The sequence below is a fragment of the Neisseria sp. HMSC061B04 genome (assembly GCF_001836705.1).
Classification (GTDB): domain Bacteria; phylum Pseudomonadota; class Gammaproteobacteria; order Burkholderiales; family Neisseriaceae; genus Neisseria.
On record NZ_KV830180.1, the window covers coordinates 57,453 to 111,577 of the forward strand.

The window sequence follows — 54,125 nt, forward strand, 5'->3', positions numbered from 1 at the left end:
ATCAAAGCACAAGCAAAAAGCCCGACTGCTTTCACAATCGGGCTTTTAATTGGTGCCGGCACCAAGAGTCGAACTCGGGACCCCCTGATTACAAGTCAGGTGCTCTACCAACTGAGCTATACCGGCTTACTGAAATGCCTTGCGGCACCATCAGTCTTTAACTGGTGCCGGCACCAAGAGTCGAACTCGGGACCCCCTGATTACAAGTCAGGTGCTCTACCAACTGAGCTATACCGGCAAGGAAGTCGGCATTATGCCGACAAGTTCCCATCTTGGCAAGCATTTTAAAACAAAGTTACTCACGAAATTATAAAAACCAATGATTTTAAAGAAAATTAAATACATGCCTTATCTTTCCATCCAACACGCAAAAAGGCCGTCTGAAAACCGCCCCAGCGCAAAACATCATGGTTTCTGTTAAAATAACGCCTTCTACATCTTTCCGTCTTTGCCCATGCCGCCCCGCCATCCTTACCGCCGCCTGCGCCCAGCCAAATCCCATCTGCCCGAAGTCGGCATTTCCGAAGAAGGCAATATCCGTTCCCTGCACTTGGGCAGCGACACCATTCAAAGCTCCATGAATGTCGATCATCCGTCCGAGCTGGTGTTGTCGTACAGCCGCGCCATGATGGGTTGGCTGCTGTTTGCAGAAACCCCGCCCAAACACATCACCCAAATCGGCTTGGGCGGCGGCTCGTTTGCCCGTTGGATAGACAGCTATCTGCCCGATACCAAGCAAACCGCCATTGACATCAATCCGCAAGTCATCGCCGTGGCGCGCAGCTTGTTTGAATTGCCGCACGAAGGCGAACATTTTGAAATTATCGAGGCGGATGGCGCGGAATATATTAAAGTGTTCCGCCACAATACCGATGTGATTTTGGTAGATGGTTTTGACGGCGAACAGATTATCGATGCTTTGGTGGAAGAGCCCTTCTTCCAAGACTGCCGCAATGCCCTTTCCCCCGACGGCGTATTTGTGACCAACTGGTGGAGCGGCGACCAGCGTTATCAACGCTTTGTCGAACGCCTGCTCAACGTCTTTGACGGCCGCGTGCTCGAGCTGCCTGCCGAAAGCCACGGCAACGTAGCAGTCATGGCGTTCCAAAGCAGCCCCAAAGAACAAAATCTTGACAACCTGAAAAAACGCGCCGAAAAATTAAGCGAAAAATACGGCTTGGACTTCAAACGGATGCTTGCTGATTTGAAGGCCAACAATCAAAACAACGGCAAAAATTTTTATCTGTAAACCGCCTCAGGCCGTCTGAAAAAACAAACAAGGACACACTCATGCTCAAACCCGACATCATTCAAATCCCCGGCCCGGCCGGTTTGCTGGAAACCATCTACCTGCCAAGCACACAAGAATCCGCCCGCGGCGTCGCCGTCATCAACCACCCCAATCCCCTGCAAGGCGGCACCAACACCAACAAAGTCATCCAAACCGCCGCCAAAGCCTTATCGCAACTCGGCTTCCATTGCTACCTGCCCAATTTGCGCGGCGTAGGCAATAGCGAAGGCGAACACGACTACGGCCGCGGCGAAACGCAAGACTGCATTGCCGTTATCGACTACGCCCGCGCGCAACATCCAGACGCACCGCAATTCGCCCTGGCCGGCTTCTCATTCGGCGGCTACGTTTCCACCTTTGCCGCCCAAGAACGCACGCCTGATTTGCTGTTGCTGATGGGCGCAGCCGTCCATCACTACAAAGACCGCCCGGAACCATCCGACGTTCCCGATGTCACCAAAACATTGATGATCCATGGTGCGGAAGACGAAGTCGTCGAAATCAACAAAGCCCTGACATGGGCAGAACCCCAAGGCCTGCCTGTTGTGACCATTGCCGGTTCGTCCCACTTCTTCCACGGCAAACTCATCGTTTTACGCGATACGATCACACGGTTCGCACCAGCCTTATTAGGTTAAAATCCGGCTACAAAATAAAACAAGGCCGTCTGAAAGCTTTTTCAGACGGCCTTGTTTGTCTCTTAACATATCAATTCTGAGTCAACCAATACTGCAAACCAATCAAAGTCTTACCATCTTTGATTTCATCGTTTGCCAATGCAGCGCGCACCTCTTCCTTGCTCATCAGGACGGTTTCTGTAATTTCATCCTCATCATTGCTCAACTCGCTGCCCAAACGCACGCCTTGCGCTTGGTAGAGATACATTTTCTCATCACAAAAACCGACTGCCGTGTAAAAGCTGTACAACAATTTAACACTGTCGGCAACGTATGGCGTTTCTTCCGCCAACTCACGCAAAGCGCATTCGGCAGGATCTTCGCCTGCAATATCCAATTTACCCGCCGGCAATTCCAAAGTCGCCTGATCGGCGGCATAACGCCATTGGCGAACCAAAACAACTTTGCCGTCTTCCGTTTCCGCCAACACACACGCAGCACCCGGATGGCGGATCACAACCCGCTGGCTTTCGTTGCCGTTGGGCAGGCGCACCCGATCGCGGCTGATGGTAACAAAAGAACCTTCGTAGATTGGCTCGCTGCTTAATTTAGTTTCTTTCAAATCCATTTTTTTACCTCATTTCCAATTTATTGAATATTAAAGGCCGTCTGAAATCCTTTTTCAGACGGCATAGATAAGCCTTACTCCCGAACACGTTCAATCTCAATACCAACCTGCGCCACATCAGGCAAGATGCCCGGTTTCACAATACGGACGCGCACTTTGGCCGCACCAAAATCATTTAAAATCAATTGGGCGATATGTTCCGCCAACGTTTCCAGCAGTAAAAAATCCTGTTCGGCAAGGTTGCGGCGTACGACTTCACATACTTCGCCATAATGGATGGTGTCGCCGATATCGTCGCTCGTGCCCGTACGCTCGGGAACACTAATCTCCAAATCCAAAATCAAAGTCTGTTTACGCTCGCGTTCCCAATCATATACGCCGATTAAAGTATCGGCCTTCATGCCGTACAAAAAGATTTTATCCATTTGCCTGTCCGTTTTTTTGATAGAATAACCGTTCCCATTTTAAGTAAAGCACCCAAAATGTTCAATGTACTCGCCATTATTGCCGCCTATCTTATCGGCTCCCTGTCTTTTGCCGTCATAGTATCAAAATATTACGGCATGGACGATCCGCGCACTTACGGCTCCGGCAATCCCGGTGCCACCAACGTCTTGCGCAGCGGTAAGAAAAAAGCAGCCGCACTGACTCTGCTCGGCGATGCAGTAAAAGGCTTGGTTGCCGTCATCTTGGCGCGCTGTCTGCAAAATGCTTTAGATTTGTCGGATGTAACAATAGCCCTGGTCGCCATTGCCGCATTGGTCGGCCATATGTGGCCAATATTTTTCAATTTTAAAGGCGGCAAAGGCGTAGCCACCGCATTGGGCGTCTTGCTCGCCCTCTCCCCCGCAACCGCCCTGCTCTGCGCCTTGATTTGGCTGGTCATGGCGTTCGGTTTCAAAGTTTCCTCCCTCGCCGCACTGGTCGCCACCGTCTGCGCACCCATCTTCGCCTTCTTCATGATGCCGCACGCCTCTTGGGCATGGGCAACCGTATTCATTGCCGCATTGGTGTTATACCGCCATAAAAGCAATATTCAAAACCTGATTCAAGGCAAAGAAAGCAAAATCGGGGATAAAGCCGGTAAATCTTAAAAGCGTAGATACATTCAAATAAAAGGCCGTCTGAAGTCTATTTTTCAGACGGCCTTTTATAGTTTCATTCGCATTATTCACACATAATCATTCAATCTTAATATACTCCACCGACAAAATCTCTATAACCTCCTGTCCTTCCGGCGTATTCAAGACAACTTCGTCGCCTTCGCGCGCTTTAATCAGGCTGCGTGCCAAAGGGGAAATCCATGAGATTTTGTTTTTAGCGGTATCGATTTCATCTACGCCGACGATTTTGACGGTTTGTTCCCGACCGTCTCCGCGCAGTAAGCCAACGGTTGCGCCGAAGAAAATCTGGTCCGTGGCTTCGCGCGCTTCTGGATCGACGACGACGGCAGCTTCCAAGCGTTTGGTTAGGAAGCGGATACGGCGGTCGATTTCGCGCATGCGGCGTTTGCCGTAAAGATAGTCGCCGTTTTCGCTGCGGTCGCCATTGCTTGCCGCCCAGTTAACGATTTGGACGATTTCCGGGCGTTCTTTGTTGACCAGATGATAAAGTTCGTCTTTCAATGCCTGCCAGCCGGTAGGCGTGATGTAATTTTTGGTTTCGGTACTCATGATGTGTTTAAAACATAATTAAAGGCCGTCTGAACGTTAATTTTCAGACGGCCTTTATTGTAAGTCAATTTACTTTATTCTTCATCATCGCTATCGCTATCGCTGATACTGATACTGTGTTCCATTTTGCTTGGATGTACTTTCAAGCCGCCGCAACCTGATTTTTCGGCGGAGAGGCGGTTTAGGTATGCTTCGTCGATATCGCCGGTTTGATAAACACCGTTGAAGCATGAAGAATCAAAGGATTCGATTTTCGGATTGAGCGCTTTGACTACTGCTTCCAAGTCTTCTAAATTTTGGAAGACGATACCGTCCGCGCCAATTTCGGCTGCGATTTCTGCCGCGCTGCGGCCGTTTGCAATCAGTTCTTCACGGGTCGGCATATCGATGCCGTACACATTCGGATAGCGTACTTCAGGAGCGGCAGAAGCGATATAGACTTTGCGTGCACCTGCCGCACGTACCATTTCGACGATTTCACGGCTGGTCGTACCGCGTACGATGGAATCATCCACCAATAAAACGCTCTTGCCGTTAAACTCGGTTTCCATAGGGCTGAGTTTTTGGCGTACTGATTTTTTGCGTGTTGCTTGGCCGGGCATAATAAAGGTACGGCCGATGTAGCGGTTTTTAATCAGACCTTCGCGATAAGGTTTTTCGAGATGAACGGCAAGCTCCATCGCGCTGGGTCGGCTGGTATCGGGAATCGGCATCACGACATCGATATCATCGACAGGCAGCTCGCGTTTGATTTTTTCTGCCAAAGATACGCCCATATCCATACGGGACTGATAAACGGAAACGCCATCGATGACGGAATCCGGGCGGGCAAAATAAACATATTCGAAAAGACAAGGGCTTAATTTGGCTTTATCGCTGCATTGACGGGAAATAATCGTGCCGTCAAAACCAATAAATACGGCTTCGCCCGGATGGATATCGCGTTCCAAATCATAGGCAAGCGCATTGAAGGCAACAGATTCGGAGGCAACGGCATAAGATTTTTTGCCGGATTCGTCAATTTGCGAACCCAAAACCAACGGACGGATACCGAAAGGATCCCGGAAAGCCAGCATGCCGTATCCTGCAATCATGGCTACTACGCCGTATGCGCCGCGCACCAAACGGTGCACTTCGGAAACGGCGTTAAAAATATTGTCGATGGTGAGTTGGTAAGGAACTGTATTTTTAGAGACTTCGCGGCGCAATTCATGCGCGAATACATTGAGTAATACTTCGGAATCGGAGCTGGTATTAACATGGCGCAGGTGTTTGTTGCACACATTCTCATACAGCTCTTCAGTATTGGTCAGATTACCATTATGTGCCAAAACAATGCCAAACGGAGAGCTGACATAGAAAGGCTGGGCTTCTGCACTGCTGCCTGCATTGCCGGCAGTCGGGTAGCGGACATGTGCGATGCCGGCATTACCTACCAAGTCACGCATGTTTCGGGTACGGAACACTTCACGCACCATGCCTTTGCCTTTGTGCATATGAAACGTGCTGCCCTCTGCAGTCACAATGCCTGCCGCATCCTGACCACGATGCTGCAGCATCTGCAGACCGTCATACAGCAGCTGATTGACCGGCTCATGACTGACCAAACCTAATACACCACACATATCGAGACTCTCCGAGTTTTAGGGTTAAATGGGTAAGGTGTCATTATAAAATAATTTAGAGGAGTTTGCCCAAATTGTTGACAATATAATGCTACCTTCAGACAAATAAAAAACGGTTTCAAACGACCTTCAGGCCGTCTGAAACCGTTAACATCAATCATCCGCTTCCTCATGCGTATCTTCTTTTCCCGGCAGATACGGCATTGCGGCATCGGCAAGCGATTCAAAATACGGAATCGTATGGGAACTTTGCCACTCTTCTGTCTTCGGTAAATCGGTATGCGAAAAAACCATCACAGCCAGTGTTACCAAAATCACACCTTTTACTGCACCGAATACGCCGCCAAGCAAACGGTTGATGCTTCCCAGACCAACGGCAGACACCAAACTGCTTAACAGCGACCGTACCAGTTTTTGCAACAGCCACGCCAGAAAAAACACAGTGGCAAAACCCATGGCAACCGCCAAAGCATGCGGCTCAACCGATTTAAAGACCACATCGGCAAACGGCACGGCAAGCGTTCTGGCTGCAATAAACGACACGACCCACGCCACCATCGCCCCTGCTTCGGCAATAATCCCCCGCGTCAGCGAGATAATGATGCAGATGACGATGACGGCGGCAGCCAACAAATCGGCGACAGGCAAATTACTCACTGGTTACCTGACCGGCAATGCCATGTACACGCAATTTGTTCAAATCACGCTCGGCATCGCGTGCATTTTTATAACTGGCTGATTTCACGCGATACACCTTACCTTTATCGGTCATGACTTCAGTAATGGTCGAATCGATGCCTGCGGCTTTCATTTTACGTTGCAGGCTTTGTGCGCGTTCTTTTTCAGCATAACCAGCCTGAATAGCGGCTTTTTTCGCAGGCTTGGCTTCTGCTGTTTCTTTCTCAGCTTTAGGTTTGGCTTTTTCAGACGGCTTCTCGGCAGTTTTTACCTTATCTGCTTTTTCAGCTTTGGCAGTTTCCGGTTTAGCCTTTTCATTTTTTGTTTTTTCAACTTTGGCTTCTGCTTTCTTGGCAGGTTCGGCCTTGTCTTTTACGCTGTCTTTGCTGTTTTTGGCAGATTTACGCTCGGCAATGGCTTTCTCTGCCTTTTCCAATTGAGCCAATTTATTGCGCTCGGCAGCGGCTTCACGCTCTGCTTTTTCAGCACGCACTTGAAGTGCGCGTTTTTTAGCAGCCAATGCGTTTTCTTTTTCATCCGCTTCCTGTTGGGCTTGTGCCTTGCGTGCCGCAGCACGTTGTTCTGCCTGACGTTGGCGGCGTTCTTCGGCTCGGCGTTCGGCAGCTTCGCGTTTGGCGGCTTCTGCTCGTTGAATACGCTCAGACTCTTCCAAACCTTTAATATTGCCGTCATCCAAAGTATCGTTGATCAAAACCAACGGCTCGCCGACATCTTCGGGAGCTGATTCACGGCTCGGCTTCAGCACTTCGACCGGCGCATTATCTTCTTCATCGCCGGCATTTTGAGGTTTGCTTTGCGCTTCTGCATCCGCATGGCGGGCTGCTTCTTCAGCCATCGCGACATCCTCTTTATTCGGCTCTAAAACAACAGCCTTGCTGGGCTCATCCGCCGTTTTGACTTGAGTCTGACCGACAGGGGCTTCTTTAAACGGTGAATTTTTATCGTCGCCCGATGTCAGCGCCAGGCCGAACAGCATACCTGAAGCCACCACCAAGCCGGAGGCCAAAACCAAGCGGCGGCGGTTGCGGCGTTTGAGTTGTTCGTAACCGTCTAAATCGTATCCGTTTGGAGTTTCTTTTTGTTTATTGTCGGACATGATAATTTCCTCGTTAGTGTTCTTTCAAAACAGCCATTACATCGGCAACAGTATGGAATGAGCCGAAAACAACGATTCTATCATTTTCGGTTGCTTTCGCCAAAGCAGCGCGGTAGGCTGCGGTGACGGTTTCAAAAACATTTACATTGTCGATACCGTGTTCAGCCAATTTGACCTGCAAAGCCGCTACCGTCATGCCGCGCGGCACATCTAAAGGCGCGATATTCCACTCGTCAAACTGGTCTTTAACGATTTCCAGCACGCCGTCAATATCTTTGTCGGACAGCATACTGAATACAGCGGTCCGTTTTTGTGCAAAGGCAAGGTTAATCAGGCTGCGGCGCAAAGCACGGGCTGCGTGCGGATTGTGGCCGACATCCAAAACCACCAGCGGACGGCCGGGCAAAACTTGGAAACGTCCAGGATTCTCAACCAACAGCAAACCGCGTTTAATCGCGCCGATATCAACCGGCAATTGTTCGTTCAAACATTCCAACACAGTCAGTGCGCACGCGGCATTGGACAACTGATAGGCACCGCGCAAAGCAGGAAATGGCAAAGAATTGCGGTTACGGCTTTGGCCGTCTGAAGATTGCGGATGGAAGCGGTAGTTCCACTGCACGCTTTCCATTGACGCAAAATCAAAATCTCGCTGAACCATCAACAGTTTTGCGCCAATTTCTTTTGCGTGTTTGACCAATGATTCAGGCGCGGGATTCTGGCCGCACACGGCCGGTTTGCCGCTACGGAACACTCCGGCTTTTTCAAAACCGACCTGCTCGACGGTATCGCCCAAAAATGCCTGATGGTCCAAATCCACGCTGGTAACGACCGAACAGTCGCCGTCGAATACATTCACGGCATCCAATCGTCCGCCCAAACCGACTTCCAAAATCATTACGTCCACATTTTCACACATGAAAATATCGACGGCGGCCAAAGCATTAAACTCAAAATACGTCAGCGAAATTTCACCACGTGCCGCTTCGATACGCTCAAATGAGGAAACAATCAGGTCGTCTGAAACCGGCTGAGTGTTGATGGCGATTCGTTCGTTGTAACGCAGAAGGTGCGGACTGGTCAGCGTACCGACTTTGAAACCGGCTTCTTTATAAATATGCGACAAATAAGCGCATACGGAGCCTTTGCCATTGGTACCCGCCACCACGATGACAGGACACTGCGGCACCAAATTCATGCGTTTTTTCACTTCTCCCACGCGTTCCAAACCCATATCGATCAGGCCGGAACTATGGGCAGTCTCCAAATGAGAAAGCCAGTCTTGTAATGTTTTCATTGTATTGATCGCTTCAAAAGGCCGTCTGACACAGCCGTTTAATCCATATCTGCCGCAAGTTCTGCTTTGTCTTCTTTTTCCCGACACCAGCACGCCCATACTTTCAGACGGCGGTAGGCATCGCGGTCGGCCATATCGGGCAAGATGCAGTGTTTGACCATTTTCCCGTCAACATTCCATTGCAAAAACAAAGCGTAAACCGTCAACATACTGCTGTCTTGCAAAACCGCGCTTCTTCCCTCTTCCTCGTCATTCAAGTAAACCGTCGCACGGTATTGGCGGTCGATGATGATTTTTCTGACCGCATTTTGAGTGTGAAAATTAACGCTGCGCCAAGCATAGGCAAAACTGCCGGCCAACGCCGCCAAACCCAGCCACATCATCCAGCCGTAAAACTCGGCAAGGCATAAGGCCAACGCCGAAAGGTGTAAGAAGACAATCAGAATTTTCAAAGAACGCGAGGGCTTTAAGGCTGTCTGGAAACTTCGCACGGCTTTACATCATATTGTCGAAAACAGGCGTAATGTTCAATTCCGCCTCTTCCATATCCAAAACCATATCGTGGATTTCGGTATCGAAAAATTCCCAAAAAGCCTTCAGGCTCATGTCTTGCGGCCATTTGCTTTTATCGATGTCCCAGCCGGCCAATTCGGCTTCAAAAATCTGCTGGTAGCGTTCGTCAAAATAGGAAATAACGGATTCGGGTTCGTCAAATTGCGGCACCAGGAATACGGAGCAGTTGGTACGCAGTTGCTCGATGGTCAAATCGGGCATATTCTCATCGGAGGATTTCAACCATTCCAAAAAACGGGCGGTCGGCTTCAGCACGACAGCAGTACGGTCAACAAAATACATAATGTTCAACTTTCAAAATCATTCAAACCGATCATGCCGTCTGAAATTTCAGACAGCCTAAGTTTAATGTGTCATCACCTGTTGCAGGAACTGTTTGGCACGCTCGTGTTTCGGATTGGTAAAAAACTCTTCCGGCGTTTCATCTTCCAGAATCTGGCCTTTATCGACAAAAATTACACGGTCGGCGACTTCGCGCGCAAAACCCATCTCATGGGTCACGCACATCATGGTCATGCCGCTTTCCGCCAAGTCTTTCATCACTTTTAATACTTCGCCGACCATTTCAGGGTCAAGCGCGGAAGTCGGCTCGTCAAACAACATCACGCGTGGCTCCATCGCCAAACCGCGTGCAATCGCCACACGCTGCTGCTGACCACCGGAAAGCTGGCCGGGCAGCGCGTCTTTTTTATGTGCCAAGCCGACACGCTCCAAAAGCTCCATTGCTTTCTTTTCCGCCTCTTCACGGCTTTGGTTTTTCACTTTCATCGGAGAAAGAATAATATTTTCCAAGACAGTCAAATGCGGATACAGATTGAACCCTTGGAACACAAAGCCCACTTCTTCGCGCACTTTGTTCAAATCGGTTTTCGGATCGGCAACATTGATGCCGTCCACCCAAATCTCACCGCTTTCAATGCGCTCGAGTTGGTTTACCGTACGAATCAGCGTCGATTTGCCACTGCCCGAAGGGCCGCATACAACGACCACTTCGCCTTGTTTGACTTCCAGATTCACGCCGTTGATAACGTGCAAATCTTTAAAATGTTTGTGTACATTTTTGAATTTAATCATTATTTCTTTCCAAACTGCCAAAATTTCCGGGGCTTGAGTTGCGCTTGCCGCTGCCAAAGCAAAGGAATAGCCGTTTCCAGCCAAAAGCGGCAACTGACTATGCCGCCGGAGATTCCGCCTTGATTGTACCGATTGACTTTAAATTGCTCTTCCCTATCGAGACGATGCCCGGTCAATACCCAAACTGCGCCGATAATTGCTGCTTCAAAACGATGTCGCTCAGTCGGCATATCCTTACCGGAAAAATACTGCGCCAACTCGCGCCACAAATATGAATCACCTAGAAACCCCCATTGAATAGGAGGTTGCTTAAAAATTGCCATCACTGTTTCAGACGGCCTTTTGAACCAGATAATTGCTCAATTCCACATATTTCTCAGCGGCAATGTGTTCTGCCCTGTCCTGCGGATTGATGCCGACTGCCTGCAAATCATCATCGCCGGCAAGTTCCTTCAAATTATTGCGTATGGTTTTGCGTCGTTGATGGAAAGCCAGTTTTACCAGTTTGGCGAAGTGTTCAAAATCTTCTGCTTTACCGATACGGTGTTTCACCGGAATCATACGTACCACGGCCGAATCCACTTTCGGCGCAGGATCAAAGGACTCGGGTGGTACTTCAATCAACATTTCCATATCAAAGAAATATTGCAGCATGACACCCAGACGACCATAGTCGTTGGTTTTCGGCTGCGCCACCATGCGTTCGACCACTTCTTTTTGCAGCATAAAGTGCATATCGATCACATCGTCGGCCACTCCGCTCAATCGGAACAAAAGCGGCGTGGAAATATTGTACGGCAGGTTGCCGACAATTTTTTTCTTGCCTTCAATGCTGTTGAAATCAAACTGCAATACATCTCCTTCGTGTATTACCAATTTATCTGCAAACGGCAAGGTTTTCAGACGGCGTACGATATCACGGTCAATTTCGCAAACATGCAGGCAGTTGAGTTTTCTCGCCAAAGGCTCGGTAATGGCGGCCAAGCCCGGGCCGATTTCAATCACGATATCATCGGGCTGCGGTCTGACCGCGTTGACAATATCGTTAATAATCCGCGTATCCTGCAAAAAATTCTGCCCGAAGCGTTTCCGGGCCTTATGTTCTTTCATATCTTTCTTCAAGCAAGCTGTTTAAGGCAGTATTGTAACTGAAACAGGCGTTTTTGTCGGCACGCTTTCATACGGCATTTGCCTAATTTTAAGCAAACGGTGGCGCTTCCAAACCCAAAGATTTCAGTAGTTGCGCGGTCTCATAAACCGGCAAACCCATCACGCCCGTAAAACTGCCCTGCAAATGCTCGACAAATACGCCACCCAAGCCCTGAATCCCATACGCACCGGCTTTATCCATCGGCTCGCCGCTGGCAACATAGGCTGCAACTTCCTCAGCCGTCAACGTCTTAAAGCGCACTTCGCTCGTCTGCACCACATCATGGCGCACGCCTTGCCAGTAAACGCATACAGCCGTCAGCACTTGATGCGTCCGTCCGGACAAGCGTTCCAGCATATCGACCGCATCCGCCTCGGACTCCGGTTTACCCAAAATAGCCGCACCATCCGCCACCGTCGTATCCGCCGTCAATACAGCAAACTCAGGCTCTTGATCATGAGCAGCAAACCATTGCGCCACCGCCGCCTGATTTTTCTCGCAGGCCATACGGCGCACATACTCTACCGCAGCTTCGCCTTCTTTTGGGGTTTCATCAATATCCGCTGGGAGGCGGTGTACCGTGAAACCCAAATTCTCCAAAATCTCACGGCGGCGCGGACTGCCCGAAGCCAGATAAATTGCGTTCATTGGATTGGTTTTCCTTATTTTGAAATTTTATGCTGACCGGACAGGCGGACATAATGCGCAGACGAATACGTCAAAAATGCCTTTTCCTCATCCGTCAGCGGACGCACTTGTCTCACAGGCGAGCCGACGTATAAAAAACCGCTTTCCAAACGCTTGCGCGGCGGCACCAAACTGCCCGCGCCTATCATCACATCATCTTCGACAACCGTATCGTCCAAAATAATCGATCCCATGCCCACCAACACACGATTCCCAATTCGGCAGCCATGCAGCATGACCTTATGCCCAATCGTCACATCATCGCCGATAATCAAAGGCGAACCGTCAGGCTTTGCCGCATTCTTATGCGACACATGCAAAACGCTGCCGTCCTGCACATTGCTGCGCTTGCCGATAGAAATGCTGTTCACATCGCCGCGTAATACGGCATAAGGCCAAACGGATACATCTTCCGCCAGCGACACTTCGCCAATCACAACCGAAGTCTCATCTATAAAACAAGACTCATCAACCGACGGCACATAATCCAAAAACGCACGAATAGGGTTTGCCATTTCCAATATCCTTTTCTCAAAACCAAAACTGATCAGGCCGTCTGAAAACACGGCGTAAAACGATTTTATACTACAACAATACTAAATCAAGCCAGAAAATCATCAAAAGGCCGTCTGAAATAGTTTTCAGACGGCCTTTCATCATAAACCCTTTATCTTGGCTTACCACTATTTATCATTAGCGCCTCATCTATCTTTTATGGAATAATCGTCTTCATTTGATTGATGGAGAAGCTGATGGAGACACGTTCGGGAAATTATGCAGCGCCCCTATTGGTCGTCGGCTGCGTCGTCTTCGGCTTGGGCAGCTTGATCGTCAAATTTGTCGATGTCGGCTCTTATGCCATCGCATTCTGGCGTTTGCTGATTGCCGCTCCCATATTCTTCCTGCTCGGGCGTTTTTTCAGGCAAAAAATGCCCACGAAAAGAAAAACGGTTGGCTACGCACTCTTATCCGGCGTTTTCCTCGCATTCGACCTCGCCCTTTGGCACGAAAGCATTCACGCCGTAGGCCCCGGCATTTCCACCTTGCTCAACAGCCTGCAGATTTTCTTTTTAGCCGCCATCGGCTTCTTCTTTTATTCGGAACGCCTAAGTACCTTACAAATTTTAAGTTTGATATTAGCCACCATAGGCGTAGCCTTAATCGGCAGCCCGGAGTTCGGTCATAACGACAACGCCGCATGGGGATTTGTCAGCGGCGTAGTGTCCGGCGCCATGCTGGCGCTGTCTATGGTTTTCGTACGCAAAACCCATGAGCAGGAAAAAGTCGGTTTGTTTCCGCTGATGATGATTTTAAGCTTCGGCGGTGCAATAGCTTTGGTCATCCCATCGCTGCTATTCGATAATGCCCATCTATACCCCAAAACTTTAAACGATGTGATTCTAGTCTCCATCTACGGCATCGTTATGCAATGCTTCGCTTGGGCATTGATTGCTTATGCTATCCCGCTTTTATCCTTGTCACTGACCGGCCTCTTGCTTCTCTCCGAACCAGTCGCCGCCATGTTGATCGATTATTTTTGGTTGGATAAACCGATTAATGTCATCCAATGGAGCGGCGCCACTTTGACTTTATTGGCGATTTATTTGGGTTCGTTAAAAGACAAAAAATAGATACAAAAAAGGCCGTCTGAAAAATTTCAGACGGCCTTTTAATCTGTTTATTGCTTATTGGATGCTGGTACCGATACGGCTGAGTTCGCCAAAGTTCATCCAAACAAAGAAGGCTTTACCGACGATCAACTTGTCATCGACAAATCCCCAATAACGGGAGTCGGCGCTGTTGTCGCGGTTGTCGCCCATCGCGAAATAACGGCCTTCTGGGACTTTACAGATAAAGCCATTGCCGTCTTCTGCGTATTCGCAATTTTCCAAACCGCTTGTTTCAAGTGAGTAATTGCTTTCAGGCATCACTTCGGAGGTGTATTTGTTCAATACGGCAATAGATACGGAAGGTTGACCGGCTTCTTTGACCACATCAAAGTTTTTGCCGTTCAAGGCCGTCTGAAAACGCTCAAGCGTATGAATCATAGACGGATCGGTATCATCTGCGTATTGATAATTACCATTTGGTTTTTCGGGAATAATTTCACCGTTAACAGTCAAAACCTTATCACGGTATTCCACAACATCGCCCGGAATACCGACGATACGTTTGATGTAATTCATCTCTGGCTGAAGCGGGTAATTGAACACCACGACATCGCCTCGGGCAATATTGCCGACAGGGATAATGACCTTATTCAAAATCGGCAGGCGGATACCGTAAGAGAATTTGTTTACCAAGATAAAATCGCCTTTGACCAAGCCCGGACGCATGGAGCTGGACGGAATTTGAAACGGCTCGGCAATAAAGCTGCGCAATACAAAGATAACCAAGATGATGGGAAAAAAGCCGCCCATATAGTCGGTAAAATGCGCACTGTCTTCGCCGGTCTCGCTTTTTTTCAGACGGCCTTTATGGATTGCCCAAACAATGCCGGTAAACACGACAAACACCAGCAATACGGCGGTAAAGCTCATAAATTCGGACAAAATGCCGAATACACCAACCATGCACAGGAGGTAACTCCATTGCAGGCCGGAGCTCCATTCGCCGTTTTCCTGACGCTCTTTGCTGCTTTTGAAGTTAAGAACCAAACCGGCCAGCAGCACAACGATTGCGCCTAAAGTCAGATTTATACTCATTATTTATCACTCACTTGCAGAATCGCCAAGAATGCGCTTTGCGGGATTTCCACGTTGCCCACTTGTTTCATGCGGCGTTTGCCTGCTTTTTGTTTTTCGAGAAGTTTTTTCTTACGGGTAATATCGCCGCCGTAACATTTCGCCAAGACGTTTTTACGCAGTGCTTTGACGTTTTCGCGGGCGATAATCTGGCTGCCGATGGCGGCTTGGACGGCGATGTCGAACATTTGGCGCGGAATCAGCTCGCGCATTTTCGCTGCCAGCTCGCGGCCTCGGTGAACCGCGCTTTGACGGTGCACAATCAGGCTCAAGGCATCGACTTTTTCGCCGTTGACCATGATGTCGAGCTTAATCAAATCAGACGGTTGGAATTCTTTGAAATGGTAGTCCAACGAGGCATAGCCGCGAGAAGTGGATTTGAGTTTGTCGAAAAAGTCCATCACAACTTCATTCATAGGCAAGTCGTAAGTCAGCATGACTTGACGGCCCATGTACTGCATATTGACCTGCACGCCGCGCTTTTGGTTACACAAAGTCATGACGTTGCCGACGTATTCCTGCGGCACGAGGATGGTTGCGGTGATAATCGGCTCGAGAATGGTTTCGATGCTGCCGATGTCGGGCAGTTTGGACGGGTTTTCGACTTCGATTTTTTCTCCGCTCTTCAACACGACTTCGTAAACCACCGTCGGCGCGGTGGTAATCAAATCCATGTCGAACTCGCGTTCCAAGCGTTCCTGCACGATTTCCAAGTGCAGCAGACCCAAGAAGCCGCAGCGGAAGCCGAAGCCCAATGCCTGAGAAACTTCAGGTTCGAATTTCAACGAAGCATCGTTAAGCTGCAATTTTTCCAAAGCGTCGCGCAAAGCTTCGTAGTCGTGGCTTTCCACGGGGTAGAGTCCCGCGAATACTTGGCTTTGTACTTCTTGGAAGCCGGGCAGCGGCTCAGAAGCGGGGTTGGCAACCAAAGTAACCGTATCGCCGACTTTTGCCTGTCCCAATTCTTTCACGCCGGTAATCAAAAAGCCCACTTCGCCGGCTTTGAGTTCTTGTTTTTGAACCGATTTAGGTGTGAATACGCCCAGCTGCTCAACCTGCGTTTCCGCCTTGGTGCTCATAAAGCGCACTTTGTCTTTCAGCTTGATGGTGCCGTTTTTCACACGAATCAGCATAACTACGCCGACGTAGTTGTCAAACCACGAATCGACGATAACTGCTTGCAACGGCGCGTTTTCATCGCCGGTCGGCGCAGGAATTTTGGCAACGATTTCTTCCAAAACGTCTTCCACGCCGATGCCGCTTTTGGCAGAACATTGCACCGCGCCGACCGCATCAATGCCGATAATGTCTTCGATTTCCTGTTCCACGCGTTCGGGGTCGGCGGCGGGCAGGTCGATTTTGTTCAAAACGGGCACGACTTCCACGCCCAAATCAATCGCGGTATAGCAGTTCGCCACAGTTTGCGCTTCCACGCCTTGAGACGCGTCCACGACCAAAAGCGCACCTTCACAAGCCGACAGCGAACGGGAGACTTCGTAAGAAAAGTCGACGTGTCCCGGAGTATCAATCAGGTTAAGCTGATACACCTGCCCGTCGCGTGCTTTATAGTTGAGCGCGGCGGTTTGCGCTTTAATGGTGATGCCGCGCTCTTTTTCGATGTCCATGGAGTCGAGCACCTGCGTACTCATTTCGCGCAAATCCAAGCCGCCGCAGTATTGGATAAAACGGTCGGCAAGCGTCGATTTGCCGTGGTCGATGTGGGCAATGATGGAGAAATTCCGTATGTTTTTCATATTGTTATTAAGATAAATGCAATTAAAGGCTGAAAGGCCGTCTGAAAAAACAGGGATTCGGTTTTCAGACGGCCTTAGAATAAGGTTGAATCGTTCCGTATTCTAACGGAAATTCAACGCTTCTGCATGATTTTATAGCGATTTGACAATCTCGGTCACCATCTTCGCCGAGCTGACGGCAGCCGTTTTCAAAAACTCTTCAAAGCTGATGTCCGCTTTCTCATCTGCCGAATCAGATACCGCGCGAATAATCACAAAAGGCACTTCCAATTGATGACAGGTTTGCGCAATCGCCGCAGCTTCCATTTCCACTGCTTTGACTTCTGGGAAATGACTGCGGATTTCCGCGACACCTTCGCTGCTGTGTACAAAACGGTCGCCACTGACAATTAAACCTTGCGTTACGGCCGCACCTTCAAACACTTGCGCCGCCTTTTCTGCTTGGCGAATCAAGTTTGCATCCGATGCGAACACGGCAGGAAGTTGCGGCACTTGCCCCCAAACATAACCAAAAGCCGTTACATCAACATCATGATGCGCCACAGTTTCGCCGATGACCACATCGCCAACCTTCAGCCCTTTGCCCAAACCGCCTGCGCTGCCGGTATTGATGACGCAATCCGGTGCAAACTGATGAATAACCCAAGAAGTCGAAACCGCCGCATTGACCTTACCGATACCGCTCAAAACCAAAACCGTGCGTTTTCCGGCCAATTCGCCTTCATATGCCGAGAATTTACCGAAGGACACATGCTTGACATCGGCCATGCTTTCACGCAAAAGCTCGATTTCCTGTTCCATTGCGCCGACCACGGCAATTGTTTGTACTGACATCTTGCTACCTTTCCGTTCACTAATCGGGCAACATTATAACAGCAGAATTTAAAATCACAGGGATGCTGAAAAATCTGCTATATTCCCAGCACGACACTCAATTTAAAACAGATAGCCGCTCTAGCGGCAAAACAGCAAATAATGATTGCTTCTGTTATAATTATTTTCAATAAAATAACTTAACATTAACTATCTAAATTCTTATGTTTGACGAAAATACTCCGGGCGCAAAAGAAGAATTGTTCACTTGGCTACGCCACATGAACAAATACAAAGGCTCCGACCTTTTCATTACCACCAATTTCCCGCCGGCCATGAAAGTGGACGGCAAAATCATGCGACTGACCAATGAGCCGTTAAGCGCTGAAAAATGTATGGAAATCGCTTTTTCGATTATGTCTTCCAAACAAATCGAAGAATTTTCTACCACCAACGAATGCAATTTCGCCATCAGCCTGCCCGATACCAGCCGCTTCCGTGTCAATGCCATGGTTCAACGCGGCGCAACTGCTTTGGTGTTCCGCTCTATTACCAGCAATATCCCTAAATTTGAAACACTCAATCTGCCGCCGATTCTGAAAGACATCGCCCTCAGAAAACGCGGTCTGGTTATTTTTGTCGGTGGTACAGGTTCGGGCAAGTCCACTTCCCTCGCCTCCCTTATCGACTATCGAAACGAAAACAGCTTCGACCACATTATCACCATCGAAGATCCGATTGAATTTATCCACCAACATAAAAACTGCATCATCACCCAACGCGAAATCGGCGTGGATACCGAAAATTGGCCGATTGCATTGAAAAATACCCTGCGCCAAGCGCCGGATGTTATCCTGATTGGCGAAATCCGCGACCGCGAGACCATGGACTACGCCATTTCCTTCGCGGAAACCGGCCATTTGTGTATGGCAACACTGCACGCCAACAGTACCAACCAAGCGCTCGACCGCATCATCAACTTCTTCCCCGAAGAGCGCCGTAACCAATTGCTAACCGATTTATCGCTCAACCTGCAAGCCTTTATTTCACAACGCCTGATTCCCCGTGAAAGCGGACGGGGACGCGTAGCGGCTGTCGAGGTTTTGCTCAATTCGCCCATTATTGCCGACTTGATTCGCAAAGGCGAAGTCCACAACATCAAAGAAATGATGAAAAAATCAACCGGTATGGGCATGATTACTTTTGACCAAGCCTTGTATGATTTGTATGAAAACGGCGATATCAGCTATCAAGACGCTATTAAAAATGCCGACTCCGCACACGATTTGCGCCTAGACATTCAATTACGAAGCCGTCGCGCACAAAATGCCGGCCCGGATTTAGAATTGATTTAAAAGTAAAAGCTTCAAAGTATAAAAAAGGCCGCCTGAAACCTCATTGCGGGTTTCAGACGGCCTTTATTCCATCAAATAATCAAGCCTGTTTCAGTTTTGCATCGGCATCACGCAATGCAGTGCGCAAACCTTCCTCGATAACCGGATGGTAGAACGGCATATCCAACATTTGCGGAATCGTCATTTTCATTTGATGCGCCCAAGCCATCAAGTGTGCCAAATGTTCGGCAGCAGGGCCGACAACTTCCGCACCAATGAAACGGCCGGTCGCTTTTTCGGCATACAAACGCATATGGCCTTTGTTTACCAACATAACGCGGCTGCGGCCTTGGTTTCGGAAGGAAACTTCGCCGATAACAAACTCGTCAGGTTGATATTTCGCCGCAACTTGTGCATATTTCAAGCCGACAGAGGCAATTTGCGGATTGGTGAACACCACGCCGATTACACTGCGGCGCAAACCACCGCCGATATTCGGATAGCGGCCCGCATTGTCGCCGGCAATTTTGCCTTGGTCGGCAGCTTCATGCAGCAGAGGCAATTGATTGGACGCATCGCCTGCGATGAAGATATGCGGAATGCTGGTTTGCATGGTCAGCGGATCGGCAACAGGTACGCCGCGCGCATCTTTCTCGATAGTCAGGTTTTCCAAACCGATATTGTCCACGTTCGGACGACGGCCTACGGCTGCCAGTATATATTCGGCAACGAACACACCTTTTTCGCCGTCTTGTTCCCAATGAACTTCAACATTGCCGTCTGCGTCAAGTTTAACCTCGGTTTTAGCATCCAGATGTAAAGCCAACTCTTCGCCAAACACAGCTTTGGCTTCTTCAGCGACAACAGGGTCGGAAATGCCGCCGATGGCTCCGCCTACGCCGAAAATCTCAACTTTCACGCCCAAACGGTGCAAAGCCTGACCCAACTCTAAGCCGATAACGCCGGGGCCGAATACAGCCACGCTTTTAGGCAAAGTATCCCAAGAGAAAACATCATCGTTTACAACCAAGCGATCGCCCAAAGCTTCCCACTGAGGGAAAATCACAGGACGCGAACCGGTGGCAATCACAAAACTTTTTGCAGTAATTTGCGTATGGTCATCAATTTGGACGGTGTGTTCGTCAACAAATTTTGCCGTACCCATAATGCGCTTGTCGGCAGGCCACTCTTCTACATCGCTGACCACAAAACCGACAAAACGGTCGCGTTCGGATTTGACGCGTTGCATGACTTCTTCGCCGTTGACGACGATGCTGTCTTTGTCCAAATGCACGCCAAACGGATCGGTATGCAAAGCATGATGGCGCGCTTCTGCGGCGGCAATCAAGAGTTTGGAAGGCATGCAGCCGACACGCGCACAGGTCGTGCCGAACACGTTATTTTCAATCAGGTAAACATTGTCTGTATGAAGGCGGGCATTGCGAAATGCGCCCATACCGGCTGTACCGCCACCCAGTACCACCACATCTGCTTGAATCTTTTTCATATTTTATCCTTACTGTCTCTATCCAAACCGATATTGCCATCAGCTTATTCAGTTTCAGACGGAAAAAATTATTAACTATCGAAAAATAAAAATTAATAGCCAATTACTAAATATCGATTTAAAACAATAATCTCAAATTCTACTTGCGAATATAGAGTTATTCAGAACGCCGAATTATAAACGCCGTCTGAATAACTCTATATTTTATCTTTCAGACGGCCTTTTCAAACCGTCTCAAGCATACAGGCAATTAGTTTTTAGCCAAGTAAGCTTCCAAGTCTTCGCTGCCGCCGATGTATTTGCCGCCGATGAATACTTGAGGAGCAGTCATCTTGCCGGTAATAGCGCGTACGGAAGTAACAGTTGCATCTTTACCCAATACGATTTCTTCGTAAGACAAGCCTTTGTCTTGCAAAGCTTTTTTAGCTTTAGCACAGAATTGGCAGCCAGGTTTGGTGAAGATGGCAACAGACTCTTGAGCTTTCCAGTCAGGAGCAATGTATTTCAACATAGTGTCAGCGTCAGACACTTTGAAAGGATCGCCTGGTTCTTCAGGTTCGATAAACATTTTTTCAATCACGCCGTCATTAACCAGCATGGAGTAACGCCAAGAGCGTTTGCCGAAGCCCAAGTCTTCTTTGCCAACCAACATGCCCATGCCTTCAGTGAATTCACCGTTGCCATCAGGGATCATGTAGATGTTGTCAGCTTCTTCTTCAGCGGCCCAAGCGTTCATTACGAAAGTGTCGTTTACAGATACGCAGTAGATAGCGTCAACACCGTTTTCTTTGAACGCGCCGAACAATTCGTTGTAACGTGGCAGGTGTGAAGAAGAGCAAGTCGGAGTAAATGCGCCAGGCAGAGAGAACACGACTACTTTTTTGCCTTTGAACAAATCATCAGTAGAAACATCTTTCCAAGTGTCGCCGACACGAGTGCGGAATACTACGGAAGGTACTTTTTGACCGGTACGATCTTGCAAAGCCATTTTTAAGCTCCTTTTAAAAATTCGGGTTAGAGAAATGAATCAATGCTTGTATTGTAATGCAGGCCTATCGATTTGTATAATTTATAGTTCAAATAATATTAATTATATTAAACTATCAAATTAATCCAACCGAAAACAGCTAACTCATTAAATAAAGGCTATCTGAAAGAAAACAAGTACCTGACCGAAATTATTTTTTAGGTAAAGGTTGAACGGGAGAATCCGAAGCCACAATTTCACCGATGGCTTTTTCCGCAATATCTTTCAAAGCATAGCGGTCTTTATCCGGCATATCTGTCGGTTTGTATTGAGGCGAGAAATCCAAACGGATACGGATTTTCTTCATCGAAACAATACGCCATAAAGATTGAAACAGGTTTACCTCCGCATAGGATGGCAAATCCGTCCGTTGTCCTTCGCCATCATAATAGCGCAAGGTTACTGCCTGAATCGGCGCTTTCGCATCAATTGCCGATTGAAACAGGGCTGCTTTAAACGGCAAAATACCCAAGCCGGAAGAAGTGCGCGCCTCAGGGAAAAAGCTGACATTCTGTCCTGCTTTCAATGCCGCGCAAATCGCCTGATTAATCGGCTCAATATCTCGGCGGGAATTGCGGTTGATAAACACCGTGCCGGCATTTTTACCCATTTTTCCCAAAACCGGCCAACCGCTGATTTCCTGTTTGGCAATAAAACTGCTCGGATAAACGGCGCTCATGGCAAAAATATCCAACCAAGACACATGGTTGGCCACTACCAATGTACCGCTCACATTTCCTTGAGGCGGTACGCCGATTTCCAATTCGATATCCAAAGCATCCAACGCACCTTTTCCCAAAACAACCACAGCATGATTGCGTTCCTCTGCATTATTGCCATCGATGGCACGCAAATTCCGGCCGGTTCGGAACAACCAAGCCGCCAAACGGCAAAGCCTGCCCAGTCGTTTTAAAAAAGGAGCTTTTTGTTTAGACATAAAATTTCTTCTGTATTGTGTTCATTATTTTCAGACGGCCTCTGACATTTAAGGCCGTCTGAAACTATTTCTGGCAATTTGGACAATAAAATGTTCCACGCTGCCCCAAAGTTTCTTTAAAAATCAACCCGCCACATTGGACACAAGGCTCATTGTGGCGGCCATAGACCGTATATTCCTGCTGAAAGTAGCCGCTTTTTCCATCGCTATTGACAAAGTCCCGCAGCGTACTGCCGCCGGTTTCAATCGCCCTTTGCAGAACCGCTTTAACGGTTTCCACCAATAATGCGCATTCTTTCTTGGTCAGCTTATTCGCCGGACGCAATGGCGAAATACCCGCCTTAAACAGACTTTCATTCGCATAAATATTGCCAACGCCAACCACCACCGCATTATCCATCAGCGCCAATTTGACCGCACGCTTCTGCGTTTTCAATTTCTGATACAGGTAATTTGCATCAAACGCCTCCGAGAGCGGCTCCGGCCCCAGTTTTTCCAACAGAGGATGATGTTCGGCAATACCTTCATACCACAATACCGCACCAAATTTACGCGGGTCGTGATAACGCAATACGGTACCGTCATCAAATACAAAATCCAAATGATCGTGTTTATCCGGCGTAGCGATACGATCATCATCGGCGGTAAAAATCCGCAAACTGCCGGACATGCCCAAATGAATAAGTAAAATACCCGTTTCAAAAGTAATAATCAAATACTTCGCACGCCGGTTGCATGCCAAAACTTTGCGGCCGGCCAAAATTTGCGCCAAGTTTGGATGAATAGGCCATCTCAATTTAAACTGGCGGATAGTGACTTTTGCTATCTTTTTGCCATCAATATGCGGCTCTATCCCGCGTAAAGTCGTTTCCACCTCAGGTAATTCAGGCATCATTATTCTCCAAATTTATCATTAATATACAGGCCGTCTGAGAACTATTCGGCCAAACGTGCCGTACTTAAAGCAACCGTATTGCCATCAAATGCAGATTCCAATTCAGGCAAAGGATGGACACCAATCAAATGTTTCGTTAATACCATCCCATAAACCGCCGCACACTGCGGCCACCACCTATCCCCCGCCTTTTCCATAAACCGCCAAAACTTCAAAGCAGAAGGCGAATTCACAGCAGGCAGATAATCCATAAACTGCCCATATTCCATTTCAAAACCAATATCCGCAATTTTTCGTTTCAACTCGGCCAGAGCCAAGCATTGAGATTTCAAAGGCAGCTTTTCCCCATCAAACCAAGAGCTCAATCCCCACAAAGATTTAGGGTTGAACCCCGTCAAAATCAACCTTCCTTCAGAATTTAATACCCTAAACGCTTCTTGCAACACCAAATCCGCAGATGAAACTTCCAAAAGATGAGGCATCAATAATACATCCACGGAATGTGTTTCAAATGCCAACATTTCAGCATCCATCCGCACATCGCGGGGCACTACAATCATGTTTTCAGACGGCCTCTGCCACACACCGCCCAATTGAACCGCCACCTGCCTATTCAAATACTGCAAATGCCGTCTGAAAAAATCCGCCTCTTTTTGAGCAAGATATTGCCCCATTGGCGTTTGCATAAAAAAAACTTCCATTCAAGGCTCCCCTATGCATCCCGACTTGTGTGACAGAATTTTAACACCACGGCCACATCACACAAGCAAATTCCCTGCTCGACTTGACGTTTAAATGCTGAAACGATACTATCAAAAAGACGAAATTTTATTATATATTTGATAACTTTATTTACTATGGCAAAACTAAAAACCATCGCTCTGACCGTTTCAAGCCTGTCGGCGGTTTCCGCCACAGCCTACGCACAAAACGCTACACCCAACCAAGTCGGCATGGCCATGATGCGCCTCAACTCCGCCCTGCTCGACCAAGCCAAAGCACAAACCTTCGGCTCCGGCAGCTTATGGGCATCGTTGCGTAAAGACTTCCGCATCAACGAAGTCAACACAGAACTGGTTCGCCGCCATGAAAACAAATTTGCTGCAAACAGCGCATATTTCGACCGCACCATCTCACGCAGCAAACCTTATATGTACCATATTGCCAATGAAGTTAAAAAACGCAATATGCCCGCCGAAATCGCTTTGCTGCCTTTCATTGAAAGCGCATTCGTAACCAAAGCCAAATCACACGTCGGCGCATCCGGCCTGTGGCAATTTATGCCGGCTACCGGCCGCCATTTCGGCTTGGAAAAGACACCTTTGTATGATGGCCGCCACGATATTTACGCCGCTACCGATGCCGCATTGAACTACCTGCAATACCTGCACGGCATGTTCGGCGACTGGTCTTTGGCGCTTGCCGCTTACAACTGGGGCGAAGGCAATGTCGGACGTGCCGTCAACCGCGCCCGCGCGCAAGGTTTGGAGCCGACATACGAAAACCTGCGTATGCCGAACGAAACACGCAATTACGTTCCCAAACTTTTGGCCGTCCGCAATATCGTTGCCAATCCGCAAACCTTCGGCATGAATATCAGCGAAATCAGCAACCAGCCGTATTTCAAATCTATCAGCATCGACAAACCTATTGATAACAGCACAATCGCCCGCTTTGCAAACATCAGCGAAAGCGAATTGTTGGCACTCAACCCGGGTTTCAATGCGCCTGTATTCATCCCTAAAAACAACCGTCGTCTGTTGTTGCCGGTTGCTGCGGTTTCCACATTTGAAAAGAACTACCGCAATGCCAACCCGGATACCCTGATGTCTTGGGATATTTATACTTCTTTGGGTAACAAAAAACTGAATGCCATTGCCAACGATACCGGTATGAGCGTTGCCGAACTCAAACGCCTCAACGGCCTGAGCGGTAGCGCTGTTTCTGAAGGCCGCAGCATTTTGGTGGCTAAAAATTCAGCAAGCCAAAGCCAGGACATCATTAACTTCATCGATAAAGACAATACGCCGGATACTTACCAATCCAATATGCCGGCCATGTCTCCGATTATTGCTTCCAACGCAGTAGAACCGGTTAAAGTCGCTCAAAATACCGTGACCAATATTGTTGCACCTGTTGTTCCACAATCCAGCAAACCGGTTGACTTTATTGCACGCAGCAAAGCTGAAAACGTTAATTCCGTAGCGGTAACAGAAACTAAAGCCCAACCTCAAGTTGCAAATGTGGAAGTGGCCGCCCCAGTTACAGCCATGACCCATGCGACTACCGAGACCGTTGCTAAAAATGTTGCAGAAGCGCCCAAATCAGCCATCCCTGCAGACTTGACCGCACCGACTGTTGCCGCAAACGATGCAGCCACTACTCCAGCAGTTGAATCTGTTGCTACTGCACCGGTTCTAGAAGAGCATGACGACCTGATGGCATTGGTACAAAGCCGACCGGCAGAGGAATCTTCAGCGACTGTTGCCGAGGCCACACCGGAGAACAAACAAGTTCAAACTGTTGTTACCGCCGAAAGCGCTCGTGCCGCACGTATCGCAGCCAATACCGTTAAACAACAAAGCCGCATCAATGCGCGTCTTGCCCGTGTAAGCGGTCAGCAAAACACACAAACAGCAGCACTTGAAGCAGGTACACACCGTGTGGCAGATGGCGATACGTTGTTTAACATCTCCAAACGCTATAACCTGAGCGTAGCCGATTTGATTATTGCCAACAACATCAAAGGCAACAATATCAAAAAAGGCCAAATCCTCCGTGTTACAGCCGCTCCGGCAAAAGTCCGCAGCAACCCGGTTCAAAACGTTTCCTACACTGTACGTAAAGGCGATACCCTGAACACCATCGCCAGCCGTTTCAATGTTGATATTAACGATATCCGTCGTTGGAACCGCAATACCCGTACTGTATCTCCCGGTCAACGTTTGAAACTGATTGGTAGCTAATATTAGCTTTAAAACAAAGGCCGTCTGAAAGATTCAGACGGCCTTTTTCTTTATGATAGATAATCAAGTTAATGTTTGATGACAAACAGAATAGCCTTCTCTTTAAGATAAAAATATTTTTTGAAAATTACTATATAGAAAAGAGAGTGTGTAAAAACACCCTCTTTCTCAAACGGATTACCGTCAGACTCTACTCTTAACATCCATATTCAAACATATGAATTCCGTAAAATATATTCCTATGCCGGTGAAAAAGCATCACAGAAGAAGGCAGCTTCCGGTAAAGCGCATTTTTGAGTCAGCAAACTTTGCGCACTCTCCGTCATGGCTGGTGACCCGCAAGCATAAACTTCATATTGGCTCAAATCAGGATAATTTTGTGCGGCAACGTTTTGCACGTATCCATTCTCCCCTTTCCAATCGGAATCAGGCTTAGAAAGAACCGGCGAAAATTTTGCATTTTTCAGACGGCCTATTAATGCTTCGACTTCTTCTAATGCGTACAGATCCGCCTGTTGACGTGCTCCCCAGTAAAAATGAACCTGACGCTCGCTATTCTGACGAATCAAATCAAGCAAAATACTGCGAATAGGGGCATAACCTGTACCCGTTGCCAACAAAATCATCGGTTTATTGCTGTCTTGTTGCAAAGTGAATGTACCTAATGGCCCTTTGACACGGACAATGCCTTTCTCTTTGATTTTAGGCTCTGCCCCAAAAATCATTTCTGAGCACACGCCGTTTTCACGGTTGCGGATATGCAGTTCCAAAATGCCTTCTTGATCAGGCGAATTGGCGATTGAATAGCTGCGGCTGATATTGCCGGGAAGCAGCAAATCAATATATTGCCCGGCATAAAATGCAAATGGCGGCGCTTTAGGCAAAGCCAGTTTGAGCAAAGCAACATCGTGTTTAATTTCAATGTTTTCAATACGTGCCGGCAATGTGCGTACCGGCAAAGCATTTTGATTAAAACCTGGCACATTGATTTTGAGGTCGCTCTTCGCAGTGGTACAGCACAATAACACTTTGCCCTGCGCTTTTTCTTCTTCACTGATGGCTTTATCAATATGCTTGCCCATTTCAAATTCGCCACTAATCAACTCAGCCTTACACTGTCCGCAGGCACCGCTTTTGCAAGAATGAGGCAAATTTAAATTCTGACGGGTTGCAGCAGCAAGAACCGTTTCGTCCTCATTCGCCGTAAATGTAGTTTGATCTGGTAAGGTAATGGTATGTGTCATGGTATTTAGAATAAATTTATTATCAAAAACAAAGGCCGTCTGAAAATAAAACCTGTTTTCAGACGGCCTGTCCTATCTATCAAGCCAATTTGGCTTTAATCAACTCTTGAACCTGAGCCGGATTGGCCTTGCCTTTACTTGCTTTCATCACCTGGCCGACAATCGCATTTAAGGCTTTTTCATTACCGGAACGGAATTGCTCAATGGCTTTCGCATTGTTTGCCAACACTTCATCCACCATCGCTTCAATTGCGCCAGTGTCGGTAATCTGTTGCAAACCATGTTTTTCGATGATTTCGGCAATACCTGCTTCAGGCTCAGCCCACATCGCTTCAAAAGCTTTTTTCGCCAGTTTGCTGCTCAATGTTCCGTCCGCAACTTTGGCAACCAACTCGGCAAGGCGTGAAGCCGTAATCGGGCTTTCAGCCAATTCCAAACCTTCTTTGTTCAAGGTGGCGGCAAGCTCGCCGTTCATCCAGTTTGCCGTTAATTTACCTTGGCCGCAGGCTTTGGCAGCTTCTTCAAAATAGGCAGCTTGAGCACGGCTCGCAGTCAACAGGCGCGCATCATAGTCGGACACGCCGTAATCGGCAACAAAACGCGCTGCCATTTCATGCGGCAACTCAGGCATTTGCTCTTTGGCCTTTTGCAATTGGCCGTCTGAAATAATGACAGGCAGCAAATCCGGATCTGGGAAATAACGGTAATCGTGCGCATCTTCTTTCAAACGCATCACACGGGTTTCGCCTTTTTCAGGGTCAAACAGCATGGTTGCCTGCTGTACTTTACCGCCGTCTTCCAAAATTTCGATTTGCGCTTCCACTTCATAATTGATGGCTTGCTCCAAGAAGCGGAAAGAATTGAGGTTTTTAATTTCTCGACGCGTACCGAACTCGGCCTGGCCTTTTGGACGTACAGAAACGTTGGCATCGACGCGGAACGAGCCTTCCGCCATATTGCCGTCGCAAATATCCAGCCACGTTACCAAACCGTGCAACGCTTTAGCATACGCCACAGCTTCGGCTGCGGAACGCATTTCAGGCTCGGAGACAACTTCCAATAAAGGCGTACCGGCACGGTTCAAGTCGATACCGGTGGCACCGTTCAAACCTTCATGTACGGATTTACCCGCATCTTCTTCCATGTGCGCACGAGTAACATTGATGGTTTTAACCTCGTCGCCCACTACGATTTCCAGTTTGCCGTGTTCAACAATCGGCAAATCCAACTGGCTGATTTGATAGCCTTTCGGCAAATCAGGATAGAAATAGTTTTTACGGTCGAACACGTTTTTCTGATTGATTTTCGCATCCAAAGCCAAACCGAGTTTGATGGCTTTTTCGACGACTTCGCGGTTCATTACCGGCAATACGCCCGGCAACGCACACTCAACCACGCTGGCATGGGCATTAGGCTCGGCACCGAATGCAGTGGATGCGCCGCTGAAGATTTTGGATTGGGTGTTGAGTTGGACGTGGATTTCCAGTCCGATTACGGTTTCCCAAGTCATAAGGGTCTTTCTGTCGAAAAAAAGTTAATCGGTTAAATGAATGATTCGTTTTCAGACGGCCTAAATAAAAAACATAACAGGCCGTCTGTAAGATAAGTTTATTTCCTGCGGCGTTGGAAACCGGGCAGTTGCCAATGGAAACGGTATGCAGTCAGGCGAAACAACAAGCCGCCGGCAAAGAGCAGGTTTAACGTAAAAATATTAATCCAGCCCAAACGCCCGAACAGATAAATCAGTCCGCCAATCAAAATGGCCACGCTGCCGTAAAGGTCGGTACGCAAAATCATCGGCACGTCATTGACCAAAATATCGCGTGCAATACCGCCGCCAACGGCAGTCACAAAAGCCAAAGAAATAACGCCGAACAGATTAAGCTGCAAAGCCATGCCGATTTGTGCGCCGGTAATACTAAACGCAGCCAAACCGATGGCATCGGCAATAATAAAAGCAGCGGCCAAGTAGGTGCTGCGATAGCGTTGCACCCTTACCAACCATGCAATGGCCAGTGTGGCAAACACAACAATCAGCGCATCGGTTTGCAAAAACACTTGCGGAATCCGGCCGACCAAGCCGTCGCGTATCATGCCGCCGCCGACAGCCGTCAGTAACGCGGTAATGACGACACCGAGTACATCCAATCGCTTGTTGTAGCCGACCAAATAGCCGGAAATGGCAAACGCGGCTGTCCCAATGATTTGGATGAAGTCGGTGGTTGTCATGATTTTTAAATATCTATAATTTGCAGCGCCTAAATGATTCAGGCGCTTTTTATGGTTTATTTTCAGACGGCCTTGAATCCATCAAGGCCCTAAAACATTATTCCGGTGCTTTAGTATGCCAATCGCTGTTCAGTTGAACCTGATGTGCGGCACCCAAAATTTTGGCTTCGGAGAAATAGTTGCCGATAAATTGCACACCAATCGGCAGACCGTTTGCGCTGAAACCGGCAGGCAGGGTCAGTGCAGGCAAACCGGCAAGGTTCACGGCGATGGTGTAAATATCGGATAAGTACATTTGCACAGGATCGTGGATGTCGCTGCCGAGTTTCGGCGCTGCAGTCGGTGCAGTCGGCGCCAAAATGAAATCACATTGACCAAAGGCCGTCTGAAAATCATTGGCAACCAGACGGCGCAGTTTTTGCGCTTTCAGGTAATAAGCATCATAGTAACCATGACTCAATACATAAGTACCGATCATGATACGGCGTTTGACCTCGCTACCGAAACCTTCGGCACGGGTGTTGCTGTACATTTCTTCCAAATCGCCGAATTGTGCTGCACGATGGCCATAACGTACGCCGTCAAAACGGGACAAGTTGGTACTTGCTTCAGCGGAGGCGAGAACGTAATAAGCGGGAATCGACAATGATGTTTGCGGCAAGGAAACTTCAACAGTCTCCGCGCCTTGTGCTTTGAGCAAATCAATAACGCTTTGCAAGGCCGTCTGAACATCGGCATCCGCGCCTTCGCCGAAATATTCTTTAGGCAAACCGATTTTCAACCCTTTGAGCGGCTTGTCCAAATCACGGGTGTAATCTTCTTTGTCGCGTTCCAAACTGGTGGAATCACGCTCGTCAAAGCTGGCCATGGCGTTCAACAAAATCGCGCAGTCTTCGGCCGTTTGCGCCATAGGGCCGGCTTGGTCGAAGCTGGAAGCATAGGCAACCATACCGAAGCGTGAAACCGTACCGTAAGTCGGCTTAATACCGGTAATACCGCAATGCGATGCAGGCTGACGGATGGAACCGCCGGTATCCGAACCCAAAGCAGCCGGTGCCAAACGCGCTGCAATCACGGCAGCCGAACCGCCTGACGAACCGCCGGGAACATGTTCAAAATTCCATGGGTTTTTGGTTGCACCGTAGAACGAAGTCTCATTGGTCGAACCCATGGCAAATTCATCCATATTGGTACGGCCGAGAGTAACCATGCCGGCATCCAACAGGTTTTGCACCACAGTGGCAGTATAAGGAGAAACAAAGTTATCCAACATTTTGGAGCTGCATGCACTGCGCCAACCTGTTTGGCAGAAAATATCTTTGTAAGCAACCGGCACACCGGTCAAAGCCGTTGCATTACCGGCTGCGATACGCGCATCGGCTGCTTTGGCCTCAGCAAGGGTCTTATCTTGATCGATGGTAACGTAGCCGTTGATGGCAGGGTTTTTCGCAGCAATGGCGGCCAAATATTCGGTCGCCAATTCGACTGCGGAAATTTGTTTGGATTGCAGCAGGCTGCTGGCTTGTTTGAGCGTGTAAGCGGTCATTGTGCCGTACTTTCTATAAAACAGTTTTTGCTTTCAAAACAGATATTGAAAACATCCGTTTAAATCAATAAATCGGGCCGTCTGAACAGAATATCCTTTCAGATGGCCTTGCAATAGGGGTTTGCCGATAAGCAAAGGCCGTCTGAAACCTTATTCCTCAATCACTTGAGGAACGATATACAGACGATTGCGCACTTCGGGGGCAACCGCCTGATATTCGGCGGCATGGTCGGTTTCAGTCACTTTATCTTCGCGCAGGCGCAAAGCGGCTTCGTGCGGATGCGCCATGGGTTCGATGCCGTCGGTATTGACGCTTTGCATATTTTCAACCATGGCGAAAATGTCGTTCAACTCGGCAAGCGTTTTGTTTTTTTCTTCGTCCGTTAAAGTGAGGCGCGAGAGTTTTGCGATTTTTTCCACATCATTTAAGCTTAAAGCCATAAAAAATCCTTGTCTGATAGCAATGCACCTTGGGTTTGGGGTATCATTGCATTTCGTCTTCTATGAAGCGAAGAATTATAACCGAAAACCAAACAGGTTGGCATGGTGTTTTGATTCAGACGGCCTTTTCAGGGTGCATTTATCCGTCTTAAACCGTGTACCTGTTTTTCTTATTTTAAATAACGCTAAACACATCCGGGCTGGGCCGGAATTTCAGGTATCCTATGTTTCGTCTTTTATCTCGTTTCCTCTCTAATGATATTGCCATCGACTTGGGCACGGCCAACACGCTGATTTTTGTACGCGGCAAAGGAATTGTTTTGGATGAGCCGTCCATGGTTGCGATTCAATCCGGCGCGGGCAATAAAAGTAAAATCATGGCGGTTGGTACGGAAGCCAAAAAAATGCAGGGCCGTGCGCCGCGCAATATTGAAATCGTCCGTCCGATGAGGGACGGCGTGATTGCCGATTTTGTGATTACCGAACGTATGCTGGGTATGTTGATTAAAAAAGCCACCGAAGGACGGTCTTTGGTTCCGCCCCGTGTGGTTATCTGTGTTCCGGGCGGCTCTACCCAAGTGGAACGTAAAGCAATTTTAGATTCAGCGTTTGCCGCCGGCGCGGCAAGCGTGCATTTGATTGAAGAACCGATGGCCGCCGCTTTAGGCGCGGGCTTGCCGATTGAAGATGCGGCAGGTTCGATGATTGTCGATATTGGCGGTGGTACAACTGAAATCGGTATCCTTTCACTGGGCGGTATGGCCTATTCCGCTTCGGTCCGCGCAGCCGGCGATGAGTTCGACAAAAGCATCATCCATTACCTGCGCCGTCATCGCGGTGTCTTGATCGGTGAAGCGACGGCAGAAGAATTGAAGAAACAAATCGGCTCGGCCTCTGGTTTTGAAACCGAAACAGCCATGCGCATTAAGGGCCGCGACCTGGCTGAAGGTACACCCAAATCCTTGGCGGTTACCTCAAATGAAATCCGTGAAGCATTGAGTGAAACGGTAAATCAAATCATCCGTGCCGTCCGTCTGGCTTTGGAACAAGCTCCGCCCGAACTGGCCGGCGACATCGCCGACCGCGGCATTATGCTGACCGGCGGTGGTGCGCTTCTGCACGGTATCGATACCGTCTTGGCCGATGCAACCGGCCTGCCCGTCGGCATCGCCGACCAGCCTCTAAACTGCGTCGCCTATGGTGCCGGTAAGGCTTTGGACTATATCGGCAAATGGGATACCGTGTTTACGGAAAACCCATAAGGTAGATGGCTATGGAACGCTCTTCTTTGCGCTTTGACGAGGTAAAAGGCCCTAAGCTGTTGCCTCGTTTTGTCGTTTATGTCGCCCTGGCTGCCGGCCTGATGGTGGCAGATTATCGCTTTTCATTGATGCAGCCTGTGCGTGCGGCGGTAATGCCCATGCTCTATCCTGCTCAATGGCTGGCCAATCAACCCGTTCAACTTTATCAATATTTTGCCGACCTCTCCCAGTCCAAATCCGAGCTTTTGGAACAAAACCGCCTGCTTTTGGAAGAAAATGGCCGTCTGAAAATCGATTTGCAGCGGGATAAAGTCAATACCAATGAATTGCGCGAATTGAAAAAACTGTACGGTTTGCAACAAAAAGGCATCCACAATGTTATCGGCGCAGAAGTCATTTCCAATGGCAAAGATCCGCTTTCCGAAAGACTGATTATCGGCAAAGGCAGTCAAGACGGCTTGAAAGTTGGCGATGCGGTCATCGATCAAAGCGGTTTGATCGGCCTGTTGACACAAGTTCACACACAAAGCGCGGAAATTGAGCTGATCTCAAGCGGACAAAGTATTGTCCCCATAGCCGTCAGCCGCACCGGCGAACGTAATTTGGCATACGGCAATGGCAGCGGTTTGGATTTACGCTATTTTCCAACCGGCTCGGACTTGAAACCCGACGATGTTCTGCTGACTTCCGGCTTGGACGGTACTTATCCGGCGGGGATTCCCGTTGCAACCGTCAGCAAGGTTGTCCGTGCATCGGGAACGCCTTATTACGATACGCAACTGACGCCTTTGGCCGCTTTACGCAGCAGCCGTTTTGTCTTGGTACTTTCTTCCGCCCCTTCTTCCCCACGCTGATTTCATGAACGATTTTGACGATTCTTACCGTGCAGTACCGCTGCATATCATGGCGGCCAGTCTCATTGTGATGATGATACTGGACTTTATGCCGTTTTCCTTTGACGGATTCTTCTGGCTGCCTGAAATGACGGCACTAATGTTGCTGTATTGGACATTGCACCAGCCGCAACGCGCAGGCATGGGACTGGCTTTTGCCATCGGTCTGATTGTCGATGCCGCAACCGCCGCGACTTTGGGCCTGCACGCCCTGTCTTACGTTGTGATGACTTATTTCATCTTAAACCGACGCCGCCAAATCATGCTGTACGGCCACATTATACAATTGGCCGCTGCCTTGGCTGCGTTGTTGCTCAATCAGGCCGTTTTAACTGCTGCCCGTCTGTTCCTCAATCATCAGGTCATCACTTTGCAAGGCTTTGTTGCCCCATTTGTCGGCGCACTGCTTTGGCCGATACTCAGCCAGCTGATGCTGATCGTGACCCGTATTTACCGCGCGCACTGAAAAGATGAAACCGATTCTTCCACGCCGTCTTTCCGGTGGTCAACATACCCAAAAACCTTCCGCTCAGGCAGCACAAGCCGATGCTTTATTACGCCTGCTCGTTGCGTTTATCCTGATTGTTATCTTCTTTTCCATTTTGCTGGCGCGGTTCTTCTACCTGCAAGTGACTCAACACAATGAGTTTTCCGGCCAAGCATCGAGCAACCGCATCACCCTGATTCCAACACCGCCCGTACGCGGCGAAATCGTCGACATCAATGGCGTTCCTTTGGCCAAAAACTATCCCGTCTTTTCGCTTGAAGTTATTCCCAGCCGCATCGAAGGCAAGATGGAAAATGTCATTGAAGCATTGAAAAAATACGTCGATATCACGCCGACAGATTTAAAACGCTTCAAAAAATACCGCGAAAGCTATCGAAAATTTGAAAATATCCCGCTCAAGCTCAGGCTGACCGATGAAGAGGCTGCACGCTTGTCTGTGCATCTGCGCGAATTCAAAGGCGTAGAGGTCAATTCACGCACATTCCGCGAATATCCTTACGGCAAGCTGACCTCCCATTTCTTGGGCTACATCGGCCGTATTAGCGATAAAGACAAAGAAATGCTGGAAGAAGAAGGCCTGACCGCCCTCTACCGCGGCAGTACGCATATCGGCAAATCCGGCTTGGAAAAATATTACGAACACCAGCTTCATGGCGTTCCAGGCTATCAAGAAGTCGAAAAAGACGCTTACGGCAATATCGTCCGCGTATTGAAAAATGTCCCGTCCAAAATGGGGCAAACTTTGCGCCTAGGGATGGATATCCGTATGCAGCAGGAAGCCGACCGAATCTTGGGCGACCGCCGTGGCGCATTGGTAGCCATTAATCCGCAAGATGGTACCGTCTTGGCTTTTGTTTCCAAACCTTCTTTCGATCCCAACCTCTTTATTGACGGCATCGACAGCGATACTTGGAAAATGCTGAATGACGATTGGAAAAAGCCTTTGATCAACCGCGTTACCCAAGGCCTCTATCCGCCGGGCTCTACATTCAAACCCTTTATGGGCATGGCTTTGTTGGAAAGCGGCAAAATCACTCAAAACACCATCGTCCCCGCCCCTGGCGCATGGAGTATACCCGGCAGCCGCCATATTTTCCGCGACTCCGTCCGCAGCGGTCACGGCTCGGCCAACTTGAGCAAAGCCATTCAAGTATCCTCAGATACCTTCTTCTACCGCTTGGGTTACGAAATGGGTATCGACAAAGCCTCTCCGTATCTGGCGCAATTCGGTTTCGGCCAAAAAACCGGTATTGATCTGCCCAGCGAATACACAGGCGTTTTGCCCAGCCGCGAATGGAAAGCCAAACGCTTTGCCAAATCTTCCGACCCGACTGCCAAAGAATGGCGTGCCGGCGAGATGGTTTCCGTCAGTATCGGCCAAGGCTACAATGCCTACACGCCTTTGCAAATGGCACATGCGACAGCCTCTCTGGCCAACAACGGTGTTGTCCATCAGCCGCATTTGGTCAAAGAAATATTGGATTTCGGTGCGCGCAAAATTACCCGCATCAATCCTAATCCCGAACGTCAAATTCCGTTTAAAGCCGACAACTTCGAATACGTCAAACGCGCAATGGAGAAGGTATTGAAACCGGGCGGTACGGCACACCGTATCGGTGGAGGACTCGCTTATACGATGGGCGGTAAAACCGGTACGGCCCAAGTCGTACAAATTAAACAAGGCGGCCGCTACAATGCCGCAGCCCTGCGCGAACAACACCGCGACCACGCATGGTTTATCTCGTTTGCACCATTGGAAAAACCTGAAATCGCCATTGCCGTTATTTTGGAAAACGGCGGCTGGGGTGCGTATGCCGCGCCATTGGCCCGTGAAATGACTGATTTTTATATGCTTAATGTTAAGCCGCAACAGTTTTCAGGCGGCCTAGAAACAGATTCGGCCCAAACTGAAAAAACTGATAAACATCAGCCTATCACCAGCATTTTCCAATCCGCCTACGGACTGACGCCGACAAGCCCTGCCCAACAGCCGGAGGTTCACCATGAATAACACATCAGCGTGGAAAACGTTCAAATCCACCATTGCAGCCCCGATTGACCCTTGGCTGTTTTTTGCCATGCTCGCCATCTACATCATGAGCCTGTTTTTGCTCTATTCTGCAGACGGGCAAGAGTTCGGCCAATTGGAAAACAAAACCATCCATACCGTTTTGGGCTTTGCCCTGTTATGGATTATCGCCGTATTCAAGCCGCAAACGGCTGCCAAAGTTGCCCTGCCTATTTACATTGTCGGCGTATTACTGCTGATTGGCGTCGAAGTTGCCGGCGTTACCGTCAACGGTTCGACCCGTTGGCTGAGCCTCGGCTTTACCCGTATCCAACCTTCCGAAATTATGAAAATCGGCATTCCCATGACTGTCGCGTGGTATTTCCAACGCTATGAAGGCCGTCTGAAATGGATACATTATATTGTCGCCCTCGTGCTGATTCTTGTTCCTGTCGCCCTGATTTTGAAGCAGCCCGACCTCGGTACGGCCGCGCTGATTATGGCTTCAGGCATTTTTGTCATCTTTTTTGCCGGATTGCCCTGGAAAGCCATTTTTGCCGCCATTATTGCCTTTGTGGCCGCCCTGCCGCTCTTATGGAACTACGGCATGCATGACTACCAGAAAACCCGCGTCCTTACCTTGCTCGACCCAACCAAAGACCCGTTAGGCGCGGGCTACCACATCATCCAATCCATGATTGCCATTGGCTCGGGCGGCGTATGGGGTAAAGGCTGGCTCAACGGCACGCAAACCCATTTGGACTATATTCCCGAATCAACGACTGACTTTATTTTTGCGGTATTCGGCGAAGAATTCGGCCTGATCGGCAATATCCTTTTGCTGCTGGTTTACCTTATCATTTTGGCACGCGGATTGTGGATTGCCGCACAAGCGCAATCCCTTTACAGCCGTACTTTGGCAGGCGCATTGACCATGACCTTTTTCTGCTACGCCTTTGTAAACATGGGCATGGTCAGCGGTATTTTGCCCGTCGTCGGCGTCCCCCTCCCCTTGGTCAGCTACGGCGGTACGGCTACGCTTTCCATCATGGTGGTGCTCGCCCTGTTGATGGGTATTGCCAACGAACATAAAAACCTCCGCCGTCGTAATATGGACAACGACGACCTGACTGAAAGCAAGGAATAATATGGAATTAGGTGTAGAAATCGGCAAACTTCTCGTTGCACTTCTTGTACTGATCAACCCCTTCAGCGCACTCTCGATTTATCTTGACCTGACGCAAGACCACAGCACCAAAGAAAAACGCAGAATTGCGCGTACTGCCGCACTGGCCGTTTTCATCGTGATTGTCGTCTTTGCACTGAGCGGCGGTATCTTGTTGAAAGTACTCGGCATCAGCGTGGGCTCTTTCCAAGTCGGCGGCGGCATTTTGGTTTTACTGATTGCCATCTCCTTGATGAATGGCAACGACAATCCGGCCAAGCCCAAAATCGACCCCAATTCAGAAGAGCATCACCATGCGCAACAAGTCCGCCGCAATGAAAAAGCCATTGCCGTCGTCCCCATTGCCATTCCGATTACCATCGGTCCCGGCGGTATTTCTACCGTCATCATTTACTCCTCTGCCGCCAAAAATTACAGCGATATTGCCCTGATTATCATCTCCGGCTTTCTGGTCAGCCTGATTTGCTATCTCATCCTGATCGTTGCCGGACGCATCAGCAAACGCTTGGGCACGACCGGCCTGACCATCCTCAACCGCATTATGGGCATGATGCTTGCCGCCATTTCCGTAGAGATTATTGTTGCCGGCTTAAAATCTATTTTTCCTCAACTGGTCGCTTGAAGTACAATTATTACAATAAAAGGCCGTCTGAAACATTTTCAGACGGCCTCATAAAAACATAAAAACAAAGGAGCCAACCATGTTTCACAGCACCTATGTCTTCACCGGAGAAACCATTTACCGCCGACCGGCGCAAAGCTATACCGAGTTCACCGACGAATTAAACCGCCTCCAAACCCTTCAGCAAACCTTCGCGCAATCAAGCATTACCGAGCGCACCGCCCTCTTACAGCAATTTGCTGACAGCCTCGCCCAAAACCAAGAACGCCTCGCCGAAATGGTTTGCGAAGAAGTCGGACGCTGCCTGCACGAATGCCGTGCAGAAATCAGCAAATCCATCGAGCTTATCCGCTACTACGTCCGCCTTGCCCCCGAGCTGCTTGCCCATAAAACCATCGCCACCCAAGCCAGCCTCAGCCAAGTCCGCTTCGAGCCTTTAGGCGTTGTTTTGGCGGTCATGCCGTGGAACTATCCTGTTTGGCAGATTTTACGATTTGCCATCCCAGCCCTGTGCGCCGGCAATGCCTGCGCGGTCAAACCTGCACCCAGTGTTGCCCGCGTCAGCGAAACCCTCTTCAGCCTCGTCCCCAAAGATTTGCCGCTTATCGGCGCATGGTTAAACCATGAAGACACGCTTAAAGCCATCGAAGATACCGATGCCATGGCATTCACCGGTTCGACCCATACCGGCCGACTGCTGGCTGCCCATGCAGGCAAACATCTGAAAAAAACCGTCCTTGAACTGGGCGGCAGCAATCCGTTTATCATCCTGCCCGACGCCGACCTCCAACGCGCAGCCATCGACGCCTGCTATTCGCGCTTCCGTGATGCCGGACAATCCTGCAACGCCGCCAAACGCATCATTGTTACCCAAGATATTGCCGAACAATTTATCCCGCTTTTCCTTACCGAGTGTGCCAAACTACAAACCGGCAATCCTAAAGACCCAAACACCACCCTTGCCCCGCTTCACCGCCAAGACCTGCGCCAAAACGTGCACGAGCAGGTTCAAGATGCGGTTGCACACGGCGCGCAATGCTTGAGCGGTGGCTATATTCCTGATGGACAAAGCTGGTTTTACCCGGCTACCGTCTTGGATCAAGTCAATCCAAACTGCCGCGTTTGGCATGAAGAAGTCTTCGGCCCGGTTGCCATGATCTTACGCGCCGACAATCCGGAGCACGCCGTCGCACTTGCCAATGACACACCCTTCGGCCTCGGCGCCTGTATCTACACAGCCGACACGGCAAATGCATGGAAATATGCTGAAAAAATCCAAGCAGGCTCTGTCTTTATCAACCGCCACACCAGCAGCGACTTGCGCCTTCCCTTTGGCGGCGTCAAAGCTTCAGGCTACGGACGGGAGCTATCCGAATTCGGACTGTACGAATTCGTCAACGTCAAAACCTATTGGCAAAAATAAACCGTTTCATTCACTCAGGCCGTCTGAAAACCTAATTTCAGACGGCCTGATGTTTTTTAAAGACTGGCAAAAATGTTGTATTTAAACCTATACCGATTCCGCAAAATCAAAGCGGCTCAAAAATAAGCAACCTATCTTAGAAAGCAATTGAAACCCAATGAGATAAATATATAGAGTCTCTGAGATAATTGGGATTATTTTGGATGGAGCGGGATTTGGTGGGATTGGTTTTGTGAAAAGCAGTTTCATAGAGTGCAACAAAAAGACGGGCGTAATTTGCTCGTCTTTTTTTGTTTTACAAGCCTGAGCTGAGTGACTCAATTGCAATATCAAGGATGCGTTTATCTGCTCCGTTTTGAAGTTGACCACTGCCGTTGATTGGTAGATAGGGTCGGGCTGGAAGTTGGACGCTATGGTTTCTGCCTGCGGAGCCACCCAAGTGGTGGATTGCCGCATATGGTTTGTTGCTTCCGATACGTGCAAAGTCGTTGCCTACTTGTGTGGAGATGCTGGCTGCAAGTTGGCCGGTCAGTTGCAGAGTCTGCCCGCCTTGAGCTGCGCGTTGGCTTTGTTTCCATCTGTTTCCACCGAAACTTTCGCTTTCGAAGTTTTCTTCGGTTAATGAAGTCATTTCGGTCGCGATGGCTTTCATTATTTTGCGCGGATGGCTTACGTTTTGTAGAAGCTGGCTCAAGCCACGATCTAGTGATGAAGTATCAAGATTAATTTCAAGCATATCTAACCTTTGATTAATTTTAGTACCCATGCCAAATCGACAGCAGATAATGAGGATTTGAATTTGCTGTTGGTCATCATGGTTTTTAAGGCTACGCGTGCAATATCGGGATGAACGGATTGTGCTTTTTGGACGGCTACGGAAGCCATTCGCGAGAGCATGGCTTTTCCTTGGTTGGCATTGAAGCCTGCGCTTGGGGCAACAAACTTTCCGTCAATCCGCAAGCCGGTGCGTTGGGCGTAGCGGGCTTCTCCGGTGTATTCGTTGCTACCGATGTCGACGGTTTGAGTCTCAAGTGTCGGACTGGGTAAGGCACGGCTTTCTCCTGCGGCGCGTGATAATGGACGCACGCGGCAGCGGCAGCGGAAATCCAACGGCGGATACATGGTGTCCCAAACCGGGTCGGCTGCTGCATAGACACGACCGTGCATTCTACGGTGGCTGTCACGGGTGCGGCTGTCGTTTATAGCGACGTATTGCCAATACGGGTGGGTGTCGACAGAATCCATCATTTCAGCGTAGCGTCCAGCCATGTAGGCTGACTGCATATTGGTCAGATAGATGGTTTTCAGGCGGTGCGGGCTACCGAGTTGAACAGTTTGGGCTTCGCCAGTGTCCGGATTGGTTGTTGGGGTGCGTCCCCACCAACCTTTGCTTTGCAATACCGGTGTAAGTGTTTTCTGAAACTGCTCCAGTGTTTGGCCGGTCTCTGCAGCTTTGACGACTGCGCGATAAATGTCGTTGGCCACGTCCATGCCTGCGGTTTTGGCCACGGTAAAGGCGGTGGCGTGTGCGTCGTCCAGCATGTCCTGCCAGTCCCACGAAACAGCCACGCCTTTTTGCTTCAGGTATTCGACTGCCGCTTCGGGCTTCATGCCGAAAATGGCTTTGATGTCTTCGGGATTCATGCCAACTCTCCACGCGCTTCAATACGACCGACCAAATCCGACAAAAAAATCACTCGTGCCAGCTCTTCTTGCAAGATGCTGTCGTCCATATTGGGGAAGGCTTCGGCCAATCGGTCAAGAATATTGTCTTGCGTTTCTCCTTTTTTGATTTCGGCCACCAGTGCGACCGTCAGTGCTTTGCCTTGCTCATTCAGACGGCCTGCATCGGGGGTAAGTGTGTCGATAATTAAACCGGCATCACTTTCGTCTCGGCTTTCTGCGAAATCGACCGGCCGATTTTTGCTGCTCAGAAACTCACTGCGTTCGTTTTCAGACGGCATGGTCAGGATTTCAGCCGTTTCGATGATGTCGCCATCCTCTAAGCCATAAGTGCGTTTCCAATATTGCGGAGTGAATTTCACACCCGCGCCGGACAGCAAACTGTCGCGCTCAGCACGCTCTTTTGTGCCTGCCTCCTCGTTTTCAAACAGCTCGAATTTCGGACAAGCCACATCGCCAAAATTCAGTTCCACCACCCATTCAATCAATTCGTTAAACGCCGCTTCAACAATACGGCGGTCGCCGTCACGGATATCGTCGGCAATTTCCAAGCCCGCGCTGGCACTGGCATGGTTGGTTTCTTTGTCGGTGGTTTGGTCTTGGCCAAGCAAGGCAATGTTGATGCCGGACTTACACTCTTTCAGCAGCTTGTCGAATGCATCTACTGATGATGACTTGCCGCTGGCTTCGTGAATTTCGACGCTGGAATCATTCGGAATCGTGCCGACCGAATTGCTTATTAAGGCTTCCAATGCGTCGAGCAACTTTTCGGTGTCGCTATGGGTATTGGAGCGTGGCTCTTTGCCAATGAGCCAAGGTGCGCCGTATTTTTCGGTGAAACTTACCCAAAATTTCATGCCGCCGCGTTTGAAAGTTACCAGCCAAAACACCAAACCCAAATCACCTAGGCCGTAAGGGTTAAGATAGTCGTCCTCATGGCGCGGACACAGAAATTTATAAGGCGGTAGCGGCTCTTGGCTCAAGCCGTTTTCGGTAAAAACCAACTCACGCTCATCATTGAATCCGAACCATTCCTGCGGCTTGGCCACAATTTCAGACGGCAGCCATTGACTGCCTTTTTGCCAGATAATTTCGATAGGCTGATAGCCGAAAAATGAGGCATTCATGATGTCTTTGCAGATCTTATAAACATCGACATCAGCGGCCAGCCAATTTTCGACAAAATCCAATACACGATCTTCGACCTCATCGCCGCTGAGTTTCCAATCCAGCCGTGCCACAGCGGCTTTGCGGCGGCGCACGAAGCTACCGACCAGCTCGTCGCGCAACAATTCGCGGTAAACATGGATTTGCTTGCCCATCTTGCGCAGAATCGGGTCAGGATTAGGCAACCAACCGCCGAAACCGCCTAAAAATTGGCGTGAGACGGCGATATGGCCGGTCAGGTCATCGGGTTTGAAGGTGATGTTGCCATGATTGGTTTTGAGTTTGAAATGCGGTTTTTTCATGGGATTCTCTTTTCAGACGGCCTAAAAGCCATGCGTTGTTCTGCTAATTCGACGCACGCGGCGGCTGGCCACGCGTACCGGTCCGGTATTGAGTTCGCGGCTGGCGTAATGGGCAAGGACAAAGGCAATCGCTGCGTCGCCGTGGCGTTTTTTGCCGTCTTGACCTTTAGTTCGGGTGTCCGGAATACGAGGCACGCCTTTGACTAATTCGAACGCACGTAAATCGGTGAGGATGTCTTCATCTCGCGGCAGGCAGTCGAGTGTGCCGTCTTCGAGGGCGGCTTTGAACGGAGCGGTATGGGTGCGGTACCAGTTTTCCGACAGCATCACGGCTTCCACCACTTCTGCGCCGAACGCATCGCGCATGGCTTCGGCCAGAGATTGACCGTTGCCTCGCGCATCCAAGGCCGCGCCGCGCAGATTGGGTAGCTTGGCCAACAGGTGCTGCATAATTTGCTCCTGCTGGGCAAACGGCATATTGCCCAGTTCCAAAACAAACGGCGGTTTTAAAATCAGGTCTTTGCTTTGTAAGAGCGGCACAATCACGGTGCGGTCGCCCGAGCGGGCAAAGTCTTCGCCTACAAAAGAAACGCGGGTTTTGTCCAAGCCGTCGAGCAGCGGCTGCAGGGTATCGGCTATCCAGTCCGCCACTTCGGCAGCGCGGCGCGGTTCGGGCAGCAGGCCGAAATCGTCGGTCTGGTCGTAGCGGATAACCGGCGTGTATGGGGTCATACGGCTTTCGATTAAGGCACGGTTGAGCCATTTGCCGCCGCCGTTTTTCGGGATACAGTCCAACTCTTCGCTGGCATCTTCGCCGTAGAAATCGCGGATTTCCTTACACCACGCGGCTTCGCCTTGGGGTGTCCAATCCTTGCCCAAACGCAGACAGATACGGCGGTACAAGCCTTGTTCAACCGCTTCGTCAAAGGTAATGCGGTGGACGGAATAAGGTTTTTTCCCTGCACGCACATCGTTAATCAACTCGTTGAACGGGTTGTCTACGCCGTCATGCGTAGAGATGATATGCACCTGGCCGCCCCACATCAGCAAGGCCATTGCCGCTTTAAGCAATTCGCCGAGCTGTTCGTGGAACGCTGCTTCATCAATAATCACGCGGCCTTGTTTACCGCGCAGGTTGGAAGGCCGGCTGGATAAGGCGGTAATGCGGTAGCCCGAAGCAAAGCGAATCACGAAAGCCAGTACCGACTGGCGATCGTCGCCTTCGACAAACACTTCCTCGGTTTCTTCGATTTCGCCTGCCGCCAGCTGGTAATGCTTCGCCCAGCCTGCACAGTCGCGGATAAACTCCAAGGCCATGTCTTTGTTATAGCCGATGTACCATGCGTCCATGCCTTTAGCGGATGCGGCCAGCAAGGCGGTATCGGCAGCCTCTCCCCAGCTCAAACCGATACGGCGCGATTTCTCGCACAGCTTCACAGGCGACTGGTCGGCACACCAAGCCTGCTGATACGGCAATAAGACCGTAGGGGTACGGTCTTCTGATGGGCGGGTATTTCGGATTTCAGACGGCGTCATGATGCAATCCCTAAAATATGCTTGCGGATGGCCTCGACCGATTCTTCAGACAAGCCGCCTTTCTTGGCCTGCTTGGCTACATCTTCGGCGGCCGCCTGTACTTTGGCTTTGACCTTGGCCTGATACTCTTTCAGGCGTGTGCTGGCGGAAATCAGACCGCTAATTTTCTTCGCACCCTCGGCCATCACGCCGAAACGGTCGAGCGCGTTTAATTCTTCGCTGTCCATCTCGCCTATGGCTACCAATGCGTCGAACAGTTCGGTTTGCAGCATGGCCATCAGGGCTTCGCTACGGGTATCGCCTTCATCGGCTGCGCCTTCGGCAATCAGTCGCGCGGCTTCGGTGCTGGATTTGATGGCGGCAAAACGGCGTTGCACTTTTTGGCCGTAGCGGTGGGCGGCGGAGCGGCTGATTTCATAGCCTTGGTCTTGCAGCCATTCGGCAATGGCTTGGTAGTCTGAAAAACCGTTTTCTACCAGTTTCCGTTCAAATTCGTGCCGGACGGCTTCGGGGAGTTTTTCAATGCTGCTGCGTTGCGCCATGCCTAGCTCCATACTTTCTCAGGCCGTGCAATACCGGCACGGCACTCCACCGTATATTCGGCAATATCGACACCCAAACTGGTCAAGTCGGCAAACCACAGGCCGTGCGGGGCTTTATTGAGGTCTACCATTTTGCGGTCAGCCAGATAATCAAGTTGTTGGCGCAGCTCCAGTGCGGTGGTTTGCGGGTAAATCGCGTTCATGATGTCCAACAAGAAGGTTTCGCTTGTTGTGTGCGGTCGGGCTTTATTAAGGGTGTTGATAATGTTCCAACGCATACCCTCGCGCCGTTGTTTGGCGATCAGTTCCTGGCTAATCATTTTTTTACGCTTTCCATTTTGTAGATTTCAGTGAGTTTCTCAGCGACGTTGTCGAGTTTGGCTTCCAAAACGACCTGATTGCGGATGTAGTCTTCACGCAGGACGTATGTCAGAGGCAGGCCGGCATTGAATTCCGCCAGTTTGTTTTCCATGATTTCGACTTTACCCTGTAGGCGTTCCTGCTGTTTTTGGCGTTCGTCCTGCTGCTCGCGGAATTGAGCCAGCAGCATTTTGCCGAAGGTGAAACAGATGCCGAGGAATGAGAGTAAAAAGCCGACAAGTTGCCAAAACTCGATGTGAATAAAGGTTTTTTCCATTTTTATGGCCATCCGTGTTCAAAATATTCTTGGCAGACAACGCAGCGCGTACAGCCTTTGACTGCCTGTTGTCTTGCTTTTGGTATCGGCGCACCGCAATCTTCACAATGACTGAGGCTGGCGGTGGTTTCAGACGGCGGTTGATGCTTTGCCAGGGATGCTGCGAGAAAGATGGCTTCGCGTTCGGATGCGCGGTCGGCAAAATCAGTCATTTTTCAGACGGCCTTTCTTGTACCATGTCTGCCAGCCAGAAATTTGTTTTTCCAGTTTTTGGCAGTATTCGCCATAGCGGACGGCGTGGTTTAAAAGTTGTTCGGGCGAGCCGCCACTCAGACGCTCGGGGCGTTCGTGAACGAGCAGCAGCTCGGAAGAGACGGGGGGAATTTCCGCTACGGTAACGGTTTTAATCGTGGCCGAGGGCACGGTTGTAGAGTTGCACGCTGTTAGTGCCAAGGCCATTAAAACGGTTGCCGTCTTTTTGTACAGTTTCATCAATCTGCTTCTCCAATTGAGCCGCTTGGCGGCCGATTTGCTGATAGGCGGTTGCCAAATCGCGGCTTTGTGCTTGTGCGAAATCAAACCAACGCTGTTTTTCTTCATTAGCCGCTTTGAGCTTTTCGGTATAGAGCTGCTCGGCGGCCAAGGCTGAAGCCTGATAAGTAGCAATGACTTCGGCTTTTTCAGCTTCCGCCTTCTTTGCTGAGGACTTATAGCCGCAGAAATAAATCGTTGGTACTGCACCTGCTATCAGCAAAATCAGAATCAGGGTCTGCCAAATAGGATTAAGCGTTTTCCACATCGTCTTTTCCTTTATGGATTTCAGCGACCTGCGGAATCGCCGCGATGCCGCGTTTGATTAATGCATACCCGCCGACCAATGCGCCATAAGCCCACCAGAGCCATTCCGGCGCATCCGCTGTTTGCGAGAACTTATAGGTCATAGAGGCGGCTGCCACGTTTGCCCATAGTTTGGTATGGCTGATTTTCCCTGTGGCCGGATTAGATACCAGGCCGCCCAACCATTTGAAAAAGGCAGTTACTGACGACGCTTTTTTTTGGCTGCGCGTTTCGCGGCGGCTACCCCGCTCTTGCGGTGGGCTTGCGTCCAACACCCCTGAGTCGGCATGGCGTAGCGAATGCCCAGGTCGCTGTGGCTGAAATCGGGCAGCATGGCTGCGGTCATTAGGGCGATGAGTGACTTTTTTGACATGGTTTTCTCCCTTTAATCGGTGTTATCTGCAGACGCATGAATCAGGTTTTGTGCCACGCGGCGAATCCAGCCTTTGCCAAATGATGTGAACGTACCCAGCTTGGTATAAAAGACCAGACGCTCGGCGTTGAAACGGAGCAGGAGGTCATTTTCAGGAAGTGAATTGATGGCTTTGAGGCTGAATGCTCCGATAACGCCGTCGTCCGGCACGCCTGCGGCGCGTTGCAGCATACGGGCAGCATTGCCATGACCGTGGTTGATGCAGGCATCGAAGAATTGGAACGCAACCGCTTCCGGCATTTGATCGGCGTGATAGCGTTCCCAAAATGCTTGACGGTAAATGCCGATCGCCTGCTCACGGGTCATGGCACGCATGGAGCCGTTGTAGCCGTTTGCCTGAGCAGTGCGTTTGGTAATGCCCCAGTTGGTCTCGCCGCCGGGGTCTTTGGGATGGTTGACATAGCCGCCCTCGTGGGAGAGGACGCGCTCAATGAATTGATTGAATTTGGTGGACATAAAAAATCCCTGTATTGAGGTTGAAATCAATACAGGGATTTTAGAAAAGGCCGTCTGAATGGGCTTTTAAAGGGGGTTAAAAGAGTTCATGGGATGGTTGCTTATCCAAATCAGTACAAATGAATTTCAGGTTTTTGTTGTATGCAGGCAAAGGCCATTTTTTCCATACTTCATCTGCACCAACTTTCTCAATCAGCCAATAAACCAACAAAGCTGCTGGCTGACTGAAAAAATACATTTCTTCAGCATTTTCTTTTATCCGATTAGCAAGATATTTCTTCTCATTCAAAAGTGACCGGATATTAGCAAGAATATTTGAAGGGTCAATGCTGGATTGAAATGTTTCTAGAAAAATCATATTGGTTTTTTTATCAACTTCAGGAACAAGCCCTATTTCCTCTTGATAAAGCTGTGATAATTGGGGAAGAAGTTCTTCTTGTGGTTGATTTGCTTCTTTCAAAATTGCCAGAGTACGACTAAATAAGTCATCTGTAGTTTCCATCAAAGCCATGCTCTTCGCGACTTCGCGCTCTGCTTTCTTTGGAACATTGCCGTCAGGCTTGTATATATTGTCATGAACCAGCTCTGCATAAGCATGTTGGAGTAAAGAACGCACCTGAACTTCACAGCACAAATCAGCAGGGATGCTGACATTTTCGGGTGTAATGAATGCTTGTTTAGGACGAATCTCGTAATGTTTGGATTGATAGTCAAATGCTTTGGGATTTTGCTGAATTTCATCTGCAAAATCTTTCGAAACTTTAGCATTCCACTGTGATGAGGATTCAATGATTTCACAAACTATTTGAATATGTTCCGCAAGCAATACCACAAAACGTACGCCGACCAAGTCAGTCATTTGAGTTTGAGGTGAAGTGTAATTTTTTCGGCCAATCTTGGCCAGAGCTGAAGAAATCTCTTTGACTCTAGGCTTTGCTTCAATTTTTAGAAAATTGGCAACCGGAACAGGAGAAATGACATTGGATAATTGATTTTGAATTTCTTCAGCCACAAATCTACCCCAAGCGGCAAATGCCGCTTGGTGGCTTTCTAAATAGCTTTTGAAATCATCAATATCGCTCATTTTTGTTGTTGTAACTGTCCTTTAATTGTGACAACAGTATATTCCCCATCTTCCGTTGGCGCAATTTCCATATAGTCTTGAGTATGCTCGGGAGGAGTCAAGATAACTACACCGTTACTAAATCCGTAAGACCTCCGTTTGCGTAAACGAGTTTTAATATATTCAATATCCTTACTTACAGCATTTTGAGGAAAATCCTTAGCTATCATAAATTCTGTATAAGCTTTTTGCTTGTCTTCAGGTAAATAATTTTGAGCAAAATCGTTAACGCTGATGGTTGCTGCTGCACTTTTCAATGTGACACGCAATGCTTCATGTGTATCTAACTTTTCATCATCACTCAAATCAGAGTTATCGATAAAATTACGTGTCCATTCAAAAAAATTCTGTGTCAGCTTACGGGAAGAAGCAGCTATACTCATGCCTAAGAACACTTGGTAGAAATAGGAAGCTGCTGGCCTAGTTTCCGTTTGTGTCATCAGATGGTCATACAAAAAAGCCCGATAATTCCCAGATTGTATTTGCTCCTGCGGCCTTACTGTTTCGGCTACCAAAAAACCTATTTTGAATAGTCTTGCTGAATCGGTCAGCAATAATTCCTCTAAGAATTCAATCGTGATAAAGTCATCCTCTTCTTTGGTCCTGAACCCATCTTGAGGCTCAGCCTTAATCACACATAAAAACGGTTTGCCGGTATCTCCAACCCTACCTTTTAATACCAACAAAATACCACCCGGTGCATTCGTATTCAGTTGTGCATCGGTCAACATGTGAGCAAATTGTGCGGAATCTTCAATAAACTCTGCTTCCTCTTTGAGTTGTATGGCTGCTGCTATCTGAAAAAAACTATTTTCAGCCGTATTGGCAATAGACATTTCAATGCCATGAGATTTATTACCCAAAGCTTTGGTCAGCCTGTTTTCCAATGTTCTTCTTGCCATAATAGGCAAATCAATCAACTGCGTACTGATTTTAGGTTCTACACGCTCTCTATTTTCATTTTTCGGATAAATACGATGGGTAATAATTTTTTCAATTACCAGCCCTTCAAAAGAGTAATTCGTTTCTGTCATCATTTTTCCTATTGTAAGTTAATTAAAGTCTTTTGAAACCTGAACCACCTGCCCGATGACCTGTATGTCGGGGTGGTCTGCCAGCATCAGCGGCATAGGTGGATAGGTCGAGTTGTCGGAGATTAAGAGCAGGCTGCCGTCGATTTGGCGTTGGACACGCTTTACCCATAACACGTCGCCGCTGCGGATGACGTAGATATGGCCGTCGCGCGGGTTGTTTTTACTGGTGTCGACCAATAGCGTGTCTTTGCTGTTGATGGTCGGCTCCATGCTGTCGCCGCGTGCCACCACGCAGTTGAGGTCTTTTGCAAACAGGCCGCGTGATTTGAGCCAGTCTTTGCGGAACGCCAAGTGCATGGCCGGTTCGGTTGCGCCATAGGCGGCTGCACCGTTGCCTGCAGACACCTCAACATCAAACATCGGGACGTAGTCGTATTCATGTTCTTCGGAATAATTCTTTTGCTCATCTGGATTTTTAGAAGAACTATTCTTTCCTGTAATCAACCAATTTGCGTCAATATCAAAAGTTGTCAGGATTTTTTCTACCATATCAAATGGCGGACGTTGTTTTCCGCTTAAAACATCATTCACACGCGACAGTTTTTCATTAATCGCTTCAGCAAATTCTGCAATTGTCAGGTCTTTTTCGCTTATCAACTTGCGAATATTTCCAGTAAAAATCAAACTCATAGAATTAATCTCGAAAAATATCCTAGAAATAATCTTGCATTATGGAAATAATCCAGTTAATATTTATCCAACATTTAAGCAAGATTGTTTAAATCTTTAAATATTCAACATTCTATCACGAGATGGAAATAGGAGATATTCCGTGAATGCAGAAAAAGTGAAGGAAGGTTTCCGCAAACGAGGCGAAACCATCAAATCTTGGTGCGACGAGCGGGGGTACGACCCGACATATGTGTCGCGGATTTTAAACGGCACGATTAAAGCCAATCGCGGCAAAGCGCATGAAATCGCAGTGGAGCTGGGAATAAAGGCCAAATCGGAAGCAGAGAAACGGAGCGCGTGATGAGTACCAAAGGCATCCGACTGCTGCGGGTTTTTAAAGCCTTGGAAGCCCACCCGATTATCGGTATCAGTAACAAAGAAATTTCAGACGGCCTCGGCCTCTCACCCACGCAGGTAAGCCGTGATTTGGATGACCTGATTGCCGAGGGCTTGGTGGTAAAGCTGGATAACGGCAATTTTGCTTACAGCGTGAAGACCTTGCAGATTGCGGAAGGATTCCGCCAGCAACACGAACGCCTGAAAGCACGCTTGCAGGAACTTGAACAACGAATTTATTAAATGCGACGCTGGCGTCGCATTTGACGGAGAGAAAAATGGCAACAGAAGTATTGGGACACACAGTCGGCGCAACGCCAAACGAGCTGGCCATCCACAGTATGGCGGTAATGGAGAAGTATTCCGGCGGCGAAGCCTACAACGAAGCGGTTTGGATTGAACGCGGACGTTTTGCGGTACGCCAAACCATGGAAGGTATGTTTGAGCTGGGCCGCGCACTCATCATCATTAAAGAGCATACACCGCATGGCCGGTTTGCGGAGATTACTGAAAAAGAGTTTGGTCTGCATAAACGCGAAGCCCAACGCTTGATGAATGCGACGCTGCGTTTTATCGATCCGAAAATGAAAGCAGCCCAACCCAAATTGATGGATTTAGGCAAATCCAAGCTGCTCGAACTTTTAGTTGAAGATGACGATTCACTCATCGAACTGGCAGAAGGCGGCGACATCAACGGCCACACATTGGACGACATCGACCGTATGACACGCAACGAATTGCGCGCCGCCTTGCGCGAAAGCCGTGAAACCGCCGAAGCGAAAGACAAAGTCATCGCCGACAAAAACAAAAAGGTCGATGAGCTGGCGGAAAAGCTGGCTAAGAAGCAAGCCGGTGTAAGAGAGCCGAAGGCGGAAGATGTGGGCAGTGAATTGACGATGCAGTTATCAAGCCTTGAGGTCGGTATCCGCAGTCAAGTGAGCCGTCTGAAAGATTTGTTCGACCAACTTAATGCGCACAGTGAGGCGCACGGGATTAGTCATCAGGCAAAAATGGTCGGGGCGTTGAATCAGATTATTTTGGATTGCAACATCATCCGCGAGAGCTACGATCTACCGATGGAAGCCCCTCAAGATGAGACGCCGGAGTGGTTGGGAGAATAAATCATGAACGCCGGATTGGTAGAAAGACTGACTGAAATCGAGGCTCAAGCCGCTTTGCTTGGACGGGGAGAACGGTCGGAGTATCTGAAACGGTCGGCACAGGATTTAGGGGTATCGCTCGCTACGCTCTATCGGAAATTGGAGTCTGTGAGTGTTAAGCCGAGCCGAAAACGGCGAAGCGATGCCGGTAAAACGGAACTGAAGCTGGAAGAAGCCAAACTGATTTCGGCTGTACTGGTGGAGGCCATGAGGCGCAACGGAAAGCGGTTGATGTCGGTCAAGCAAGCAGTGGAGATGCTGCGAGCCAACGGCAAAATCGAGGCGGCGCGGATTGATGAGGAAACGGGGGAAGTAAGTCCTCTTTCTGAAAACACCATTACCCGGGCTTTACGAGAGTACAAGCTACATCCCGACCAATTACTTCAGCCTGATCCTGTCAGCCGTATGAAATCTGAACATCCGAATCATTGCTGGCAAATCGACCCTAGTTTGTGTGTTTTGTATTACCTGCCGCGACACGGCAAGGATACGGGGCTTAGGGTGATGAAAGAGGAGGAATTCTACAAAAACAAACCTAAAAATGTTGTGAAGATTGAGCAAGACCGCGTGTGGCGTTACACCGGCACCGACCATGCCAGTGGAACGATTGTCGCCCGGTACTACTTCGGTGGCGAGACGAGTGCGAACTTGTGCGATTTCTTCATCTTCATGATGCAAGCCAAGGAGGATGTGCGTAAGGATCCTATACGCGGTGTGCCGCGCATGGTCATGCTTGACCCGGGAAGTGCGAATACGTCGTCTGCTTTTAAAACGCTGTGCAAGTCGCTTGATGTGCATGTGCAGATCAATAAACCCGGCAACCCCCGAGCCAAAGGCCAGGTAGAGAAAGCCAATGACATTGTGGAAACATCTTTTGAAAGCGGTTTGCGCTTTACCGAGGTGCACGATATCGACCAACTGAACGCCTTAGCCGAACGTTGGATGCGTTACTACAACGGTACGCAGATTCACAGCCGTCACGGTATGACCCGCTATCAGGCGTGGAACAAAATCAAACCGGAGCAGCTGATCCTGCCACCTCCTGCGGAATATTGCCGAGAGTTGGCAATCAGTGCGCCAAAAGAAGCCAAGGTATCGGCTGATTTGGAAATACGCTTCGGCGGTCGTTTCTACAGTGTGAAAGCCATTCAAGGCATATTGGTTGGACAGAAGGTTTTGGTAGCCAAAAACCCTTGGGAAGAGAACGGAGCACGAGTGGCAACGTTTGATGCAGACGGCCGTGAAACATGGGTGGCTGTGCCGGAAGTGGTGTTCGACGACATGGGCTTCAGAGCCGATTCGGCAGTCATCGGCGAGGAGTACAAGGCACCGGGCAATACTGCTGCCCAGCAACATGCGAAGGAGCTCGACAAGATGGCTATGGGAGCGGAAACGCTGGAGCAGGCGGCAGCCAATCGAAAAGGCAAGGCTGTACCGTTCGGCGGGTCTATAGATCCATTCAAGCACCAGGAAGATACGCTCGCTACACGCAATACGCTCTATTTGGAGCGTGGCGGCCAGCAGATGGAATACAACCGGATGGAGGTCGCCGAGCAGGTGTTGAGCAAGGTGGAAATAGCGAAGCTGTTGAAGCCGCGTATCGAAGCCGAAGGTGGAGACTGGAAACAGGCTGTTGCGCTCATTACCAAACATTATCCGGACGGTGTGGCCGCCAGTCAGTTGGAAGCGGTTTTTGACAAGCTGAAAACGGCAGGCCGTCTGAAATTACATAAAACCGGTTAGGCAAATGCGACGACGTCGTCGCATTTGTAGAGAGGAAAACGATGAAACAAAGTTTTCAAAAAATCGGCAAATCCTATGCCGCCGCCGCAGCCGAAATTGGATGCAGCAAGCCGATGCTGGTGGCGGTAGTCAATCACGGGCAATGGCCGAAAAAAAACGCAGCCGAGCTGCGAAGGAAATTGAAACAATTTTTTGAAAAGAATGGTGCGGAAATCCCAGCGAGCCTGAGAAACGAGCCGGAAACCGCACCTGCCCAAGCAACTTACGAAGACAAGGACAATGAGATGTTACTACGAAAAGCAACCCTGAACCAAGCCGCAAAACAGCATTTTGGATTATTCCGCGACCCGTTCAACGATGAAATCCAGTCGGCAGACGATGTGTATATGACCCCTGACGTGCGTTATGTACGTGAGGCAATGTTTCAGACGGCCTGTCATGGCGGTTTTGTGGCGGTGGTCGGTGAAAGCGGCGCGGGTAAATCCACACTGCGCGAAGACCTGCAAGACCGTATCAACCGCGAAGGCCGTCAAATTGTGTTGATTGAGCCTTATGTGCTGGCAATGGAAGACAACGACCAAAAGGGTAAGACACTCAAAGCGGTGCATATCGCTGAGGCAATTTTGGAGGCGGTGGCGCCTGGAACAAGCCCGAA

The 54,125-nt window shown here is 49.2% G+C and carries 61 protein-coding genes and 2 tRNA genes (1 of these 63 only partly in view); 18 read left to right on the top strand and 45 right to left on the bottom strand.

All coding sequences use genetic code 11. The annotated features are described in order from the left end of the window. Positions 1–50: 50 nt before the first annotated feature. Positions 51–126 (bottom strand) — tRNA-Thr (locus tag HMPREF2661_RS03065). 36 nt (positions 127–162) lie between these two features. Beyond that, positions 163–238 (bottom strand) — tRNA-Thr (locus HMPREF2661_RS03070). Positions 239–454: 216 nt separating this feature from the next. On the opposite strand from HMPREF2661_RS03070, the gene HMPREF2661_RS03075 reads away from it, so the two are divergent. Then, positions 455–1,249, top strand: coding sequence for a polyamine aminopropyltransferase (locus HMPREF2661_RS03075; protein WP_039862255.1), 795 nt, complete (start codon positions 455–457; stop codon positions 1,247–1,249). Between the two features lie 41 nt (positions 1,250–1,290). Next, positions 1,291–1,929: an alpha/beta hydrolase gene (locus tag HMPREF2661_RS03080; RefSeq protein WP_049322924.1), complete on the top strand. Its 639-nt coding sequence runs from the start codon at positions 1,291–1,293 to the stop codon at positions 1,927–1,929. Positions 1,930–1,999: 70 nt separating this feature from the next. On the opposite strand, the gene HMPREF2661_RS03085 is transcribed toward HMPREF2661_RS03080, so the two are convergent. Together HMPREF2661_RS03085 and folB are read right to left on the bottom strand one after the other, a co-directional pair. Beyond that, complete coding sequence (locus HMPREF2661_RS03085; protein ID WP_036490481.1) at positions 2,000–2,536, bottom strand: NUDIX hydrolase; 537 nt, start codon at positions 2,534–2,536, stop codon at positions 2,000–2,002. A gap of 74 nt (positions 2,537–2,610) precedes the next feature. Continuing rightward, positions 2,611–2,961, bottom strand: a complete 351-nt coding sequence (folB, locus tag HMPREF2661_RS03090; protein ID WP_049322923.1) for a dihydroneopterin aldolase — start codon at positions 2,959–2,961, stop codon at positions 2,611–2,613. 57 nt (positions 2,962–3,018) lie between these two features. Between folB and plsY the strand changes: the two genes are divergently transcribed. After that, complete coding sequence (gene plsY / locus HMPREF2661_RS03095) at positions 3,019–3,630, top strand: glycerol-3-phosphate 1-O-acyltransferase PlsY (protein ID WP_049322922.1); 612 nt, start codon at positions 3,019–3,021, stop codon at positions 3,628–3,630. 87 nt (positions 3,631–3,717) lie between these two features. On the opposite strand, the gene greB is transcribed toward plsY, so the two are convergent. The 12 genes from greB to HMPREF2661_RS03155 all read right to left on the bottom strand — a co-directional run bounded on the left by greB (position 3,718) and on the right by HMPREF2661_RS03155 (position 12,925). Further along, positions 3,718–4,209, bottom strand: coding sequence for a transcription elongation factor GreB (gene greB, locus HMPREF2661_RS03100; protein ID WP_049322920.1), 492 nt, complete (start codon positions 4,207–4,209; stop codon positions 3,718–3,720). Between the two features lie 74 nt (positions 4,210–4,283). Next, entirely contained in the window at positions 4,284–5,834 is a 1,551-nt protein-coding gene (gene purF, locus HMPREF2661_RS03105; protein ID WP_070822317.1) for an amidophosphoribosyltransferase, read from the bottom strand. A gap of 153 nt (positions 5,835–5,987) precedes the next feature. Beyond that, positions 5,988–6,491 (bottom strand): CvpA family protein, encoded by a 504-nt coding sequence (locus HMPREF2661_RS03110; protein WP_070822318.1) that lies wholly within the window; start codon positions 6,489–6,491, stop codon positions 5,988–5,990. Beyond that, positions 6,484–7,629 (bottom strand): cell division protein FtsN, encoded by a 1,146-nt coding sequence (ftsN, locus tag HMPREF2661_RS03115; protein ID WP_070822319.1) that lies wholly within the window; start codon positions 7,627–7,629, stop codon positions 6,484–6,486. The genes HMPREF2661_RS03110 and ftsN overlap by 8 nt, the downstream gene beginning before the upstream one ends. A 13-nt stretch (positions 7,630–7,642) precedes the next feature. Further along, entirely contained in the window at positions 7,643–8,926 is a 1,284-nt protein-coding gene (gene folC, locus HMPREF2661_RS03120) for a bifunctional tetrahydrofolate synthase/dihydrofolate synthase (RefSeq protein ID WP_070822320.1), read from the bottom strand. Positions 8,927–8,964: 38 nt separating this feature from the next. Continuing rightward, positions 8,965–9,417: a protein YgfX gene (locus tag HMPREF2661_RS03125; RefSeq protein ID WP_070822321.1), complete on the bottom strand. Its 453-nt coding sequence runs from the start codon at positions 9,415–9,417 to the stop codon at positions 8,965–8,967. A gap of 4 nt (positions 9,418–9,421) precedes the next feature. Next, positions 9,422–9,781 carry a hypothetical protein gene (locus tag HMPREF2661_RS03130; RefSeq protein ID WP_049322913.1) on the bottom strand — a complete coding sequence of 120 codons (360 nt, stop codon included), beginning with the start codon at positions 9,779–9,781 and terminating at the stop codon, positions 9,422–9,424. 63 nt (positions 9,782–9,844) lie between these two features. Further along, complete coding sequence (locus tag HMPREF2661_RS03135; RefSeq protein WP_003747231.1) at positions 9,845–10,573, bottom strand: amino acid ABC transporter ATP-binding protein; 729 nt, start codon at positions 10,571–10,573, stop codon at positions 9,845–9,847. Next, positions 10,573–10,896 carry a hypothetical protein gene (locus HMPREF2661_RS03140; RefSeq protein ID WP_070822322.1) on the bottom strand — a complete coding sequence of 108 codons (324 nt, stop codon included), beginning with the start codon at positions 10,894–10,896 and terminating at the stop codon, positions 10,573–10,575. Before HMPREF2661_RS03140 ends, HMPREF2661_RS03135 begins: the two co-directional genes overlap by 1 nt. Positions 10,897–10,903: 7 nt before the next feature. Then, on the bottom strand, positions 10,904–11,683 hold the full coding sequence (gene rsmA, locus HMPREF2661_RS03145) for a 16S rRNA (adenine(1518)-N(6)/adenine(1519)-N(6))-dimethyltransferase RsmA (RefSeq protein WP_070822323.1): 780 nt from the start codon (positions 11,681–11,683) through the stop codon (positions 10,904–10,906). Positions 11,684–11,771: 88 nt separating this feature from the next. Continuing rightward, a complete protein-coding gene (locus HMPREF2661_RS03150; RefSeq protein WP_070822324.1) occupies positions 11,772–12,371 on the bottom strand; it encodes a Maf family protein in 600 nt (199 codons plus the stop codon). Between the two features lie 14 nt (positions 12,372–12,385). Continuing rightward, entirely contained in the window at positions 12,386–12,925 is a 540-nt protein-coding gene (locus HMPREF2661_RS03155) for a gamma carbonic anhydrase family protein (RefSeq protein WP_049322909.1), read from the bottom strand. A 237-nt stretch (positions 12,926–13,162) separates the two neighbouring features. Between HMPREF2661_RS03155 and HMPREF2661_RS03160 the strand changes: the two genes are divergently transcribed. After that, positions 13,163–14,041 carry a DMT family transporter gene (locus tag HMPREF2661_RS03160; RefSeq protein ID WP_070822325.1) on the top strand — a complete coding sequence of 293 codons (879 nt, stop codon included), beginning with the start codon at positions 13,163–13,165 and terminating at the stop codon, positions 14,039–14,041. A 54-nt stretch (positions 14,042–14,095) separates the two neighbouring features. Here HMPREF2661_RS03160 and lepB read toward each other — a convergent pair whose 3' ends face one another. The 3 genes from lepB to HMPREF2661_RS03175 form a co-directional block, all read right to left on the bottom strand. Beyond that, entirely contained in the window at positions 14,096–15,115 is a 1,020-nt protein-coding gene (gene lepB / locus HMPREF2661_RS03165; RefSeq protein WP_070822326.1) for a signal peptidase I, read from the bottom strand. Then, positions 15,115–16,908: a translation elongation factor 4 gene (lepA, locus tag HMPREF2661_RS03170; RefSeq protein WP_036490455.1), complete on the bottom strand. Its 1,794-nt coding sequence runs from the start codon at positions 16,906–16,908 to the stop codon at positions 15,115–15,117. Before lepA ends, lepB begins: the two co-directional genes overlap by 1 nt. A gap of 132 nt (positions 16,909–17,040) precedes the next feature. Continuing rightward, positions 17,041–17,742 carry a 5'-methylthioadenosine/adenosylhomocysteine nucleosidase gene (locus HMPREF2661_RS03175; protein ID WP_070822327.1) on the bottom strand — a complete coding sequence of 234 codons (702 nt, stop codon included), beginning with the start codon at positions 17,740–17,742 and terminating at the stop codon, positions 17,041–17,043. 203 nt (positions 17,743–17,945) lie between these two features. On the opposite strand from HMPREF2661_RS03175, the gene HMPREF2661_RS03180 reads away from it, so the two are divergent. Then, a complete protein-coding gene (locus tag HMPREF2661_RS03180) occupies positions 17,946–19,076 on the top strand; it encodes a PilT/PilU family type 4a pilus ATPase (protein ID WP_070822328.1) in 1,131 nt (376 codons plus the stop codon). A 79-nt stretch (positions 19,077–19,155) separates the two neighbouring features. Here HMPREF2661_RS03180 and HMPREF2661_RS03185 read toward each other — a convergent pair whose 3' ends face one another. The 5 genes from HMPREF2661_RS03185 to HMPREF2661_RS03205 all read right to left on the bottom strand — a co-directional run bounded on the left by HMPREF2661_RS03185 (position 19,156) and on the right by HMPREF2661_RS03205 (position 24,122). Then, on the bottom strand, positions 19,156–20,562 hold the full coding sequence (locus HMPREF2661_RS03185; RefSeq protein WP_070822329.1) for a dihydrolipoyl dehydrogenase: 1,407 nt from the start codon (positions 20,560–20,562) through the stop codon (positions 19,156–19,158). A gap of 250 nt (positions 20,563–20,812) precedes the next feature. Beyond that, on the bottom strand, positions 20,813–21,550 hold the full coding sequence (locus HMPREF2661_RS03190; RefSeq protein ID WP_049348362.1) for a redoxin family protein: 738 nt from the start codon (positions 21,548–21,550) through the stop codon (positions 20,813–20,815). Between the two features lie 190 nt (positions 21,551–21,740). Beyond that, a complete protein-coding gene (locus HMPREF2661_RS03195; RefSeq protein WP_070822330.1) occupies positions 21,741–22,526 on the bottom strand; it encodes a 1-acylglycerol-3-phosphate O-acyltransferase in 786 nt (261 codons plus the stop codon). Between the two features lie 64 nt (positions 22,527–22,590). After that, positions 22,591–23,418 carry a bifunctional DNA-formamidopyrimidine glycosylase/DNA-(apurinic or apyrimidinic site) lyase gene (mutM, locus tag HMPREF2661_RS03200; RefSeq protein WP_049322930.1) on the bottom strand — a complete coding sequence of 276 codons (828 nt, stop codon included), beginning with the start codon at positions 23,416–23,418 and terminating at the stop codon, positions 22,591–22,593. A gap of 44 nt (positions 23,419–23,462) precedes the next feature. After that, positions 23,463–24,122, bottom strand: a complete 660-nt coding sequence (locus tag HMPREF2661_RS03205) for a class I SAM-dependent methyltransferase (protein WP_049322901.1) — start codon at positions 24,120–24,122, stop codon at positions 23,463–23,465. Between the two features lie 156 nt (positions 24,123–24,278). On the opposite strand from HMPREF2661_RS03205, the gene HMPREF2661_RS03210 reads away from it, so the two are divergent. Further along, on the top strand, positions 24,279–26,387 hold the full coding sequence (locus HMPREF2661_RS03210) for a LysM peptidoglycan-binding domain-containing protein (protein WP_049322900.1): 2,109 nt from the start codon (positions 24,279–24,281) through the stop codon (positions 26,385–26,387). Positions 26,388–26,626: 239 nt separating this feature from the next. Here HMPREF2661_RS03210 and HMPREF2661_RS03215 read toward each other — a convergent pair whose 3' ends face one another. The 5 genes from HMPREF2661_RS03215 to gatC all read right to left on the bottom strand — a co-directional run bounded on the left by HMPREF2661_RS03215 (position 26,627) and on the right by gatC (position 31,847). Next, a complete protein-coding gene (locus tag HMPREF2661_RS03215) occupies positions 26,627–27,631 on the bottom strand; it encodes a 2Fe-2S iron-sulfur cluster-binding protein (RefSeq protein ID WP_049322899.1) in 1,005 nt (334 codons plus the stop codon). Positions 27,632–27,710: 79 nt separating this feature from the next. Further along, positions 27,711–29,141, bottom strand: a complete 1,431-nt coding sequence (gatB, locus tag HMPREF2661_RS03220; protein WP_049322898.1) for an Asp-tRNA(Asn)/Glu-tRNA(Gln) amidotransferase subunit GatB — start codon at positions 29,139–29,141, stop codon at positions 27,711–27,713. Positions 29,142–29,239: 98 nt separating this feature from the next. Further along, on the bottom strand, positions 29,240–29,860 hold the full coding sequence (locus tag HMPREF2661_RS03225; protein ID WP_036490436.1) for a trimeric intracellular cation channel family protein: 621 nt from the start codon (positions 29,858–29,860) through the stop codon (positions 29,240–29,242). Between the two features lie 97 nt (positions 29,861–29,957). Beyond that, a complete protein-coding gene (gene gatA / locus HMPREF2661_RS03230; protein WP_070822331.1) occupies positions 29,958–31,406 on the bottom strand; it encodes an Asp-tRNA(Asn)/Glu-tRNA(Gln) amidotransferase subunit GatA in 1,449 nt (482 codons plus the stop codon). A 150-nt stretch (positions 31,407–31,556) separates the two neighbouring features. Further along, positions 31,557–31,847 carry an Asp-tRNA(Asn)/Glu-tRNA(Gln) amidotransferase subunit GatC gene (gene gatC / locus HMPREF2661_RS03235; RefSeq protein WP_003685110.1) on the bottom strand — a complete coding sequence of 97 codons (291 nt, stop codon included), beginning with the start codon at positions 31,845–31,847 and terminating at the stop codon, positions 31,557–31,559. A 224-nt stretch (positions 31,848–32,071) separates the two neighbouring features. On the opposite strand from gatC, the gene HMPREF2661_RS03240 reads away from it, so the two are divergent. From HMPREF2661_RS03240 to HMPREF2661_RS03270, 7 genes are all read left to right on the top strand, one after another. Then, the gene (locus tag HMPREF2661_RS03240; RefSeq protein WP_039862245.1) at positions 32,072–33,109 is read left to right on the top strand and encodes a rod shape-determining protein; all 1,038 of its coding nucleotides are present in this window, start codon (positions 32,072–32,074) and stop codon (positions 33,107–33,109) included. 11 nt (positions 33,110–33,120) lie between these two features. Next, the gene (gene mreC, locus HMPREF2661_RS03245) at positions 33,121–33,963 is read left to right on the top strand and encodes a rod shape-determining protein MreC (protein ID WP_070822332.1); all 843 of its coding nucleotides are present in this window, start codon (positions 33,121–33,123) and stop codon (positions 33,961–33,963) included. 4 nt (positions 33,964–33,967) lie between these two features. Then, entirely contained in the window at positions 33,968–34,468 is a 501-nt protein-coding gene (gene mreD / locus HMPREF2661_RS03250) for a rod shape-determining protein MreD (RefSeq protein ID WP_070822333.1), read from the top strand. Positions 34,469–34,472: 4 nt separating this feature from the next. Then, on the top strand, positions 34,473–36,521 hold the full coding sequence (mrdA, locus tag HMPREF2661_RS03255) for a penicillin-binding protein 2 (protein WP_070822334.1): 2,049 nt from the start codon (positions 34,473–34,475) through the stop codon (positions 36,519–36,521). Further along, the gene (gene rodA, locus HMPREF2661_RS03260) at positions 36,514–37,665 is read left to right on the top strand and encodes a rod shape-determining protein RodA (RefSeq protein WP_070822335.1); all 1,152 of its coding nucleotides are present in this window, start codon (positions 36,514–36,516) and stop codon (positions 37,663–37,665) included. The genes mrdA and rodA overlap by 8 nt, the downstream gene beginning before the upstream one ends. Before the next feature lies 1 nt (position 37,666). After that, positions 37,667–38,326, top strand: coding sequence for a MarC family protein (locus HMPREF2661_RS03265; protein WP_036490425.1), 660 nt, complete (start codon positions 37,667–37,669; stop codon positions 38,324–38,326). Positions 38,327–38,405: 79 nt separating this feature from the next. Beyond that, positions 38,406–39,749, top strand: coding sequence for an aldehyde dehydrogenase family protein (locus tag HMPREF2661_RS03270; protein ID WP_049322892.1), 1,344 nt, complete (start codon positions 38,406–38,408; stop codon positions 39,747–39,749). A 295-nt stretch (positions 39,750–40,044) separates the two neighbouring features. Here HMPREF2661_RS03270 and HMPREF2661_RS03275 read toward each other — a convergent pair whose 3' ends face one another. From HMPREF2661_RS03275 to HMPREF2661_RS03345, 16 genes are all read right to left on the bottom strand, one after another. Next, a complete protein-coding gene (locus HMPREF2661_RS03275) occupies positions 40,045–40,485 on the bottom strand; it encodes a phage virion morphogenesis protein (RefSeq protein ID WP_063068482.1) in 441 nt (146 codons plus the stop codon). 2 nt (positions 40,486–40,487) lie between these two features. Continuing rightward, positions 40,488–41,393, bottom strand: coding sequence for a phage head morphogenesis protein (locus HMPREF2661_RS03280; protein ID WP_070822336.1), 906 nt, complete (start codon positions 41,391–41,393; stop codon positions 40,488–40,490). Then, positions 41,390–42,901: a DUF935 domain-containing protein gene (locus tag HMPREF2661_RS03285; RefSeq protein WP_063068484.1), complete on the bottom strand. Its 1,512-nt coding sequence runs from the start codon at positions 42,899–42,901 to the stop codon at positions 41,390–41,392. Before HMPREF2661_RS03285 ends, HMPREF2661_RS03280 begins: the two co-directional genes overlap by 4 nt. Before the next feature lie 21 nt (positions 42,902–42,922). Further along, complete coding sequence (locus HMPREF2661_RS03290) at positions 42,923–44,437, bottom strand: terminase large subunit domain-containing protein (protein WP_070822337.1); 1,515 nt, start codon at positions 44,435–44,437, stop codon at positions 42,923–42,925. Next, complete coding sequence (locus HMPREF2661_RS03295) at positions 44,434–44,979, bottom strand: DUF3486 family protein (RefSeq protein ID WP_049322363.1); 546 nt, start codon at positions 44,977–44,979, stop codon at positions 44,434–44,436. The genes HMPREF2661_RS03290 and HMPREF2661_RS03295 overlap by 4 nt, the downstream gene beginning before the upstream one ends. 2 nt (positions 44,980–44,981) lie before the next feature. Then, positions 44,982–45,299 carry a hypothetical protein gene (locus HMPREF2661_RS03300; RefSeq protein ID WP_049322364.1) on the bottom strand — a complete coding sequence of 106 codons (318 nt, stop codon included), beginning with the start codon at positions 45,297–45,299 and terminating at the stop codon, positions 44,982–44,984. Further along, on the bottom strand, positions 45,296–45,616 hold the full coding sequence (locus HMPREF2661_RS03305; protein WP_013448349.1) for a hypothetical protein: 321 nt from the start codon (positions 45,614–45,616) through the stop codon (positions 45,296–45,298). Before HMPREF2661_RS03305 ends, HMPREF2661_RS03300 begins: the two co-directional genes overlap by 4 nt. Positions 45,617–45,618: 2 nt before the next feature. Further along, positions 45,619–45,828, bottom strand: a complete 210-nt coding sequence (locus HMPREF2661_RS03310) for a TraR/DksA family transcriptional regulator (RefSeq protein WP_049332755.1) — start codon at positions 45,826–45,828, stop codon at positions 45,619–45,621. Then, positions 45,821–46,039, bottom strand: coding sequence for a hypothetical protein (locus tag HMPREF2661_RS03315; protein WP_049322366.1), 219 nt, complete (start codon positions 46,037–46,039; stop codon positions 45,821–45,823). Before HMPREF2661_RS03315 ends, HMPREF2661_RS03310 begins: the two co-directional genes overlap by 8 nt. After that, positions 46,020–46,415: a hypothetical protein gene (locus tag HMPREF2661_RS03320; protein ID WP_070822338.1), complete on the bottom strand. Its 396-nt coding sequence runs from the start codon at positions 46,413–46,415 to the stop codon at positions 46,020–46,022. The genes HMPREF2661_RS03315 and HMPREF2661_RS03320 overlap by 20 nt, the downstream gene beginning before the upstream one ends. Further along, entirely contained in the window at positions 46,399–46,728 is a 330-nt protein-coding gene (locus tag HMPREF2661_RS11825; RefSeq protein ID WP_070822339.1) for a hypothetical protein, read from the bottom strand. Before HMPREF2661_RS11825 ends, HMPREF2661_RS03320 begins: the two co-directional genes overlap by 17 nt. Then, a complete protein-coding gene (locus HMPREF2661_RS11580) occupies positions 46,653–46,826 on the bottom strand; it encodes a hypothetical protein (RefSeq protein ID WP_168166708.1) in 174 nt (57 codons plus the stop codon). The genes HMPREF2661_RS11825 and HMPREF2661_RS11580 overlap by 76 nt, the downstream gene beginning before the upstream one ends. Positions 46,827–46,838: 12 nt before the next feature. Further along, a complete protein-coding gene (locus HMPREF2661_RS03330; protein WP_070822340.1) occupies positions 46,839–47,342 on the bottom strand; it encodes a glycoside hydrolase family 108 protein in 504 nt (167 codons plus the stop codon). A gap of 76 nt (positions 47,343–47,418) precedes the next feature. Next, positions 47,419–48,426 carry a GTP pyrophosphokinase gene (locus HMPREF2661_RS03335; RefSeq protein ID WP_070822341.1) on the bottom strand — a complete coding sequence of 336 codons (1,008 nt, stop codon included), beginning with the start codon at positions 48,424–48,426 and terminating at the stop codon, positions 47,419–47,421. Next, positions 48,423–49,502: a nucleoid-associated protein gene (locus tag HMPREF2661_RS03340; protein WP_254324909.1), complete on the bottom strand. Its 1,080-nt coding sequence runs from the start codon at positions 49,500–49,502 to the stop codon at positions 48,423–48,425. The genes HMPREF2661_RS03335 and HMPREF2661_RS03340 overlap by 4 nt, the downstream gene beginning before the upstream one ends. Before the next feature lie 15 nt (positions 49,503–49,517). After that, on the bottom strand, positions 49,518–50,189 hold the full coding sequence (locus tag HMPREF2661_RS03345; protein WP_070822342.1) for a LexA family transcriptional regulator: 672 nt from the start codon (positions 50,187–50,189) through the stop codon (positions 49,518–49,520). Between the two features lie 142 nt (positions 50,190–50,331). On the opposite strand from HMPREF2661_RS03345, the gene HMPREF2661_RS03350 reads away from it, so the two are divergent. The 5 genes in view from HMPREF2661_RS03350 to HMPREF2661_RS03370 are tightly spaced (at most 41 nt apart) and all read left to right on the top strand, a layout consistent with a single transcriptional unit that may run on beyond the window. After that, on the top strand, positions 50,332–50,532 hold the full coding sequence (locus HMPREF2661_RS03350) for a DNA-binding protein (RefSeq protein ID WP_070822343.1): 201 nt from the start codon (positions 50,332–50,334) through the stop codon (positions 50,530–50,532). Then, positions 50,532–50,810: a helix-turn-helix domain-containing protein gene (locus HMPREF2661_RS03355; RefSeq protein ID WP_070822344.1), complete on the top strand. Its 279-nt coding sequence runs from the start codon at positions 50,532–50,534 to the stop codon at positions 50,808–50,810. The genes HMPREF2661_RS03350 and HMPREF2661_RS03355 overlap by 1 nt, the downstream gene beginning before the upstream one ends. Before the next feature lie 35 nt (positions 50,811–50,845). Continuing rightward, positions 50,846–51,688: a hypothetical protein gene (locus tag HMPREF2661_RS03360; protein WP_070822345.1), complete on the top strand. Its 843-nt coding sequence runs from the start codon at positions 50,846–50,848 to the stop codon at positions 51,686–51,688. A gap of 3 nt (positions 51,689–51,691) precedes the next feature. Next, positions 51,692–53,470 (top strand): DDE-type integrase/transposase/recombinase, encoded by a 1,779-nt coding sequence (locus tag HMPREF2661_RS03365; protein ID WP_107831890.1) that lies wholly within the window; start codon positions 51,692–51,694, stop codon positions 53,468–53,470. Positions 53,471–53,511: 41 nt separating this feature from the next. Continuing rightward, positions 53,512–54,125 carry the 5' portion of an ExeA family protein gene (locus HMPREF2661_RS03370; protein ID WP_070822346.1) on the top strand. It continues 532 nt past the right edge of the window, so only the first 614 of its 1,146 coding nucleotides appear in the window; it begins with the start codon at positions 53,512–53,514; its stop codon lies off the right edge, out of view.

Bases quoted from the DNA above. Each gene is read 5' to 3' on its own strand.
- plsY (WP_049322922.1), top strand. From the start codon at position 3,019: ATGTTCAATGTACTCGCCATTATTGCCGCCTATCTTATCGGCTCCCTG.
- HMPREF2661_RS03290 (WP_070822337.1), bottom strand. From the start codon at position 44,437: ATGACGCCGTCTGAAATCCGAAATACCCGCCCATCAGAAGACCGTACC.
- greB (WP_049322920.1), bottom strand. From the start codon at position 4,209: ATGAGTACCGAAACCAAAAATTACATCACGCCTACCGGCTGGCAGGCA.
- HMPREF2661_RS03225 (WP_036490436.1), bottom strand. From the start codon at position 29,860: ATGACAACCACCGACTTCATCCAAATCATTGGGACAGCCGCGTTTGCC.
- purF (WP_070822317.1), bottom strand. From the start codon at position 5,834: ATGTGTGGTGTATTAGGTTTGGTCAGTCATGAGCCGGTCAATCAGCTG.
- HMPREF2661_RS03205 (WP_049322901.1), bottom strand. From the start codon at position 24,122: ATGGAAGTTTTTTTTATGCAAACGCCAATGGGGCAATATCTTGCTCAA.
- mreD (WP_070822333.1), top strand. From the start codon at position 33,968: ATGAACGATTTTGACGATTCTTACCGTGCAGTACCGCTGCATATCATG.
- ftsN (WP_070822319.1), bottom strand. From the start codon at position 7,629: ATGTCCGACAATAAACAAAAAGAAACTCCAAACGGATACGATTTAGAC.
- HMPREF2661_RS03275 (WP_063068482.1), bottom strand. From the start codon at position 40,485: ATGCTTGAAATTAATCTTGATACTTCATCACTAGATCGTGGCTTGAGC.
- mreC (WP_070822332.1), top strand. From the start codon at position 33,121: ATGGAACGCTCTTCTTTGCGCTTTGACGAGGTAAAAGGCCCTAAGCTG.
- mrdA (WP_070822334.1), top strand. From the start codon at position 34,473: ATGAAACCGATTCTTCCACGCCGTCTTTCCGGTGGTCAACATACCCAA.
- HMPREF2661_RS03080 (WP_049322924.1), top strand. From the start codon at position 1,291: ATGCTCAAACCCGACATCATTCAAATCCCCGGCCCGGCCGGTTTGCTG.
- HMPREF2661_RS03130 (WP_049322913.1), bottom strand. From the start codon at position 9,781: ATGTATTTTGTTGACCGTACTGCTGTCGTGCTGAAGCCGACCGCCCGT.
- gatA (WP_070822331.1), bottom strand. From the start codon at position 31,406: ATGACCGCTTACACGCTCAAACAAGCCAGCAGCCTGCTGCAATCCAAA.
- HMPREF2661_RS03320 (WP_070822338.1), bottom strand. From the start codon at position 46,415: ATGTGGAAAACGCTTAATCCTATTTGGCAGACCCTGATTCTGATTTTG.
- HMPREF2661_RS03265 (WP_036490425.1), top strand. From the start codon at position 37,667: ATGGAATTAGGTGTAGAAATCGGCAAACTTCTCGTTGCACTTCTTGTA.
- HMPREF2661_RS03355 (WP_070822344.1), top strand. From the start codon at position 50,532: ATGAGTACCAAAGGCATCCGACTGCTGCGGGTTTTTAAAGCCTTGGAA.
- HMPREF2661_RS03335 (WP_070822341.1), bottom strand. From the start codon at position 48,426: ATGAGCGATATTGATGATTTCAAAAGCTATTTAGAAAGCCACCAAGCG.
- lepB (WP_070822326.1), bottom strand. From the start codon at position 15,115: ATGAGTATAAATCTGACTTTAGGCGCAATCGTTGTGCTGCTGGCCGGT.
- HMPREF2661_RS03155 (WP_049322909.1), bottom strand. From the start codon at position 12,925: ATGGCAAACCCTATTCGTGCGTTTTTGGATTATGTGCCGTCGGTTGAT.
- HMPREF2661_RS03190 (WP_049348362.1), bottom strand. From the start codon at position 21,550: ATGGCTTTGCAAGATCGTACCGGTCAAAAAGTACCTTCCGTAGTATTC.
- HMPREF2661_RS03215 (WP_049322899.1), bottom strand. From the start codon at position 27,631: ATGACACATACCATTACCTTACCAGATCAAACTACATTTACGGCGAAT.
- HMPREF2661_RS03150 (WP_070822324.1), bottom strand. From the start codon at position 12,371: ATGAACGCAATTTATCTGGCTTCGGGCAGTCCGCGCCGCCGTGAGATT.
- HMPREF2661_RS11580 (WP_168166708.1), bottom strand. From the start codon at position 46,826: ATGTCAAAAAAGTCACTCATCGCCCTAATGACCGCAGCCATGCTGCCC.
- folC (WP_070822320.1), bottom strand. From the start codon at position 8,926: ATGAAAACATTACAAGACTGGCTTTCTCATTTGGAGACTGCCCATAGT.
- HMPREF2661_RS03340 (WP_254324909.1), bottom strand. From the start codon at position 49,502: ATGATGACAGAAACGAATTACTCTTTTGAAGGGCTGGTAATTGAAAAA.
- gatC (WP_003685110.1), bottom strand. From the start codon at position 31,847: ATGGCTTTAAGCTTAAATGATGTGGAAAAAATCGCAAAACTCTCGCGC.
- rsmA (WP_070822323.1), bottom strand. From the start codon at position 11,683: ATGAAAGAACATAAGGCCCGGAAACGCTTCGGGCAGAATTTTTTGCAG.
- HMPREF2661_RS03300 (WP_049322364.1), bottom strand. From the start codon at position 45,299: ATGATTAGCCAGGAACTGATCGCCAAACAACGGCGCGAGGGTATGCGT.
- HMPREF2661_RS03280 (WP_070822336.1), bottom strand. From the start codon at position 41,393: ATGAATCCCGAAGACATCAAAGCCATTTTCGGCATGAAGCCCGAAGCG.
- HMPREF2661_RS03085 (WP_036490481.1), bottom strand. From the start codon at position 2,536: ATGGATTTGAAAGAAACTAAATTAAGCAGCGAGCCAATCTACGAAGGT.
- HMPREF2661_RS03270 (WP_049322892.1), top strand. From the start codon at position 38,406: ATGTTTCACAGCACCTATGTCTTCACCGGAGAAACCATTTACCGCCGA.
- HMPREF2661_RS03295 (WP_049322363.1), bottom strand. From the start codon at position 44,979: ATGGCGCAACGCAGCAGCATTGAAAAACTCCCCGAAGCCGTCCGGCAC.
- HMPREF2661_RS03330 (WP_070822340.1), bottom strand. From the start codon at position 47,342: ATGTCCACCAAATTCAATCAATTCATTGAGCGCGTCCTCTCCCACGAG.
- HMPREF2661_RS03345 (WP_070822342.1), bottom strand. From the start codon at position 50,189: ATGAGTTTGATTTTTACTGGAAATATTCGCAAGTTGATAAGCGAAAAA.
- lepA (WP_036490455.1), bottom strand. From the start codon at position 16,908: ATGAAAAACATACGGAATTTCTCCATCATTGCCCACATCGACCACGGC.
- HMPREF2661_RS03075 (WP_039862255.1), top strand. From the start codon at position 455: ATGCCGCCCCGCCATCCTTACCGCCGCCTGCGCCCAGCCAAATCCCAT.
- HMPREF2661_RS03160 (WP_070822325.1), top strand. From the start codon at position 13,163: ATGGAGACACGTTCGGGAAATTATGCAGCGCCCCTATTGGTCGTCGGC.
- HMPREF2661_RS03175 (WP_070822327.1), bottom strand. From the start codon at position 17,742: ATGTCAGTACAAACAATTGCCGTGGTCGGCGCAATGGAACAGGAAATC.
- HMPREF2661_RS03180 (WP_070822328.1), top strand. From the start codon at position 17,946: ATGTTTGACGAAAATACTCCGGGCGCAAAAGAAGAATTGTTCACTTGG.
- HMPREF2661_RS03305 (WP_013448349.1), bottom strand. From the start codon at position 45,616: ATGGAAAAAACCTTTATTCACATCGAGTTTTGGCAACTTGTCGGCTTT.
- HMPREF2661_RS03140 (WP_070822322.1), bottom strand. From the start codon at position 10,896: ATGGCAATTTTTAAGCAACCTCCTATTCAATGGGGGTTTCTAGGTGAT.
- HMPREF2661_RS03210 (WP_049322900.1), top strand. From the start codon at position 24,279: ATGGCAAAACTAAAAACCATCGCTCTGACCGTTTCAAGCCTGTCGGCG.
- HMPREF2661_RS03365 (WP_107831890.1), top strand. From the start codon at position 51,692: ATGAACGCCGGATTGGTAGAAAGACTGACTGAAATCGAGGCTCAAGCC.
- mutM (WP_049322930.1), bottom strand. From the start codon at position 23,418: ATGCCTGAATTACCTGAGGTGGAAACGACTTTACGCGGGATAGAGCCG.
- HMPREF2661_RS03240 (WP_039862245.1), top strand. From the start codon at position 32,072: ATGTTTCGTCTTTTATCTCGTTTCCTCTCTAATGATATTGCCATCGAC.
- folB (WP_049322923.1), bottom strand. From the start codon at position 2,961: ATGGATAAAATCTTTTTGTACGGCATGAAGGCCGATACTTTAATCGGC.
- rodA (WP_070822335.1), top strand. From the start codon at position 36,514: ATGAATAACACATCAGCGTGGAAAACGTTCAAATCCACCATTGCAGCC.
- HMPREF2661_RS03360 (WP_070822345.1), top strand. From the start codon at position 50,846: ATGGCAACAGAAGTATTGGGACACACAGTCGGCGCAACGCCAAACGAG.
- HMPREF2661_RS03195 (WP_070822330.1), bottom strand. From the start codon at position 22,526: ATGTCTAAACAAAAAGCTCCTTTTTTAAAACGACTGGGCAGGCTTTGC.
- gatB (WP_049322898.1), bottom strand. From the start codon at position 29,141: ATGACTTGGGAAACCGTAATCGGACTGGAAATCCACGTCCAACTCAAC.
- HMPREF2661_RS03285 (WP_063068484.1), bottom strand. From the start codon at position 42,901: ATGAAAAAACCGCATTTCAAACTCAAAACCAATCATGGCAACATCACC.
- HMPREF2661_RS03185 (WP_070822329.1), bottom strand. From the start codon at position 20,562: ATGAAAAAGATTCAAGCAGATGTGGTGGTACTGGGTGGCGGTACAGCC.
- HMPREF2661_RS03310 (WP_049332755.1), bottom strand. From the start codon at position 45,828: ATGACTGATTTTGCCGACCGCGCATCCGAACGCGAAGCCATCTTTCTC.
- HMPREF2661_RS03135 (WP_003747231.1), bottom strand. From the start codon at position 10,573: ATGATTAAATTCAAAAATGTACACAAACATTTTAAAGATTTGCACGTT.